Source organism: Streptomyces marokkonensis (assembly GCF_008312835.1).
GTDB classification, from domain to species: Bacteria; Actinomycetota; Actinomycetes; order Streptomycetales; family Streptomycetaceae; genus Streptomyces; species Streptomyces marokkonensis_A.
Window position 1 is genome coordinate 112,736 of sequence record NZ_VSKS01000002.1, and the last position, 57,140, is coordinate 169,875.

General features: G+C 70.2%; 49 protein-coding genes and 1 pseudogene (2 of these 50 running past the window's edge). 23 read left to right on the forward strand and 27 right to left on the reverse strand.

What is annotated here, in order from left to right; translation table 11 throughout:
* Positions 1 to 197: the 5' end (the start) of a MarR family winged helix-turn-helix transcriptional regulator gene (locus F1615_RS03295; RefSeq protein WP_388234674.1), read on the reverse strand. 322 nt of this gene lie to the left of the window's left edge; the window shows 197 of its 519 coding nt (coding positions 1–197); the start codon lies at positions 195 to 197; the stop codon falls past the left edge of the window.
* Positions 198 to 341: 144 nt separating this feature from the next.
* On the opposite strand from F1615_RS03295, the gene ilvA reads away from it, so the two are divergent.
* The 3 genes from ilvA to F1615_RS03310 all read left to right on the forward strand — a co-directional run bounded on the left by ilvA (position 342) and on the right by F1615_RS03310 (position 3,629).
* Positions 342 to 1,571 carry a threonine ammonia-lyase gene (ilvA, locus tag F1615_RS03300; RefSeq protein ID WP_149547338.1) on the forward strand — a complete coding sequence of 410 codons (1,230 nt, stop codon included), beginning with the start codon at positions 342 to 344 and terminating at the stop codon, positions 1,569 to 1,571.
* Between the two features lie 185 nt (positions 1,572 to 1,756).
* A complete protein-coding gene (locus tag F1615_RS03305) occupies positions 1,757 to 2,782 on the forward strand; it encodes an ATP-binding cassette domain-containing protein (RefSeq protein WP_149547339.1) in 1,026 nt (341 codons plus the stop codon).
* Position 2,783: 1 nt separating this feature from the next.
* Positions 2,784 to 3,629 carry an ABC transporter permease gene (locus F1615_RS03310; protein WP_149547340.1) on the forward strand — a complete coding sequence of 282 codons (846 nt, stop codon included), beginning with the start codon at positions 2,784 to 2,786 and terminating at the stop codon, positions 3,627 to 3,629.
* Positions 3,630 to 3,689: 60 nt separating this feature from the next.
* Here the strand turns inward: F1615_RS03310 and greA are convergent, their stop codons facing one another.
* Together greA and F1615_RS03320 are read right to left on the reverse strand one after the other, a co-directional pair.
* Positions 3,690 to 4,187, reverse strand: coding sequence for a transcription elongation factor GreA (gene greA / locus F1615_RS03315; protein WP_037932683.1), 498 nt, complete (start codon positions 4,185 to 4,187; stop codon positions 3,690 to 3,692).
* Between the two features lie 169 nt (positions 4,188 to 4,356).
* Positions 4,357 to 4,755, reverse strand: a complete 399-nt coding sequence (locus F1615_RS03320) for a DUF4307 domain-containing protein (protein WP_149547341.1) — start codon at positions 4,753 to 4,755, stop codon at positions 4,357 to 4,359.
* 148 nt (positions 4,756 to 4,903) lie between these two features.
* On the opposite strand from F1615_RS03320, the gene mca reads away from it, so the two are divergent.
* Positions 4,904 to 5,785: a mycothiol conjugate amidase Mca gene (gene mca, locus F1615_RS03325; RefSeq protein WP_149547342.1), complete on the forward strand. Its 882-nt coding sequence runs from the start codon at positions 4,904 to 4,906 to the stop codon at positions 5,783 to 5,785.
* Positions 5,778 to 6,026 (forward strand): hypothetical protein, encoded by a 249-nt coding sequence (locus tag F1615_RS03330; protein WP_167533649.1) that lies wholly within the window; start codon positions 5,778 to 5,780, stop codon positions 6,024 to 6,026. The genes mca and F1615_RS03330 overlap by 8 nt, the downstream gene beginning before the upstream one ends.
* A gap of 228 nt (positions 6,027 to 6,254) precedes the next feature.
* Here the strand turns inward: F1615_RS03330 and F1615_RS03335 are convergent, their stop codons facing one another.
* Positions 6,255 to 9,455, reverse strand: coding sequence for a tetratricopeptide repeat protein (locus tag F1615_RS03335; protein WP_149547344.1), 3,201 nt, complete (start codon positions 9,453 to 9,455; stop codon positions 6,255 to 6,257).
* A gap of 149 nt (positions 9,456 to 9,604) precedes the next feature.
* Between F1615_RS03335 and F1615_RS03340 the strand changes: the two genes are divergently transcribed.
* The 5 genes from F1615_RS03340 to F1615_RS03360 all read left to right on the forward strand — a co-directional run bounded on the left by F1615_RS03340 (position 9,605) and on the right by F1615_RS03360 (position 18,422).
* Positions 9,605 to 11,638 carry a thioredoxin domain-containing protein gene (locus F1615_RS03340; RefSeq protein ID WP_149547345.1) on the forward strand — a complete coding sequence of 678 codons (2,034 nt, stop codon included), beginning with the start codon at positions 9,605 to 9,607 and terminating at the stop codon, positions 11,636 to 11,638.
* 238 nt (positions 11,639 to 11,876) lie between these two features.
* Positions 11,877 to 13,181: a glycosyltransferase gene (locus F1615_RS03345; protein WP_149547346.1), complete on the forward strand. Its 1,305-nt coding sequence runs from the start codon at positions 11,877 to 11,879 to the stop codon at positions 13,179 to 13,181.
* Positions 13,178 to 14,824 (forward strand): ArnT family glycosyltransferase, encoded by a 1,647-nt coding sequence (locus F1615_RS03350; RefSeq protein ID WP_149547347.1) that lies wholly within the window; start codon positions 13,178 to 13,180, stop codon positions 14,822 to 14,824. The genes F1615_RS03345 and F1615_RS03350 overlap by 4 nt, the downstream gene beginning before the upstream one ends.
* Complete coding sequence (locus tag F1615_RS03355; RefSeq protein ID WP_149547348.1) at positions 14,821 to 16,002, forward strand: glycosyltransferase; 1,182 nt, start codon at positions 14,821 to 14,823, stop codon at positions 16,000 to 16,002. The genes F1615_RS03350 and F1615_RS03355 overlap by 4 nt, the downstream gene beginning before the upstream one ends.
* A complete protein-coding gene (locus F1615_RS03360) occupies positions 15,999 to 18,422 on the forward strand; it encodes a galactose oxidase-like domain-containing protein (protein ID WP_149547349.1) in 2,424 nt (807 codons plus the stop codon). Before F1615_RS03355 ends, F1615_RS03360 begins: the two co-directional genes overlap by 4 nt.
* Positions 18,423 to 18,568: 146 nt before the next feature.
* Here the strand turns inward: F1615_RS03360 and F1615_RS03365 are convergent, their stop codons facing one another.
* The 3 genes from F1615_RS03365 to trhA all read right to left on the reverse strand — a co-directional run bounded on the left by F1615_RS03365 (position 18,569) and on the right by trhA (position 20,895).
* Positions 18,569 to 19,300 carry a Mut7-C RNAse domain-containing protein gene (locus F1615_RS03365; protein ID WP_149547350.1) on the reverse strand — a complete coding sequence of 244 codons (732 nt, stop codon included), beginning with the start codon at positions 19,298 to 19,300 and terminating at the stop codon, positions 18,569 to 18,571.
* A gap of 13 nt (positions 19,301 to 19,313) precedes the next feature.
* A complete protein-coding gene (locus tag F1615_RS03370; RefSeq protein ID WP_167533650.1) occupies positions 19,314 to 19,976 on the reverse strand; it encodes a TetR family transcriptional regulator in 663 nt (220 codons plus the stop codon).
* 214 nt (positions 19,977 to 20,190) lie between these two features.
* Positions 20,191 to 20,895 (reverse strand): PAQR family membrane homeostasis protein TrhA, encoded by a 705-nt coding sequence (gene trhA, locus F1615_RS03375; protein WP_149547352.1) that lies wholly within the window; start codon positions 20,893 to 20,895, stop codon positions 20,191 to 20,193.
* A gap of 326 nt (positions 20,896 to 21,221) precedes the next feature.
* On the opposite strand from trhA, the gene F1615_RS03380 reads away from it, so the two are divergent.
* Positions 21,222 to 23,042, forward strand: a complete 1,821-nt coding sequence (locus tag F1615_RS03380; RefSeq protein ID WP_149547353.1) for a phosphoenolpyruvate carboxykinase (GTP) — start codon at positions 21,222 to 21,224, stop codon at positions 23,040 to 23,042.
* 314 nt (positions 23,043 to 23,356) lie between these two features.
* Positions 23,357 to 25,099, forward strand: a complete 1,743-nt coding sequence (locus tag F1615_RS03385; protein WP_149547354.1) for an Ig-like domain repeat protein — start codon at positions 23,357 to 23,359, stop codon at positions 25,097 to 25,099.
* Between the two features lie 97 nt (positions 25,100 to 25,196).
* Here the strand turns inward: F1615_RS03385 and F1615_RS03390 are convergent, their stop codons facing one another.
* On the reverse strand, positions 25,197 to 25,928 hold the full coding sequence (locus tag F1615_RS03390; protein ID WP_149547355.1) for a dienelactone hydrolase family protein: 732 nt from the start codon (positions 25,926 to 25,928) through the stop codon (positions 25,197 to 25,199).
* A gap of 242 nt (positions 25,929 to 26,170) precedes the next feature.
* Entirely contained in the window at positions 26,171 to 26,602 is a 432-nt protein-coding gene (locus F1615_RS03395) for a nuclear transport factor 2 family protein (protein WP_149547356.1), read from the reverse strand.
* Positions 26,603 to 26,699: 97 nt separating this feature from the next.
* Here F1615_RS03395 and F1615_RS03400 point away from each other — a divergent pair, with 97 nt between their 5' ends.
* Positions 26,700 to 27,269, forward strand: a complete 570-nt coding sequence (locus F1615_RS03400; protein ID WP_149547357.1) for a PadR family transcriptional regulator — start codon at positions 26,700 to 26,702, stop codon at positions 27,267 to 27,269.
* Positions 27,256 to 27,381, forward strand: a pseudogene (locus tag F1615_RS03405) (SGNH/GDSL hydrolase family protein); the annotation flags it as partial. The gene F1615_RS03400 and the pseudogene F1615_RS03405, both read left to right, overlap by 14 nt.
* Before the next feature lie 81 nt (positions 27,382 to 27,462).
* Here the strand turns inward: F1615_RS03405 and F1615_RS03410 are convergent.
* The gene (locus F1615_RS03410; protein WP_244328628.1) at positions 27,463 to 27,981 is read right to left on the reverse strand and encodes an SMI1/KNR4 family protein; all 519 of its coding nucleotides are present in this window, start codon (positions 27,979 to 27,981) and stop codon (positions 27,463 to 27,465) included.
* Positions 27,982 to 28,099: 118 nt separating this feature from the next.
* Between F1615_RS03410 and F1615_RS03415 the strand changes: the two genes are divergently transcribed.
* Positions 28,100 to 28,834, forward strand: coding sequence for an NUDIX hydrolase (locus F1615_RS03415; RefSeq protein WP_149547358.1), 735 nt, complete (start codon positions 28,100 to 28,102; stop codon positions 28,832 to 28,834).
* On the opposite strand, the gene F1615_RS03420 is transcribed toward F1615_RS03415, so the two are convergent.
* Positions 28,798 to 29,745 (reverse strand): hypothetical protein, encoded by a 948-nt coding sequence (locus tag F1615_RS03420; RefSeq protein ID WP_244328629.1) that lies wholly within the window; start codon positions 29,743 to 29,745, stop codon positions 28,798 to 28,800. The genes F1615_RS03415 and F1615_RS03420 overlap by 37 nt on opposite strands.
* A gap of 233 nt (positions 29,746 to 29,978) precedes the next feature.
* Here F1615_RS03420 and F1615_RS03425 point away from each other — a divergent pair, with 233 nt between their 5' ends.
* Positions 29,979 to 31,460 carry a VCBS repeat-containing protein gene (locus F1615_RS03425; protein ID WP_149547360.1) on the forward strand — a complete coding sequence of 494 codons (1,482 nt, stop codon included), beginning with the start codon at positions 29,979 to 29,981 and terminating at the stop codon, positions 31,458 to 31,460.
* Positions 31,461 to 31,490: 30 nt separating this feature from the next.
* Here the strand turns inward: F1615_RS03425 and F1615_RS03430 are convergent, their stop codons facing one another.
* Entirely contained in the window at positions 31,491 to 31,928 is a 438-nt protein-coding gene (locus F1615_RS03430) for an ATP-binding protein (RefSeq protein ID WP_149547361.1), read from the reverse strand.
* Complete coding sequence (locus F1615_RS03435) at positions 31,928 to 32,131, reverse strand: hypothetical protein (RefSeq protein ID WP_122215583.1); 204 nt, start codon at positions 32,129 to 32,131, stop codon at positions 31,928 to 31,930. Before F1615_RS03435 ends, F1615_RS03430 begins: the two co-directional genes overlap by 1 nt.
* Before the next feature lie 158 nt (positions 32,132 to 32,289).
* Between F1615_RS03435 and F1615_RS03440 the strand changes: the two genes are divergently transcribed.
* Both F1615_RS03440 and F1615_RS03445 read left to right on the forward strand, forming a co-directional pair.
* Positions 32,290 to 33,144, forward strand: a complete 855-nt coding sequence (locus F1615_RS03440; RefSeq protein ID WP_149547362.1) for a helix-turn-helix domain-containing protein — start codon at positions 32,290 to 32,292, stop codon at positions 33,142 to 33,144.
* Positions 33,125 to 33,400 carry a DUF397 domain-containing protein gene (locus F1615_RS03445; protein WP_149547363.1) on the forward strand — a complete coding sequence of 92 codons (276 nt, stop codon included), beginning with the start codon at positions 33,125 to 33,127 and terminating at the stop codon, positions 33,398 to 33,400. The genes F1615_RS03440 and F1615_RS03445 overlap by 20 nt, the downstream gene beginning before the upstream one ends.
* Before the next feature lie 7 nt (positions 33,401 to 33,407).
* Here F1615_RS03445 and F1615_RS03450 read toward each other — a convergent pair whose 3' ends face one another.
* From F1615_RS03450 to F1615_RS03460, 3 genes are read right to left on the reverse strand one after another with little or no spacing between them, the layout of a single operon-like run.
* The gene (locus F1615_RS03450) at positions 33,408 to 33,950 is read right to left on the reverse strand and encodes a hypothetical protein (RefSeq protein ID WP_208818237.1); all 543 of its coding nucleotides are present in this window, start codon (positions 33,948 to 33,950) and stop codon (positions 33,408 to 33,410) included.
* A gap of 58 nt (positions 33,951 to 34,008) precedes the next feature.
* The gene (locus F1615_RS03455; protein WP_149547364.1) at positions 34,009 to 35,379 is read right to left on the reverse strand and encodes an SMI1/KNR4 family protein; all 1,371 of its coding nucleotides are present in this window, start codon (positions 35,377 to 35,379) and stop codon (positions 34,009 to 34,011) included.
* A 59-nt stretch (positions 35,380 to 35,438) separates the two neighbouring features.
* A complete protein-coding gene (locus tag F1615_RS03460) occupies positions 35,439 to 35,921 on the reverse strand; it encodes a hypothetical protein (protein WP_149547365.1) in 483 nt (160 codons plus the stop codon).
* 137 nt (positions 35,922 to 36,058) lie between these two features.
* Between F1615_RS03460 and F1615_RS03465 the strand changes: the two genes are divergently transcribed.
* Positions 36,059 to 36,913, forward strand: a complete 855-nt coding sequence (locus tag F1615_RS03465) for an alpha/beta fold hydrolase (protein ID WP_149547366.1) — start codon at positions 36,059 to 36,061, stop codon at positions 36,911 to 36,913.
* Between the two features lie 62 nt (positions 36,914 to 36,975).
* On the opposite strand, the gene F1615_RS03470 is transcribed toward F1615_RS03465, so the two are convergent.
* On the reverse strand, positions 36,976 to 37,527 hold the full coding sequence (locus F1615_RS03470) for a GNAT family N-acetyltransferase (RefSeq protein ID WP_149547367.1): 552 nt from the start codon (positions 37,525 to 37,527) through the stop codon (positions 36,976 to 36,978).
* A gap of 283 nt (positions 37,528 to 37,810) precedes the next feature.
* Between F1615_RS03470 and F1615_RS36120 the strand changes: the two genes are divergently transcribed.
* Complete coding sequence (locus tag F1615_RS36120; protein WP_244328630.1) at positions 37,811 to 38,188, forward strand: hypothetical protein; 378 nt, start codon at positions 37,811 to 37,813, stop codon at positions 38,186 to 38,188.
* A gap of 115 nt (positions 38,189 to 38,303) precedes the next feature.
* Here F1615_RS36120 and F1615_RS03480 read toward each other — a convergent pair whose 3' ends face one another.
* The 6 genes from F1615_RS03480 to F1615_RS03505 all read right to left on the reverse strand — a co-directional run bounded on the left by F1615_RS03480 (position 38,304) and on the right by F1615_RS03505 (position 49,880).
* Positions 38,304 to 38,669 (reverse strand): hypothetical protein, encoded by a 366-nt coding sequence (locus F1615_RS03480; protein ID WP_149547368.1) that lies wholly within the window; start codon positions 38,667 to 38,669, stop codon positions 38,304 to 38,306.
* 162 nt (positions 38,670 to 38,831) lie between these two features.
* Positions 38,832 to 39,125, reverse strand: coding sequence for a hypothetical protein (locus tag F1615_RS03485; protein WP_149547369.1), 294 nt, complete (start codon positions 39,123 to 39,125; stop codon positions 38,832 to 38,834).
* Positions 39,126 to 39,252: 127 nt separating this feature from the next.
* Positions 39,253 to 39,882 (reverse strand): signal peptidase I, encoded by a 630-nt coding sequence (lepB, locus tag F1615_RS03490; protein WP_244328631.1) that lies wholly within the window; start codon positions 39,880 to 39,882, stop codon positions 39,253 to 39,255.
* Between the two features lie 157 nt (positions 39,883 to 40,039).
* A complete protein-coding gene (locus tag F1615_RS03495) occupies positions 40,040 to 40,471 on the reverse strand; it encodes an Imm21 family immunity protein (protein WP_167533651.1) in 432 nt (143 codons plus the stop codon).
* A gap of 202 nt (positions 40,472 to 40,673) precedes the next feature.
* Complete coding sequence (locus F1615_RS03500; protein WP_149547372.1) at positions 40,674 to 41,051, reverse strand: hypothetical protein; 378 nt, start codon at positions 41,049 to 41,051, stop codon at positions 40,674 to 40,676.
* Between the two features lie 96 nt (positions 41,052 to 41,147).
* Positions 41,148 to 49,880: a DNRLRE domain-containing protein gene (locus F1615_RS03505; RefSeq protein ID WP_149547373.1), complete on the reverse strand. Its 8,733-nt coding sequence runs from the start codon at positions 49,878 to 49,880 to the stop codon at positions 41,148 to 41,150.
* A 425-nt stretch (positions 49,881 to 50,305) separates the two neighbouring features.
* Between F1615_RS03505 and F1615_RS03510 the strand changes: the two genes are divergently transcribed.
* Complete coding sequence (locus tag F1615_RS03510) at positions 50,306 to 50,764, forward strand: MmpS family transport accessory protein (protein ID WP_244328633.1); 459 nt, start codon at positions 50,306 to 50,308, stop codon at positions 50,762 to 50,764.
* A 175-nt stretch (positions 50,765 to 50,939) separates the two neighbouring features.
* Here the strand turns inward: F1615_RS03510 and F1615_RS03515 are convergent, their stop codons facing one another.
* Positions 50,940 to 51,362 carry a hypothetical protein gene (locus tag F1615_RS03515; protein WP_149547375.1) on the reverse strand — a complete coding sequence of 141 codons (423 nt, stop codon included), beginning with the start codon at positions 51,360 to 51,362 and terminating at the stop codon, positions 50,940 to 50,942.
* A gap of 93 nt (positions 51,363 to 51,455) precedes the next feature.
* Complete coding sequence (locus F1615_RS03520; RefSeq protein WP_149547376.1) at positions 51,456 to 52,667, reverse strand: pyridoxal phosphate-dependent aminotransferase; 1,212 nt, start codon at positions 52,665 to 52,667, stop codon at positions 51,456 to 51,458.
* A 125-nt stretch (positions 52,668 to 52,792) separates the two neighbouring features.
* Here F1615_RS03520 and F1615_RS03525 point away from each other — a divergent pair, with 125 nt between their 5' ends.
* Positions 52,793 to 53,560, forward strand: a complete 768-nt coding sequence (locus F1615_RS03525; RefSeq protein WP_149547377.1) for a hypothetical protein — start codon at positions 52,793 to 52,795, stop codon at positions 53,558 to 53,560.
* A 363-nt stretch (positions 53,561 to 53,923) separates the two neighbouring features.
* The gene (locus F1615_RS03530) at positions 53,924 to 54,856 is read left to right on the forward strand and encodes a S1 family peptidase (protein ID WP_149547378.1); all 933 of its coding nucleotides are present in this window, start codon (positions 53,924 to 53,926) and stop codon (positions 54,854 to 54,856) included.
* An 18-nt stretch (positions 54,857 to 54,874) separates the two neighbouring features.
* Here the strand turns inward: F1615_RS03530 and F1615_RS03535 are convergent, their stop codons facing one another.
* The gene (locus F1615_RS03535) at positions 54,875 to 56,485 is read right to left on the reverse strand and encodes an N-acyl-D-amino-acid deacylase family protein (protein WP_149547379.1); all 1,611 of its coding nucleotides are present in this window, start codon (positions 56,483 to 56,485) and stop codon (positions 54,875 to 54,877) included.
* Between the two features lie 11 nt (positions 56,486 to 56,496).
* Positions 56,497 to 57,140 carry the 3' portion of an amino acid deaminase gene (locus F1615_RS03540; RefSeq protein WP_149547380.1) on the reverse strand. The gene runs 628 nt beyond the window's last position, so 644 of the gene's 1,272 nt are visible here — the last part of the coding sequence; the start codon falls outside the window, past its right edge; its stop codon occupies positions 56,497 to 56,499.

The window sequence follows — 57,140 nt, forward strand, 5'->3', positions numbered from 1 at the left end:
TTGTCGAGGCGGTTGAGCAGCAGGTACGCGGCGCGGTCCATCGAGTGGCGCACCTGGCCGACCCCGCCGAGCCGCGTCTGTTCGGCACGGCGGGCGAACAGCGCCACCTCGTGCTGCAGCGTGTCGAGAAGACCGGTGTCACCGACGGCTGTCAGGTCCGTCGTCATGTCCATCGACATTTCAGGTGTTGTGGGCATGGCCGGAGGCTCACTTCGTGGAGGGCTGCTAATTGGGGGACAGGGTACGCGGCCGGGGGGCGAGCCGTACCGGCGCTGCGCAAAGCGGAGTCCGCGGGTTGGTCACACCGGTCGCCGCCTCTCGTGGACTGCGATGCTGGAGCCATGAGCTACAGCACGGCCGGTTCCCTGCGGGCCGTCACTCTCGACGATGTGCGCGGCGCGCAGAAGATGCTCTCCGGCGTGGCGCGGACCACCGCGATGGAGGGCAGCAGGCACCTCTCCCAGCGGGTGGGCGCACCGGTGCACCTGAAGTGCGAGAACCTCCAGCGGACGGGGTCGTTCAAGCTGCGCGGCGCGTACGTCCGGATCGCCGGGCTGCTGCCCGAGGAGCGGGCCGCCGGTGTCGTCGCGGCGAGCGCCGGCAACCACGCGCAGGGCGTGGCGCTGGCGTCGTCGCTGCTCGGGGTGCGCTCCACGGTGTTCATGCCGAAGGGCGCCCCGTTGCCGAAGATCAGCGCGACCCGGGAGTACGGCGCCGAGGTGCGCCTGCACGGCCAGGTGGTCGACGAGACGCTGGCCGCGGCGGTGGAGTACGCGCACGAGACGGGCGCGGTGTTCATCCACCCCTTCGACCACCCGGACATCATCGCGGGCCAGGGCACGGTGGGTCTGGAGATCCTGGAGCAGTGCCCGGAGGTGCGCACGATCGTCGTCGGTGTCGGCGGGGGCGGGCTGGCCGCGGGGATCGCGGTCGCGGTGAAGGCGCTGCGGCCCGATGTGCGGATCGTCGGTGTGCAGGCGGCGGGCGCGGCGGCGTATCCGCCGTCGCTGGCGGCCGGCCGGCCGGTGGCGGTGCGCAACCCGGTGACGATGGCCGACGGGATCAAGGTGGGGCGGCCCGGTGACGTGCCGTTCGGGATCGTCGGCGAGCTGGTGGACGAGGTGTGCACGGTCACCGAGGACGAGCTGTCGGCCGCGCTGCTGCTGTGTCTGGAGCGGGCCAAACTGGTCGTCGAGCCGGCCGGGGCGAGTCCGGTCGCGGCGCTGCTGAGCCGTCCCGGGGCCTTCGAGGGGCCGGTCGTCGCGGTGCTGTCCGGCGGCAACGTGGACCCGGTGCTGATGGAGCGGGTGCTGCGGCACGGCATGGCGGCGCAGGGCCGCTACCTGGCCGTACGGCTGCGTCTGACGGACCGGCCGGGCGCCCTCGCCTCGCTTCTGGGGGCGTTGTCAGTGGTCGATGCGAACGTTCTCGACGTGAGTCACGTACGGACCGATCCACGGCTCGGGCTCACGGAGGCGGAGGTCGAGCTGCACCTGGAGACGAAGGGCCCGGCGCACTGCGCCGAGGTCGAACAGGCCCTGCGCGCGGCGGGATACACGGTCATGGACTGATGCCCGGAGGGGGTGTCACTCCTTCGTGTCATTCCATTGAGGGACGCGATACATCGCGTTATGGTGAGTCTCACGTCACTGTCCGGCAGTCGTGTTCCGCTGCGGTGCCGGGCAAAAAAATCTCAGCACATCACCGCGCGCAAACCTAGGCTTTCCGGAGAAATCACGACGACGTGGAGACTCATATGCCAGGCGCCATCTATGCCGAAGGTCTGGTGAAGACCTTCGGTGACGTGAGGGCACTGGACGGCGTCGACCTCGAGGTCCCCGAGGGAACCGTCCTGGGCCTGCTCGGGCCGAACGGCGCGGGCAAGACCACCACCGTCCGCTGCCTCACCACCCTGCTGCGGCCCGACAGCGGCAAGGCCGTCGTCGCGGGCATCGACGTGCTGAGGCACCCCGACGCCGTGCGCCGGTCCATCGGCCTGTCCGGCCAGTTCGCCGCCGTCGACGAGTATCTGACCGGCCGCGAGAACCTGCAGATGGTCGGGCAGCTCTACCAGATGAAGGCGAAGGCCGCGAAGGCCCGCGCGGACGAACTGCTGGAACAGTTCAACCTCGCGGACGCCGCCGACCGCACCGCGAAGACCTACTCCGGAGGCATGCGCCGCCGGCTCGACCTCGCGGCGGCCCTGGTCGTGTCACCGCCGGTGATGTTCATGGACGAGCCGACGACCGGCCTGGACCCGCGCAACCGCCAGCAGCTGTGGGAGGTGATCAAGCAGCTCGTCTCCGGGGGCACGACGCTGCTGCTCACCACCCAGTACCTGGAGGAGGCCGACCACCTGGCGCACGACATCGCGGTCGTCGACCACGGCCGGGTCATCGCCCAGGGCACCTCCGACCAGCTCAAGGCCCGCACCGGTGGGGAACGGGTCGAGGTCGTGGTGCACGACCGCGAGCACATCCCGGCCGCCTCCGCCCTCCTCGACAAGTACAGCCTGCGCGGCCCCGGTCAGGGCGACACCTCGGTCGAGGAGCACATGCGCAAGATCACCACACCGGTCTCCGGCGGGGCGAAGCTCCTCGCCGAGATCATCCGCGAGCTCGACACCGACGGCATCGAGATCGACGACATCGGCCTGCGCCGCCCCACCCTGGACGACGTCTTCCTCTCCCTCACCGGTCATGTCGCCGAGGCCGCGGCCGACGACGGCGCGCGGGACACCGAGAAGCCCCCCAGCGGTACCGCCCCGGCAAGGAGGCCCTGACATGAGTGCCGTCACCGACGCCGTGCGGGTCGCGCCACCCGGCAACCCCGTCGGCCAGTCGATCCGCGACTCCCTGGTCGTCGCCAAACGCAACCTGATCCGCATGGCCCGCATCCCCGAAGTGGTCATCTTCGGGCTCATCCAGCCGATCATGTTCGTCGTGCTGTTCTCGTACGTCTTCGGCGGCTCCATGGACATCGCCGGCAGCACCAGCCCGGAGGTCTACCGCGAGTTCCTGATGGCCGGGATCTTCGCCCAGACCGTCACCTTCGCCACCGCCGGAGCCGGTGCGGGCATCGCCGAGGACATGCACAAGGGGCTCATCGACCGCTTCCGCTCCCTGCCGATGGCGCGCGGCGCGGTGCTCACCGGCCGCACCCTCGCCGACCTGGTGCAGACGGCGCTCACCCTGCTCGTGCTCGCCGTGGTCGCCCTCCTGGTCGGCTGGCGCACCCACACCAGCGCCGGCGAGGTGCTCGGCGCGTTCGCGCTGCTGCTCCTGACCGGGTACGCCTTCACCTGGATCGGCGCGGTCATCGGCCTGTCGGTCCGCACCCCGGAGGCGGCCACCTCCGGCGGACTGGTCTGGCTCTTCCCGGTCACGTTCGTGTCGAACGCGTTCGTGGACTCCGGCAACATGACGCCCTGGCTGCGCCACATCGCCGACTGGAACCCGTTCAGCGCCACCGTCCAGGCCTGCCGCGAACTCTTCGGCAACCCCGGTGTCTCCACCTCGGACGCCTGGCCGATGCAGCACGCGGTGTGGGCCTCGCTGATCTACTCGGTCCTGATCATCGCGTTCTTCCGCACGCTCGCCGTGCGCAAGTACCGCTCGGCCGCGGCATGACGAAACCCCCGGCGCCGCACAGGGTGCCGGGGGTTTCGTCGGGACATCGCGGGGAGCGGGTCAGCCGTTGTACGGCTCGGCCTTGAGGATCTTCACGGAGGCCTTCTTGCCGTTGGGCAGCTCGTACTCCGCGTCGTCGCCGACCTTGTGGCCCATCACGCCGGAGCCGAGCGGGGACTGCGGCGAGTAGGTCTCGACGTCGGCGCTCGCGTACTCACGCGAGGCGAGCAGGAACGTCAGCGTGTCGTCCTCGTCGCCGTCGAAGGCGATCGTCACGACCATGCCGGGCGCCACGGCGCCGTCGGCCGCCGGGGCCTCGCCGACCTTGGCGTTCTCGAGGAGCTGGGTGAGCTGGCGCACACGGAGCTCCTGCTTGCCCTGCTCCTCCTTGGCCGCGTGGTACCCGCCGTTCTCCCGCAGGTCGCCCTCCTCACGCGCGGCGGCGATCTTGGCGGCGATCTCCGTGCGCGCGGGACCAGTAAGGTACTCAAGCTCGTCCTTGAGCTTGTTGTACGCCTCCTGGGTCAGCCAGGTGACGGACTCGCTGGTCTGGGTCACAGGTGCTCCTCGTAGGTACTGGGAAATACAAAGCATCGCCCTACCCAGAAGGATGGTCCTCCAGGGACGGGCGAAACCACGAGCCTAACAATTCAGTGCCCGCAGGGGGAGGACATAAGCCACCAGACTCATGTCAGCGCAGGTCAGTGGCCGGGTATTCCCCGCCACATCATCCCGCGTGGCAGCCGACCAGCTCGGCGGTGGTGCCCGGGGAGGTCGTGCGCAGGGTGACGACCTCGTCGATGCGCGTGGCGTCCTTGTCGAAGCGGAAATCGGCGCGGCCCACCTCGGCGCCGTCCTCGGCCTGGGAGCGCACCGTGCAGTACCCGGCGACGCCCGCGTCCTTGTGCACCTCGAGGTGCACCTTCACCGCGTCGTCGGAGATGTCGAAGCCGATCACCTCGGCGCTGATCTCGTTCTGCGCCACGTAGTGGTAGCCGAACCAGCCGATCAGCCCGAGCAGCAGCACCGACAGCACGGCGCCGACGACCTTGAGGGTGCGGTCGGCACGCTGGTCCGAGGAGCGGCCGTAACGGCCCTCGGGCAGCCGCGTGCTCGACGTACTCATGATCGTCTCCTCGGCAGGAAGGGACCCGCGTCCCCGTGGCGGTTTCCGGAGCGGAACTCCGGAATTTTTCGTCCCCCGATTCGGTCACTATAGAAGCCTGCGACTGCGCCGCCGCACACAGGGCGCCTAACGACTTGAGGATTGAGTCTTGACTGACCAGCTGCGACTGATGGCCGTCCACGCCCACCCCGACGACGAGTCGAGCAAGGGCGCGGCCACCATGGCGAAGTACGTGTCCGAGGGGGTGGACGTGCTGGTGGTGACCTGCACGGGCGGGGAGCGCGGCTCCATCCTCAACCCGAAACTGCAGGGCGACGCGTACATCGAGGAGAACATCCACGAGGTACGCAAGAAGGAGATGGACGAGGCCCGCGAGATCCTCGGCGTGAAGCAGGAGTGGCTCGGCTTCGTCGACTCCGGCCTGCCCGAGGGCGACCCGCTGCCGCCGCTGCCGGAGGGCTGCTTCGCCCTGGAGGACGTCGACAAGGCGGCCGGTGAGCTGGTGCGCAAGATCCGCGCGTTCCGTCCCCAGGTGATCACCACGTACGACGAGAACGGCGGGTACCCGCACCCCGACCACATCATGACCCACAAGATCACGATGGTGGCGTTCGAGGGTGCGGCGGACGCCGGGAAGTACCCGGAGGACGAGTTCGGTCCGGCGTACCAGCCGCTGAAGGTGTACTACAACCAGGGCTTCAACCGCCCCCGCACCGAGGCGCTGCACCAGGCCATGCTGGACCGGGGCCTGGAGTCGCCGTACGGGGACTGGCTCAAGCGCTGGAGCGAGTTCGAGCGCAAGGAGCGCACGCTCACCACGCACGTGCCGTGCGCCGACTTCTTCGAGATCCGCGACAAGGCGCTGATCGCGCACGCCACGCAGATCGATCCGGACGGGGGGTGGTTCCGGGTGCCGATGGACCTCCAGAAGAAGGTCTGGCCGACGGAGGAGTACGAGCTCGCGAAGTCGCTCGTCGATACCTCCCTCCCCGAGGACGACCTCTTCGCGGGCATCCGGGACAATGCCTGACATGAGCGCAAGCGCAAGCCTGGCAATGACCCACCTGGTGCCCCTGGCCAAGGAGCTCGACGAGGACAAGGTGACTCCCGGCGTCCTCGGGTTCATCGTGTTCGCGGTGATGGCTCTGGCGGTGTGGGGCCTGATGAAGTCGATGAACCGGCACATGGGGCGGGTGAACTTCGTGGAGTCCGAGGAGACCGGGGGCGAGACGGGGAGCGTCGTGGCCGACGGGGGTAAGAAGTCCGCCTGACCGCTGAGCGCTGCTGGGCGGTGTGAGCTGGGCACCCGGCGCTGGTGTGGGCCGGGGGGTGGTGGCGCAGCCCGGCGCCCGCGGGGTGCCTCCCCCACTCTCGGCTTCGCTCGAGCGGGAGGTACCCCCATCGCCCACCCGTGCCGCCCTGGGGGCACCTCCCAGGCCTTCAAGGCACCGGGGGAGGCACGACTGCCCGCAGCCGCGGTGACACGCGGCTGCTCGCCGTTACGGCTTTGACGGCACCGTTACTCCCATGATCTCTCGGGCGTTGCGGCTGGGGACCATGCCGAGGTGCCAGGCCTGCCAGCCGGACTCCAGGGTGACGCCCCGTTCCAGGAGGAGCTGGTAGGCCTCCACGCAGTCGGTCAGCTTGCCGTCGCGGGCGGGGTGGGTGGCCCGGCCCAGCCGGGACAGCTCCTCCTGGGCCACCGCCGTACCGACCTCCGTGCCGCCCGGCGCCGCGTACGGCAGCAGCGTGCAGCGCAGGAAGCGGGCCCAGTCCTCGCCGCGCCGGTCGCCGTACGACCCGAACAGGGTCACCGCCTCGTCGCACAGGGCGAGGGCCTGCTGCGTGCGCGCGTTGCCCGCGTCGACGACCGCCAGCTCCAGGCAGGTCCACGCCTCGCCGTGCGCCACCCCGATCCGCTGGAAGTCGGCGCGGGCGTCCACCAGCAGCTGGCGGGCGAAGCCGGAGTTGCGCAGCGACCCCGTCCGGGCCGCCCGCTGGTCCCGGGTCACCCGAGCCGAGTGGTGCCGGGCGCAGGCCAGTCCGTAGACGTCGCGCATCCGGGAGAACATCGTGCGGGCCCGTTCCAGCTCGCGTACCGCGCGGTCCAGGTCACCGGTCTCCTCCAGGGCCTGGCCCAGGTAGTACAGCGTCCAGGCCTCACCCCGCGCGTCCTCGTTGTCACGGTGCCGGGCGGCGGCCCGGCGCAGGTCCTCCACCGCCGGCGAGGCGTCACCGTCCACCAGCCGGGCCCGCGCCAGCTCCGTCAGCGCCCACGCCTCACCACGGGCGTCGCGCGTACGGCCGTACAGGTCAAGGGCCGTGCGCAGTTCGCTCTCCGCGCGCGGCACGTCACCCATCCGCAGGTTCAGCTGCCCCAGCTGGAAGTGCGCCCACGCCTGCCCGTGCAGGGACTCGCCCGCGCGGTGCAGCACCAGCGACTCGGTGAGCAGGTCCAGGGCCTCGGCCAGCCGGGCGCGGTCCCGTTCCACCGCCGCCAGCGCGTGCATCGTCCAGGCGCGGTCCGTGGCCAGCTCGGGCGCGGACTGCAGATCCAGCGACTCCCGCAGCCTCGCCGACGCCTCCGTCAGGTTGCCCTGGTGGTGCAGCGTGATGCCGAGCGAGGTCAGCGCCCGCGCCGCGCCCGCGTCGTGCTGCGCCTCCCGGTACAGGTCCACCACCGACGTCAGTGTGGCCCGCGCCGTGTCCAGCTCGCCGAGCTGCCGCGCCGCGATGCCGGTGCGCCACTGCACGGAGCGCACCAGCAGCCCCTCGTCCACGGCCTGCGCCAGCTCGTTGATCTCGCCGAGGCGGTAGAGGTCGCCGCGCAGCAGGCAGTAGTCGCACAGCGCGCCGAGCAGGTTCAGCACCGCTCCCCGGTCCACGCCCTCCGCGTGCCGCAGCGCCGCCGTGATGAAGCTCGACTCGTCGTCCAGCCAGCGCAGTGCCTCGTCCAGCGAGGTGAAGCCGTACGGGCCGAAGCGGTCCGAGCGGGTCGACATGTTGCCGTCGACCAGCCGCAGCACCGAGTCCGCGAGCTCGGCGTAGTTCACGATCAGCCGTTCCTGCGCGGCCGTGCGCTCGGCCGGGTCCTCCTCGTCGAGGAGCCGGGCCAGCGCGAACGCGCGGACGAGGTCGTGCAGCCGGTAGCGGCTGTGCCGTACGCGGTCGATCAGCCCGGCGCGGTCCAGCGCGGCCAGGTGCCGGGTCGCCTCGGCCTCGTCGGTGGCGAGGAGCGCCGCCACAGCGGCGGCACCCAGGGAGGCCCGGCCGGCCAGTGCCAGCCGGCGCAGCAGCCGGCGCAGGGTCTCGGGCTGGTCGGTGTAGCGCAGCCACAGGGCGCGCTCGACCGGCTCGACGGGCCCGTAGGCGCCCAGGTCGGTGGCGAGCGCGAGCGGCGAACGCGGACCCAGGGCCGCCCCGGCGACCCGCAGCGCCAGGGGCAGGCCCCCGCACAGCTCCCGCACCCGCTCGGCGGACTCGGCGTCGTACGGCCCCGAGGAGTCCTGCGCGGCGGCGGTGAGCAGCTCCTCCGCACCGGCGGCGTCCAGGGGCTCCACCGGCAGCTGGTGGACCCGGGCCGGCAGGTCGTCGGGCAGCCCGAGGGGTGCCCGGGAGGTGACCAGGACCAGGCTGTCGGAACGCTCCGGGATCAGCGTGCGGACCTGCTGCGGATCGGAGGCGTCGTCCAGCACGACCGTGACGGGCATCCCGGTCAGGTGCTGGTGGTACAGCTCGCCCAGTCGTCTGACCTGCTGGTCCGGGGACGACCGCTCACGGAACAGCAGTTGTTCGCGCGGGGCGCCGAGCCGGTTCAGCAGATGCAGCAGCGCGTCCCGGGTGGACAGCGGGGACTCACCCGGGCTGTCGCCGCGCAGGTCGACGACGCAGGCGCCGCGGAAGTGGTCCTTCAGCTCGTGCGCGGCGCGCACCGCGAGCGTCGTGCGGCCGCTGCCGGACGCCCCGTGCAGCACCACCACCGTCGGCTGGGTCTCGGTACTGGCGCGGGCCGCCTGCACCCACTGCCTGATCCGCGCCATTTCCTGCCGTCGGCCGGCGAACGGGCCCAGCGGTTCGGGGAGTTGCCCGAAGGACTGCTCCAGCACGCTGCGTCCGCGGGCCGCCGCGCTCTTGTCCGTGCCGCGCAGCCGCGGTCCCGCCTTCTTCGGCCCCGTGGACGCGGCCAGCACCCGCTGCTGGTCCAGGAACGGGCGGATCCCGCGCACCTCCAGTGCCGTCAGCCACTGCAGCCGCAGCTGTTCCGGCCCGCCCGGCTGGCTCACCGTGCCGGCCCGGTGATGGGCGGCGGGCACATGGACGCCGGCCACCTTCACCACGGTCGCCGCCGCGCCGACGACGCCGACGGTCACGCCCGCGCCCAGCGCCGTCCCGGTGCCCGTGCCGAGCGCCATGTCGGCGGCCACGGCCGCGAGCCCCGCCACCCCGGCCACCAGCAGCGGTGTCCCGGCGCCCTCGCGGGCGTAGCGCTGGCGGAAGGTGAGCCGGCCGGCCTCCGCCTCGTCCAGGGCACGCGTGTACGCCCCGTACTCCTCGGCCGCCGTCTCCGCCATCGCGTCCAGTGCCCCGCGGGCCCGTGCGAGCAGCACCTTCCCGTCCGTGCGTCCGCCCGACCGGCGCACCTCCTCCTCCACGGCCCGCGCCAACAGCCGCTCGGCATCAGCCCGGTGACTGTCCCGCATGTGATGTCCCCCTCCGGCGGCGTCGGCCGGTTCCGGCCGCGTTCCCTGGTCACAAGTGTGTCGTGCGGGGGCCGCCGTGGGGAGAGGGCCGGATCGCCCGGCTGTGTGCTGCCGGGCTCCGGGGCGGGTACTGCGGCAGGATGGACACCATGCCGAACCGACTGGCCCACGAGACGTCCCCGTACCTGCTCCAGCACGCCGACAACCCGGTCGACTGGTGGCCGTGGTCCCGGGAGGCCTTCGACGAGGCACGACGGCGTCAGGTGCCGGTGCTGCTGAGCGTCGGCTACTCCAGCTGCCACTGGTGCCATGTGATGGCGCACGAGTCCTTCGAGGACCGGGACACCGCCGACGTCATGAACGCGCACTTCGTCAGCGTCAAGGTCGACCGCGAGGAGCGGCCCGACGTCGACGCCGTCTACATGGAGGCGGTGCAGGCGGCGACCGGGCACGGCGGGTGGCCCATGACCGTGTTCCTCACGCCGGACGCCGAGCCGTTCTACTTCGGTACGTACTTCCCGCCCGCGCCCCGGCACGGCATGCCGTCGTTCCGGCAGGTGCTCCAGGGCGTGCACCAGGCGTGGGACGAGCGGCGGGACGAGGTCGGCGAGGTCGCCGGGAAGATCACCCGGGACCTGGCCGACCGGGAGCTGTCCTACGGCGACGACCGGGTGCCCGGTGAGCAGGAGCTCGCACAGGCGCTGCTCGGGCTGACCCGCGAGTACGACCCGCAGCGCGGCGGGTTCGGCGGGGCGCCGAAGTTCCCGCCGTCCATGGTGATCGAGTTCCTGCTGCGGCACCACGCCCGCACCGGCGCCGAGGGCGCGCTGCAGATGGCGCGGGACACGTGCGAGCGGATGGCGCGCGGCGGGATCTACGACCAGCTCGGCGGGGGCTTCGCGCGGTACTCCGTGGACCGGGACTGGGTGGTGCCGCACTTCGAGAAGATGCTGTACGACAACGCGCTGCTGTGCCGCGTCTACGCGCACCTGTGGCGGTCCACGGGGTCGGAACTCGCGCGCCGGGTGGCGCTGGAGACCGCCGACTTCATGGTCCGGGAGCTGCGCACACCGGAGGGCGGGTTCGCGTCGGCGCTGGACGCGGACAGCGACGACGGTACCGGGAAGCACGTGGAGGGTGCCTACTACGTGTGGACGACCGCGCAGCTGCGCGAGGTCCTCGGTGAGGAGGACGCGGAACTGGCCGCGCGGTACTTCGGGGTGACCGAGGAGGGCACCTTCGAGGAGGGCGCCTCGGTGCTGCAGCTTCCGCAGCGGGACGAGGTGTTCGACGCGGGGCGGATCGGCGGCATCAGGGAGCGGCTGCTCGCGGCGCGCTCCGCGCGGCCCGCCCCCGGCCGGGACGACAAGGTGGTCGCCGCCTGGAACGGTCTGGCGATCGCGGCGCTCGCCGAGACCGGGGCCTACTTCGACCGGCCCGACCTGACGGAGGCGGCCGTCGCCGCCGGGGACCTGCTGGTGCGGCTGCACCTCGACGAGCAGGCCCGTATCGCCCGTACCAGCAAGGACGGGCACGTCGGTGCCAACGCGGGGGTGCTGGAGGACTACGCCGATGTCGCCGAGGGCTTCCTGGCGCTCGCGTCGGTGACCGGGGAGGGGGTGTGGCTGGAGTTCGCCGGGCTGCTGGTCGACCACATCCTGGCGCGTTTCACCGACGACGCGTCGGGTGCGCTGTACGACACGGCGTCGGACGCGGAACGGCTGATCCGGCGCCCACAGGACCCGACCGACAACGCCGCGCCGTCCGGCTGGACGGCGGCGGCGGGCGCGCTGCTGAGCTATGCCGCGCACACCGGCTCCGAGCCCCATCGTCTCGCGGCCGAACGGGCGTTGGGGGTGGTGAAGGCGCTCGGTCCGCGGGTGCCGCGGTTCATCGGGTGGGGGCTCGCGGTCGCCGAGGCGGTGCTGGACGGCCCGCGGGAGATCGCGGTGGTCGGCCCGGCGCCCGGCGACCCGGCGACCGCGGCCCTGCACCGTACGGCGCTCCGGGGCGCCGCCCCCGGCGCGGTGGTCGCCGTCGGGACCGAGGGGAGTGACGAGTTCCCGCTGCTCGCCGACCGTCCCCTCGTCGGCGGTGAACCGGCCGCCTATGTCTGCCGTAACTTCACGTGCGACGCACCGACGACCGATCCCGACCGGTTGCGCGCGGCACTGGGCGGCTGAACAGACGGCTGCACCAGGCGCGTTGGGCTGCGCGGAAGCATGAGGATCCGGTCGAAGCCCGTCTGATTCCGGTCAACTCCGTTGCGGCGCCGCACCGTTCCGCAACAGGGTCTTTATCGGAAGTGCCCCCACGTTTCACAATTCCCCCTTAATCTCTGCACGGTGACGTGACGGATGGGGCGCCATTCGAGTGACGCGCCGTCACGTCGCGGGGGTTTCGGGATCTGGGGGGATCTGTTTGCTCACGTCTGTCTTCATTGCTGTCGTTTCGCTGGCCTTGTTCTGGATGGCCGCGTTCACTTTGTGGTGGCAGATGCACGCCTGGCGTACGCCCGAGGTGCTGGCCTCCACCCGGTTCAGCAGCCCGGACGGCGGCGAGCATCGGTCGTTCTCGCTGTTGCTGCCGGCCCGCCACGAACAGGCGGTGCTCGACCACACCATCCAGCGGCTGCTCGAGTCGAGCCACACCGACTTCGAGATCATCGTGATCGTCGGCCACGACGATCCCGAGACCACCGCCGTGGCCGAGGCGGCGGCCGGCCGGGACCCACGGGTCCGGGTGGTCGTCGACACCCACGAGAAGAAGAACAAACCGAAGGCCATGAACACGGCGCTGCCGCACTGCCGCGGCGACGTCGTCGGGGTCTTCGACGCCGAGGACCAGGTCCACCCGGAACTCCTCGCCCACGTCGACCACGCCTTCCGCTCCACCGGAGCCGACGTGGTCCAGGGCGGGGTGCAGCTGATCAACTTCCACTCCAGCTGGTACAGCCTGCGCAACTGCCTGGAGTACTTCTTCTGGTTCCGCTCGCGGCTCCACCTGCACGCGCAGAAAGGGTTCATTCCGCTCGGCGGCAACACGGTCTTCGTCCGCACCGACGTGCTGCGGGAAGCGGACGGCTGGGACCCCGACTGCCTCGCCGAGGACTGCGATCTGGGCGTCCGGCTCTCCAGCGTCGGCAAGAAGGTCGTCGTCGCCTACGACTCCGACATGGTGACCCGCGAGGAGACCCCGGGCTCGCTGATGTCGCTGCTGAAACAGCGCACCCGCTGGAACCAGGGCTTCCTGCAGGTGTACCGGAAGAAGGACTGGAAGCAACTGCCCGCGTTCGGGCAGCGGATGCTCGCCCGCTACACGCTGATGACTCCCTTCCTCCAGGCGTTCACCGGCCTGATCATCCCGCTGAACGTGGCGGTCGCGCTCTTCCTCGACGTGCCCGTCTCCATCGCCTTCATCACCTTCCTGCCGGCCGTCACCGCCCTCGTCACCTTCGTCTTCGAGGTGGTCGGGCTGCACGACTTCGGCAAGCAGTACGGGCTGCGCGTCCGGTTCGTCCACTACCTCAAGCTCGTCGTGGGCGGCCCCTTCTACCAGGTGCTCCTGGCCGGTGCCGCGCTCCGCGCGGTGTGGCGCGAGCAGCGCGGCCGCAACGACTGGGAGCTGACCACGCACGTCGGCGCGCACATCGACGCGCCCGCGGCGTCTCGGGACGCCTCCGCCGTGACCCGTGACGCCGCGACCCGAGAGGACGTTCCCGCGTGACCTCCACCCTTCCCGCGGTGACCGGCCCGAAGGTCCCCGCGCAGCGCCGACCCGTGCCCACCACCGGTCCGGCGGGCCGGACGCCGCCACCGAGCCGGCTCCGCTCCTCCCGTTCCGACCTCCTCCTCTGCGGTGGCCTCCTGGTCGCGATCCTCGTCGTCCAGGGCTGGAACATCGCCGACTACCCGACCCTCAGCGACGACGAGGGCACCTACCTCGCCCAGGCCTGGGCCGTCCAGGAGGGCCGGGGCCTCGCCCACTACACCTACTGGTACGACCACCCGCCGCTCGGCTGGATCCAGCTCGCCGTCCTGACCTGGATACCGGCGATGATCAGCCCCGAGTCGATGACCGTCGGCACCATGCGCGGCGTGATGCTGCTGATCAGCGGCATCAGCGCGGTCCTGGTCTACGTCCTCGGGCGCCGCCTCGCCCTGCCCCGCTGGGCGGCCGGGCTCGGCATGGTGATCTTCGGGCTCTCCCCGTTGTCCGTCGTCCTGCAGCGCGAGATCTTCCTCGACAACCTCGCGGTGATGTGGACGCTGCTCGCCTTCACCCTCGCCGCCTCCCCGAGCCGCCACCTGTGGCACCACTTCGGCGCGGGCATCGCCGCCGCCGTCGGCGTCCTCACCAAGGAGACGATGCTGGTCGTCCTGCCCGCCCTGTTCGTCACCGCCTGGCGCCACAGCCACAAGGACACCCGCAAGTTCGCGCTGACCGGCGCCGTCACGGCCTGCGCGCTGATCGGGTTCTCCTACCCGCTGTTCGCCCTGCTCAAGGGCGAGCTGTTCCCGGGCAGCGGACACGTCTCCCTGTGGGACGGCGTCGCGTACCAGATGACCCGGCCGGGCTCCGGCTTCGTCCTCGACGAGGGCTCCGGCTCCTGGGGCGTGCTCCAGTCCTGGCTGTACTACGACCGCATCCTGCCCCTCGGCGGCCTCGCGGGCGCCCTGCTGCTGATCGCCACCTGGCGTTGGTCGGTCACCGCCCGCGCACTGGCCGGCCCGGCCCTCACCGTCGCGATCCTGGCCGCGCTGGCCCTGCGCCCGGACGGCTACCTGCCCGCCATGTACATCATCCAGGCGCTGCCCTTCCTCGCCCTCGTCCTGGCCGGCGGCACGGCCAGCGTCGCCCACGCCGTGCTGCGCCGACGGCGCTCCGCGACCGAGTCACGGCCGCTGACCTGGGCCCGGTACACCCTCGCCGGTGTCCTCGCCCTCGCCGCCACCGCCTACGTCGTGCCCCGCTGGTACGACGGCGCCCGCACCGCCGTCACCACCGAGGCCAACGCCCCCTACGAGGCGGCCTCGACGTGGATGGCCACCGAGGTGGCAGACCCGGCGGGCACCCGGGTGCTGGTCGACGACGCCATGTGGCTGGACCTGGTGCACGCCGGGTACCGGCCCGGCCTCGGCGTCATCTGGTTCTACAAGGCCGACCTCGACCCCGCGGTGACCGACACCATGCCGAACGGCTGGCGGGACATCGACTACGTGGTCGCCTCACCGACGGTACGGCGCGACGCGAAGGACCTGCCCAACGTCAGGCAGGCCATCGAGCACTCGAAGCCGGTCGCCGTGTTCGGCACCGGTGAGGACCGTATCGAGATCCGCCAGGTCGAGACCGCCGGAGGCACCCGATGAGCCAGGAGTCCATTGTCCCCGGCGAGTTGGGCGATCCCGCGCTCGACCCGGTGGAGGTGCCGGAGCCCGGCGCCGTCACCATCGTCGTGCCCACCTTCAACGAGTCCGCCAACGTGCGGCAGTTGCTGCACCAGATCACCGAGTCGGTGCCCGCCCGGCTGCCCTGCGAGGTCGTCTTCGTGGACGATTCCACCGACGACACCCCCGACGTCATCCGGGAGGCGGCCCAGGACTGCCCCTTCCCGGTCACCGTCCTGCACCGCGAGGAAGCCGTCGGCGGGCTCGGCGGCGCGGTCGTCGAGGGCATCAGGGCCGCCTCGTCCGACTGGGTCGTCGTCATGGACGGCGACTGCCAGCATCCGCCGTCCCTGGTCCCGGAGCTGGTGGCGACGGGGGAGCGGGCGAACGCCGGGCTCGTCGTCGCGTCCCGGTACATCAAGGGCGGCAGCCGGGCCGGGCTCGCCGGCAGCTACCGGGTGGCCGTCTCGCGCGGGGCGACCTGGCTGACCAAGTCTCTCTTCCCGCGCCGGCTGCACGGCATCAGCGACCCCATGAGCGGCTTCTTCGCCATCCGCCGCGGCGCCGTCACCGCCGACGTCCTCCAGCCCCTCGGGTACAAGATCCTCCTCGAACTCGCCGTCCGCAGCCGCCCCCGCACGGTCACCGAGGTGCCGTTCGTCTTCCAGGAGCGCTTCGCCGGCGAGTCCAAGTCGACCGCGAAGGAGGGAATGCGCTTCCTGCGGCACCTCGCCGGGCTGCGCACGCGGTCCCCCCTCGCCCGTATGGTCGTCTTCGGACTGATCGGGCTCACCGGCTTCGTACCCAACCTGGCCGCGCTGTGGGCGCTGACCGAGGCCGGGCTGCACTATCTGCCCGCCGAGATCGTCGCCAACCAGTTCGGCGTGGCCTGGAACTTCCTGCTGATCGAGAAACTGCTGTTCCGCGAGCGGCGGCGGCACCGGCACTGGGCCGACCGCACCGCGCGGTTCGCGCTGCTCGCCAACGCCGACCTGGTGCTGCGCCTGCCGCTGATCGCGCTGCTGGTCGGCCAGTTCGGCATGGCGGCACTGCCCGCCACCGCGCTGGCGCTCGTGATCACCTTCGTCCTGCGCTTCGTGGGGACCGAAGCGCTGGTGTACCTCCCGAGCAGGAGCCGTACGGCAAGGAGCACCGCATGAGAACACCCGGAAAACCGCCGGCGTCCAGACGCACCACGGCCCTGCTGGCCGTCGGTGCCCTCACCACCGGCCTCCTCCTGACCGCCCCGCAACCCGCCTCGGCGGCCAACCTCATCAAGAACCCGGGCTTCGAGACCGCCGGCACCGGCGACATGCCGTACTGCTGGGAGAAGTCCGGCTGGGGCGACAACGACTTCACCTTCACCACCACCGCCGACGCGCACACCGGCGACAAGGCGATGAAGGTGGAACTGACCCGCCGCGTCGACGGCGACCGCAAGGCCCTGATCACCGAGTCCGCCGACTGCGCGCCCGTGGTGACGCCGGGCAGGCAGTACGACCTCGGGCTCTGGTACAGGACGACCACCCCGGACGCGGCCGTCACCCTGTTCCGGCACGACACCACGGCCGGCTGGCAGTACTGGACCGACCTCAAGACCCTCGACATGCAGGCGGCCTGGACCGAGGCCACCGTCCGCACCCCCGAGGTCCCCGCCGGCACCGACCGCATCTCCTGGGGCGTGTCCGTCTACGGCACCGGCTCCGCCACCACCGACGACTACACGATGGAACAGGTCGCCGAGCCGGTCCCGGAACCCGGCTGCACGGGCACCGCCCAGGAGTGCGCCGACGGCAGCTGGGAGGTCCTGCCCGCGCAGAACCCCGTCCGCTCCATGCACTCCGTGGTCCTGCCGGGCGGCAAGGTGCTGCTGATCGCCGGCTCCGGCAACGACCCGGAGCTGTTCGAGGCGGGCACCTTCACCAGCGCCGTCTACGACCCTTCGAGCGGCACCTACAAGGTCATCCCGACCCCGGACGACATGTTCTGCGCCGGGCACGTCCAGCTCGAGGACGGCCGGGTCCTGATCATGAGCGGCAACAAGGGCTACCCGTCCGCCGACGGCACCATCGGCTACCAGGGCTACAAGGACTCGTACGTCTTCGACCCGGAGACCGAGTCGTACACGAAGACCAACGACATGAACGACGGCCACTGGTACCCGTCGGCGACGATCCTCGGCAACGGCGACGTGATCAGCTTCGGCGGTCTGCGCGAGGACTCCACCGGCTCGGTCACCGCCGAGCGGTGGTCGGACGCCGAACAGCGGTGGCTGCCCACCTGGAAGGTCAACCAGACCTGGTCGTACTGGGGTCTGTACCCGTCGATGATCCTGATGCAGGACGGCCGCCTCTTCTACTCCGGCAGCCACGTCTTCGGCAACAACATCCCGGGCACCGGCTCCGCGATCTACGACTACGACGCCAACACCATCACCCAGGTCCCGGGCCTGCAGAGCAAGGACGAGCGGGACCAGTCGGCGAGCGTGCTGCTGCCCCCGGCGCAGGACCAGAAGGTCCTCACCCTCGGCGGCGGCAACATCGACTCCAACCCGGACGCGAACCGGCTCACCGACATCATCGACCTCAAGCAGCCGAACCCGTCCTACGTCGCCGGCCCGCCGATCCCGCAGGGCACCGTCGACCACGGCAACGGCCCGGTGCCGCAGACCGGCGACCAGGGCAAGATGTACCTCTCCGCCGTCCTGCTGCCCGACGGCAAGGTGCTGGAGACCGGCGGCGCGCTGCACAACCGAGCCAACCCGGTGTTCGAGACGTCGGTCTTCGACCCGGCCTCGGAGACCTTCGACCCGGTGGCGGTCGACCCGGAGGCGCGCGGCTACCACTCCTCGGCGTTCCTGCTGCCCGACGGCCGCGTGATGACCACCGGCGACAACCCGGGCAACGGCTCCTGGAACCACAACGTGTCGGTCTACAGCCCGCCCTACCTCTTCAAGGGGGAGCGGCCGGCGATCACCTCGGTCATCGACACCGAGTGGAACTACGGCGACACCCAGCGGATCACCGTCGACCGGCCCATCGCCAAGGCGGAGCTGATCCGCCCGGCCGCCGTGACCCACTCCTCGGACCCGAACCAGCGGTTCGTGGACCTGCCGCTGTCCGTCGACGGCAACACCGTCGACCTGAACGTGACGAGCAACCCCAACCTGGCCCCGCCCGGCTGGTACATGCTCTTCGCGGTCGATGCCAACGGGGTTCCCTCGGTGGCGAAGTGGGTGCACCTCCGGGGCCCGGCGGCCCTCACCGCCCAGGACGCCTCCGCCCACGTCCACGACTTCGCGGACGCCCCGGCGGGCAAGGTGACCGAGCCGGGCAGGAAGCGCGCGTCACAGCCGGTCGCCCCGACCGTCTCGGGCTGCGACCGCCACTACGGCTCCGCCAACGTCTGCGTACCGACGGCCTTCCCGGCGGACGTGAAGCCGACCACGCTCGCCCGCTGCACGTGGCTGAAGGACCACGACTACGGCCGCCTGAAGGTCAACGGCAAGGACGACCCGCTGAAGCTGGACAGAAACCGCGACGGCATCGCCTGCGGCAAGAAGGATCTGAGGGTGCGCTGAGGGCGCCCCCGAAGGGGCGGCGGGGCCGTAACGATGTGCGGCTCCGCCGCGTGGGCGCGACCAGCCACAACGGCCCGCAGTTCCCCACTGCGCTCACCCCCCCCACGGCGCTCACCCCCCACGGCGCTTCCCGGCGGAGCGACCCCTCACCCCCGCGAGGAGCGCGAAGCAACCGCCCGCTCCACAATGGCGACCAGTTGCTCATGATGCGCCCCCTTCCAGTACGCGCGCCCGCAGTCGGAACACTGCGCGAACACGTCGTAGTTGCGGTGCGTGCCACCCCGCAACTGGTCGGCGACCTCGTCCTTGGTGGCCCGGCGCAGCAGCCCGTTGCAGGCGGTGCACCGGGTCCACGGGCGCAGCTCGGGATCGAACCGGTCCAGCACGTACGTCAGTTGCACCTCCGGCCGCGTGCTGTAGACGAACGCCCCCGCCCACAGCTCCCGCCGCCGCAGCAGCCCCCGGTCCCGGCTGAGCATCACCCGCTGCTCCGCCGCCGACCGGGCGGCCAGTGCCGGATCACCGATGTCGGTCGACTCGTACGCCGTGTCCACGCCCAGCAGCCGCAGCCGGCGCGCCAGCGTGCCGAGGTGCACGTCGAGCAGGAACCGCAGCGGCGCGCCCGGCACCCGCTGCGGATGCGCGACGGCCCGCACGGTCACCGACTCGCCCGCGGCCGGGACGTGGCCGGCCGGCACCTCGCGGCCGTCCACGAGCAGCGTGCCCACCTCGGTCTGGGGGACGCCGAGGGACTCGACGACGTGGCCGAGGCTGGAGACGCCGTCGGTGGTGGTCTTCGTGGCGCCCGTGGGCCGCGCCTGGGGTACGAAGACCAGCAGCTCGGGATCGAACTCGACGTGGATCTCGGGACCGTTCACCCGGCCAAGGATGTCATGTCCGGGGCCCGCCGCCCCGGGATTTCGCGGTGGGCAGGCCGTGCTCGAAGACGTCGAGGGCCTGGTCGACGAGATCGGCGACGTCGTCCCTGTGGCCGCGCTCGGCCCAGTACTTCGACACCTCCAGCAGGCCGCCCATCAGGGACATGGTGTGCACCCGCACCTCCAGGCCGTCCGCGTCGAGGCCGGTGCGGACGGCGATCGCCTCCGCGAGCAGCCGTCCGGTCTCCGACAGGCTCTCCGTCATCCGTGAGCGCACCGCGGGCACCTCCAGCATCAGCCGGGCCCGCAGCAGCGTGACGTCCGGCTGTTCGGCCATCGCGAGGCCGATGGCCCTGCGCATCACGTACCGGACCGAGTCCAGCCAGGGTTCGTCGGCGGGTCGTGCGGTGAGCTCCGCGAGCAGCGGCTGGTCGTACTCGTCCGTGAGGACGATGTCCTCCTTGGCCGGGAAGTACCGGAAGACGGTCGACGGCGACACCTCGGCCCTCTCGGCGATCTGCTCGACCGTCGTGGCCTCGTACCCCTGCTCCTCGATCAGCGAGTAGGTCGCCGTGCGGATCGCCTCGCGGGTCTTGATCTTCTTCCGTTCGCGGAGACCGGGGCGCGGCGGATCGGCGGGGGTGAGGGGGGATCGTGCGGCCGTCATGACGGTCATTGTCGTGCATCGGCCTCCGGGGCGGCCATGTCCCGATCGGCGTCCCGGGGCCCACCAGCGGCGGGGTCGGCGTGCGCGGCGTTCCGCATCGTGACAGTGGCCATGAAATAAAAGTGACTTTCGAAAGCTGCCCACTGTCAAGATTGTGCGGGCATGAAAAAGGCCGCGGCGCCGAAGCCGCGGCCGGTGGTGCGCTGGACGCCTCTCGGGCGTGCTAGTAGGCCACCAGGGAGATCCCCACGTAGTGGGCGATGAAGGCGGCCAGGGTGAACGAGTGGAAGACCTCGTGGAAGCCGAACCAGCGCGGGGACGGGTTGGGCTTCTTGATGCCGTAGATGATCCCGCCCGCGCTGTAGAGCAGGCCGCCGACGACCACCAGGACCAGCACGGCGACGCCGCCGGTGCGCATGAAGTCCGGGAGGAAGAAGACGGCCGCCCAGCCCATCGCGATGTAGCAGGGCGTGTAGAGCCAGCGCGGCGCGCCGACCCAGAAGACCCGGAAGGCTATGCCGGCGGCGGCCGCCGCCCAGATGCCCCACAGCAGCCACTGCCCCGTGGAGCGGGGCAGCAGCAGGATGGTCAGCGGGGTGTAGGTGCCCGCGATGATCAGGAAGATGTTGGCGTGGTCGAGGCGGCGCAGCACCCTGTCCATGCGGGGGCTCCAGTTGCCCCGGTGGTACAGCGCGCTCACGCCGAACAGCAGGCAGGCCGTGAAGGCGTAGACCCCGCAGGCGAGGCGCCCCCGGGCCGAGTCGGCGAAGGCGGTGAGCACCAGTCCGGCGACCAGGGCGGCGGGGAACATGCCGAGGTGCAGCCAGCCGCGGAGCTTGGGCTTGACGGGATGCGGCAGGGAGGTCGCCACCGGTCCGGGGCCGTCGGCCGGCGGGTTCGCGGAGGCGTCGGGGGCGAACGCAGTCATGTCTCGCATCGTACCTACGGAGCCGTAAGTTACGCGTCGTGGTGACGAATTGACCTTCCGGAGTGGCCATCATCTCACGCCACCGCGCGGAAGTGTCACGCAAAGAAATCGTCAGTTCTACTCAACGTGCGCGTAAAGCCGCGGGAAAGACCGTGGTCAGCGTCACGTTGCTCACCTGTGCGGCCCTCTGGACAGATGGGCGCTCGCGTCGGATGATCAAATGAGTGCGGTCGACACCGGATGAGCGCCAAAGATCACAGCTTGAAGCATCCGGGTCGCAGCCCCCACGGGGCCTCCAACAAAAAACCCCTCATTTAGGAGCAAACGTGGCGCGCGACATCGCGGTACCCGGCGTCCCCACCACCCACCAGGGACTGATCTCCTGGGTCAACGACATCGCAGACCTGACGCAGCCGGACAACGTGGTCTGGTGCGACGGCTCAGAGGCCGAGTACGAGCGCCTGTGCGAGGAGCTCGTCGCCAAGGGCACCTTCAAGAAGCTCGACCCGATCAAGCGCCCGAACTCCTACTACGCGGCCTCCGACCCCACCGACGTCGCCCGCGTCGAGGACCGGACCTTCATCTGCTCCGAGAAGGAGGAGGACGCCGGCCCGACCAACCACTGGAAGGCCCCCGCCGAGATGCGGGACATCTTCCAGGGCGAGAAGGGCGTCTTCCGCGGCTCGATGAGGGGCCGCACCATGTACGTCGTGCCCTTCTGCATGGGCCCGGTCGGCTCGCCGCTGTCCGCCATCGGCGTCGAGATCACCGACTCCGCGTACGTCGCCGTCTCCATGCGCACCATGACCCGGATGGGCCGGCCGGTCCTGGACGAGCTCGGCTCCGACGGCTTCTTCGTCAAGGCCGTCCACTCGGTCGGCGCCCCGCTGGAGCCCGGCCAGGAGGACGTCCCCTGGCCCTGCAACCAGACCAAGTACATCTCCCACTTCCCCGAGGACCGCGAGATCTGGTCCTACGGCTCCGGCTACGGCGGCAACGCCCTGCTCGGCAAGAAGTGCTACGCCCTGCGCATCGCCTCCGTCATGGCCCGCGACGAGGGCTGGCTGGCCGAGCACATGCTCATCCTCAAGCTCACGCCCCCGCAGGGCGAGAGCAAGTACGTCGCCGCCGCCTTCCCGTCCGCCTGCGGCAAGACCAACCTCGCCATGCTGGAGCCCACGATCTCCGGCTGGACGGTCGAGACGATCGGCGACGACATCGCCTGGATGCGCTTCGGCGAGGACGGCCGCCTCTACGCCATCAACCCCGAGGCCGGCTTCTTCGGCGTCGCGCCCGGCACCGGCGAGCACACCAACGCCAACGCCATGAAGACCCTGTGGGGCAATTCCGTCTTCACCAACGTCGCCCTCACCGACGACGGCGACGTCTGGTGGGAGGGCATGACCGAGGAGACCCCGGCCCACCTCACGGACTGGAAGGGCAACGACTGGACCCCCGAGTCCGGCACCCCTGCCGCCCACCCCAACGCCCGCTTCACCACCCCCGCCGCGCAGTGCCCGATCATCGCGCCGGAGTGGGAGGACCCCAAGGGCGTGCCGATCTCCGCCATCCTCTTCGGCGGACGCCGTGCCAGCGCCGTACCGCTGGTGACGGAGTCCTTCGACTGGAACCACGGCGTCTTCCTCGGCGCCAACGTGGCCAGTGAGAAGACCGCCGCCGCCGAGGGCAAGGTCGGCGAGCTGCGCCGCGACCCCTTCGCCATGCTGCCGTTCTGCGGCTACAACATGGGCGACTACATGGCGCACTGGATCGACGTGGCCAAGGACAAGGACCAGTCCAAGCTGCCGAAGATCTACTACGTCAACTGGTTCCGCAAGAACGACGAGGGCGCGTTCGTCTGGCCCGGCTTCGGCGAGAACTCCCGCGTCCTGAAGTGGATCGTGGAGCGCCTGGAGGGCAAGGCGGAGGGCGTCGAGACCCCGATCGGCATCCTCCCGGCCAAGGCCGCCCTGGACACCGACGGCCTGGACCTCTCCGACGCCGACCTGGACTTCCTGCTCACCGTCGACAAGGACGTGTGGCGCGAGGAGGCCGCCCTGGTCCCCGACCACCTGAACACCTTCGGCGACCACACGCCCAAGGAGCTGTGGGACCAGTACCACGCGCTGGTGAAGCGCCTGGGCTGACCGCCCGCTCGGACCCCGCGGCCGGTCGGGATGAGGATGCCCTGACCAGCGATCGTCACGATCCGGCCGGCCGCGGAACACACCGGCGAGGCCCGCACAACGGCGTGCGGGCTCCTGGGCCTGCCGTCGTCCCCTCCGCCCGCCCCGGCGGAGGAGAGGACGGCAGGCCCTCGCCATGTCGTGCTCGCCGCGTTCCTGGCGTGCGCATGCCCCGCGTGTTCTCCTTGCTCATCCGATCTTCACGGCTGTTCCATGTCCTTCACGGGTGTCTCACGTGTCGCGTGGGGCCTCAAAACAGCCTGTGGGGGGCACAGTTGAATACAGCACACCGTCCCGGACGCCTCGCGGTCACCGTCCTCACCGCCGCACTCGCCGGGACCGGACTCACCGTCGCCGCCGCGCCCGCGGCGCATGCGGCGGCTTCCGACGCCGTCATCAAGCTGCCGATGTCCTCGTTCTCGGCGCTGGCCGTCGACAACGTCCACCGGCAGGTCTTCGTCGCCGACAGCAACACCGGCTACGCCACCAACTCCGGCACCATCGCCGTCTACAGCTTCGCCGGTGAGCGGCTCACCACGATCCTCACCAACCAGAAACACGTCTCCGGCCTGGCGGTCAGCGACGACGGCAGCAAGGTGTACGTCGGGATGCGCGACCGCATCGACGCCATCGACACCACCACCTACCAGCAGACCCCCGTCGCCAACACCTACACCGACACGTGCGGCCGCGATGTCGCCCTCTCCGGTGGCCAGTTGTACTTCACGACGCCGTACGCGCAGTACGCCGGGGAGTGCGCCACCTCCAGCACCTACGTGGACGCCGTCGTCAACGGGGTTCATCAGCGCACCGGCTGGAACGACTACGGCGACCTCCAGCTCGAGTCCGGCCCCGGCAACAGGATGCTCATGGGCCAGCCGCGCAACGCGAGCGCGCCCAACCCCTTCGTCACGGTGTTCGACACCAGCGGCGACAGCCTCGTCCGCAATGCCGCGCGCCGCTTCGCCGACAGCGAGGGCAAGGGCGCCCTGGACTTCAAGGACATGGCGTTCTCCGCGGACGGCACCAAGGTCGCCGTGGCCGACGCGGCCTTCGGCACCCGGCTGCTGAACGCCGGCGACCTGTCCGACGCGCCGGCCGGCTACCGGGCGCTGCCGTCCGGCGCCGCCGCCAGCGCGGTCGCCTTCAGCGGCGACGGCAAGTACATCGCGCGCGGCGCCTCGGCGACCGGCTCGACCCCGGACCTGCTGGTGCAGCCCGCCGATCCGGCCGACTCCACGCCGCCGCTGGAGTTCGTCTTCGAGGGCAGCCTCGACGGCGACCGGGTCGTCCCGCGCGGCATGGAGTGGTCGGCCGACGGCTCCCGCCTCTTCGCCGTCACCGCCGGCAGGGCCGGCACCGCCGCCGGCCAGTACTGGCTGCACATCGTCCAGCCCCCGGCCGTCCAGTACGACGTCCGACTCGGCGGGACGCTGACGCACAGCCCCGCCCAGGCCGTCGCGGGCGAGCCGCTGTCGGTGCGGGGCCGGCTGGAGTACGACGGACCGGCGCCCGCCGAACCGATGAAGGTCACGGCGACCCGCACGGACGCGAACGGCACCCATGACCTGGGCACCTTCACCGTCAAGGAGGACGGCTCCTACACCGTCCTCGACGAGCCCGGCCTGGTCGGCGACGCCACCTACACCGTCTCCTACCTCGGCGACCTCACCCACCGCCCGGCCACCGACGTCACCCACACCGTGTCCGTCGGCAAGGCCCCCGCCTCGATCGCGCTGACCGCCCCGGCGGAGGCCTCGATGAGCACCGGCGTCGAGATCACCGGCACCTTCACCGCCCAGGGCAAGGCGCTGCCGGACCGCGCGGTGCTGAAGGTGGAGCGCACCGACCGGCTCGGCACCGGCACCCTGTCGTCGGTGACGGTCGCCGCGGACGGCACCTTCACCGTCAACGACATCCCGCGCACCCGGCGGGAGACCACCTACCGGGTGAGCTGGCAGGGTGACGACCTGCACGAGGGCGCGACGGCGTCGGCGACGGTGTACGTCACCCGCTGACCCGTCGTCCTCGGGGACGTACCGTCCGGAGTCACTCGCGTCGGCCCGGGCCCTCCGGGCCGACGCGAGTCATGTCCGGGGCCGTCGTCCGATGGCGTCAGGTGAGGTGGCGGGTGAAGAACCGGACGCTGCTGTCCAGTTCGTGGGCCGGGATCTCGGCGTGCCTGCCGGGGTTGGCGTGCAGGGTCTTCTCGGCGGAGGCGAAGGCGTCGAACAGGGCCAGGCTCTGGGAGCGCGGTACCCGTTCGTCGTCCCACTGGACCAGGAACTCCACCGGCACGGTGATCCGCGCGGCGGCGTCGGCCGTGGCGTGCGCCCCGCCCAGGCCCAGCACCGCCGCCCTGACCCGCGGTTCCTCGGCGACGAAGGGGACGCCGAGGCCGCAGCCCAGCGACACGCCCCAGTAGCCCACCGGGCCGGGGCCGACGTGGTCGACCTCCTGGACGGCGTCCAGGACCGCCCGCCACTCCGGGACGGTCCGGCGGGCGACGAGCGCCTGGAACTCGGCGATCAGCGGCGCCAGCTCCTCGCCGGCCGCCACGCGGGCCTGGTTCTCGGTGGCGATCCGGTCCAGCCCCTCGTCCTTCGGCCGGTCGCCGTGGGCGGGCACGTCGACCGCCACCACCGCGAAACCGCAGTCGGCCACGTAGCGACGGGCGTGGAACAGGACGTCGGGGGCCTTCTTGTGGTGGCCCCCACCGTGCCCGATCAGGATGAGGGGGCGCGGGCCGGTGGCGCCTTCCGGCGTCCACAGCACGCCGGGGATCTCACCGAGGGTGAAGAGCTGCTCGGACACGCCGTCGGACGACGTGCGAGAGGTGAAGCGCATAGCGTTTCGAGCCTTTCGGGATGCCTCTGCGGGCACTCCCTAGGCCGCGCACGGGAGGGAGCCCCGACCTGTCACAGCGTGGATCGGACTCACCTCCTCGGTTCGCGGGAACGCACAGCGCGCCCAATTTAGCAGGCGGGGCCGCCACCAAGACGCCGTTTTCGCCATGAGCGGGGCAACCAGTCGGCGGTAGGCGGTGTGCCGGCTTCCAGGAGCCTCCGCCAGGGGCCTACGGGAGGCGGCTACTGACCGGAGGGCGCCGGCACGAGGCCGTCCGCGACCAGCCCGGCAAGGACCGCTTCGCCGAGGGCGTGGACGGCGGACTGAGGGCGGACCATGACGGTGAACTCTTTGATCCGGCCGTCGTCATCGAAGTGCAGCAGGTCGATGCCGTGGATCTCCTTGCCGCCCACCCTGGCACGGAAGAGCAGCACTGCCGAGGCGGCGGACGTGCTGTCGGTGCTGGTCTGCGCGGTGCCGGTGTAGTGGCCGATGTAGCGGAAGTCCTCGAACGTGCGCAGCAGGACTCCGAAGAGGCCCAGCACCATCGGCTTGCCCTCGAAGGGAGTGAACTTCACCGGGCTGTAGAGGCGGATGTCCTCCGTGAACAGGTCGTCCAGTGCCGCGAGGTCACGGCGGTCCACGGCAGCACGGAAGCGGTCGGCAGCGGTCATGGCTTGCTCCCTCTCCATAGTCATGAATAAGACTAGTCACTTTCATGACTATCATGGGTTGGGTGTTGGCGACAGAGGCATGCAAGGAGGCGACCCGATGGCGCTACGGCACGCCGTGCTGGCGGCACTGCTCGAAGGAGAGCTCAGCGGCTACCAGCTGACCAAGGCGTTCGACCTGGGTGTGGCGAACTTCTGGTACGCCCAGCCGCAGCAGCTCTACGCCGAGCTGACCCGCCTGGAGAAGGGCAGGCTCATCGCGGGCCGGGAGGTGATCCAGGAGGCCCGGCCCAACAAGCGCCTGTTCCATCTGACCGACGCCGGGCTGGCGGAGCTGGAGGAGTTCACGGCCGCAGCGGCGAAGCCCTCCTTCATCCGCGACGACCTGCTCGTCAAGGTCCAGGCCGCCGACTACGTCGACACCGAGGCCCTGATGGCGCAGCTCTCCGAACGCGCCGCCTTTGCCCGGGCCAAGATCGACCTCTTCGGCAAGATGCTGCGCAGCATGCGCGGCGACCGTACGGAGGGGGAATTTCTGCGCCACGGCCACCGCATCGGCCCGTACCTGACCTGCCTGCGCGGCCTGGCCTTCGAAGAGGGCAACCGCGACTGGTGCGAACACACCATCGCGGTCCTGCGGGAGAGACAGAAGGCCCATGTCCAGCACTGACGCGGCATACGCGCGCTACGTCGCCCTGGGCGACAGCCAGACGGAAGGGCTCGGCGACGGCGACGACACCACCGGCCTGCGCGGCTTCGCCGACCGCCTCGCCGAACACCTCGGGCGTTCGCTTCGCTCGGCCGGTGCCGTCGGCACCGACCCCGACGCGGCATGACCTCAGCCGCACGCGGTGACGGGACTCCTAGGGCAGGAATTCCCAGAACGGCCCGTCAGGCGCCCGGTTCCGCACGCACAACGTGACGTCCCGCCCCTTGAGATAGTCCAGCAGCCACTCACCGAACGTCATCTCGTAGCGGGTCCAGGCCGGACTGTCGAACTCCTGGACCACGACGCGCCAGGGCGACGAAGGGCCCTCGGGAACGCACAGGAAGACCGCCTCACCCGTCGTGGCCGTCGCCACCGGTATCAGCTCCCCGGGGCCGCCGCCCACCGGACCTGGCAGGAACTCCGCCATGTCCTCCTCCCGCCAGAGCTCGAGATCGTCCCTGACGTTGTCGCTCAGACTGTGCAGCAGGTGCCGCGCGGGGTGCTTCAGATACAACTGCCCGTTGATCTCGACCGATCCGTAGGCGTCCACGATCTCCCGGAAGTCCCCGGGGAACGCGACACCGAGCTCCCGCTCCAGGTCGTCCCACGGAGCCGGGTCGTCCCAGTTGAACCGGGGCTCACCCAGCAGGCCTCGGATGTCGGAAAGCGTCACCGCCACGGGGTTCCTCATGTGGTTTTCTCCGGTGGGTCGGTCGGCCGCAGCTCCTGATCACTGCGCGCTGCGCGATCCTAGGCCCCTCCACTGACAACGGTCCCGATACGGTCCCGGCATGGATCTTTTCGCCGCCGACCGGCTGCGGCTGGTCGAAGCGCTGCCACCTCGGCTGTCGCCCAAGGAGCGTCGCGCCATGGACGACGCCTGGGACGCGGCGGTCCGGGCCAACCCGACCCTGTTCGACGGGCCGGTGGCCGGGTGCACGGGTCTGGAGCACGACGCACGTGGCGGCCTTGTCCTGACCTGGGCCCGGGCGACCTACCGCTTCTACGTCCTGCGCAGGCTGCCCGGCGCGTCCGCAGGGCTGCCGTCCCTGTTCGTGTCGGTCGCGCAGCCGGCGGACGACGGGCGACTGCTGGTGGGGCGGATGGCGTCCTGGACGGCCTCCCCCGGCCGCTGGCAGCTCCCGGGCGGCTCGGTCGAGCCCCCGCCGGACGGCGAAACCCTCGACCTGGCCGCCCTGCGCCGCCACGCGGCCCGGGAACTGGCCGAGGAGACCGGTGCCGACACCCCCGCCGACGGCCTCACACCCTGGCAGGTCACCCGGGGAGCGAACGGCAGCGTCGGCGTCCTGTTCCAGGCCCCGCCCCGCCCGGCGGCATGGCTGCACGACCGCCACGCCACCCTCACGGCGACCGAACACGCCCTCGGCCGGACCCCGGAACTCGACCGGCTCGCCCTCGTCCGCACACCCGCCGACCTGGCCCCTCTCACCGGCCCGCACGTGTCCTACCTGGAACCGGTCCTCCGCCGTCACGGCCGGTCGTGGTCAGGGGACGGTGAGCCGTAGTCCTGGTACCAGTGGACGTCGAACCAGCGGGCCGTCGAGAACGGGTGGTCCGGGTCGGTGAGCAGGCGGTGGACGAACTCCCCGGTCGTGCCGTCGAACCGCTCCCACGAGTCGGGGACGTCCTCCTTCGCCAGCACGGGCCACCGGTCCGGGTCGGGGTCCCCGGTGAGCCAGTAGAACCCGTGCGCCTGCTCGGTGCTCGCCCACTGCAGCAGCCCGCCGGGAGCCGGAAACACCGGGTACGGCTCCCACAGGTCGCTGCCCCGCGTACGGGCCCACTCACCGAGCCACTCGGTGTGCCGCACGATGTCCGAGCTGTCGAAGGGCGCGTCGGGCACCTGGAGTTGCAGGTACCCGTCGAAGGCGCCCGCCCCGCCGAAGATCTCGGCGAGCCGCTTGTAGTCGCCCGGCAGCCCGGTCCCGAGCCGGGCCTCGACCGCCGCCCAGTCCACGGTCCGCGCCCGGTTCGTGTCCCACCCGGTGACGGCGACGATCCCGTCCACCCAGGACGCCGGTTCCGGCAGGCCCGCCGCCGGGTCCTCCCGCTCGGCGACGAGCACCACGAGCCGCACGTCACCGACGCCGTCATCGGCCCGCGCCGTACCGCAGCCGATCCACCGGTCCCCGTACGCCCACGCCCGCATCTCGACGACCCGCTCCCCGAACGGCACCAGGAGCGGCGACCCGGTCCGCACGCTCGCGGCCGGGTCGACGGTGCCGCCCGTGGCGAGGCCGCGCGGCTCCCCGAACCGCGAGCCGATCGCCTCGCGCACCTCCCCGAAACCGACCTCCGCCGGCGGCACCAGGCACACGTGCCCCGCCGGATGCCCGCGCGTCCCGCACACCGGCGTACCCGCGCCCTGGGCGGTCAGCCGGTGCACGTCCGCGAGAAGCTCCTCCACCGCATCCATGGCCGTCATTCAAACGGACGCCACTGACACACCTCTGACACACCTCCTGCAAGTCGACGTGGAAGGACCTGGCGTCACGGTCCCCGGTGACATGTGAACCACAGGTGGACGAGCCGTGGTTGTTCGTCGAGGATCCGCGTTCCCTGCCGCTCGGGGCACAACCCTCGCCCCACCGCGACGGTCATGCGTGCGGCCCCCCACGCCTCACCTCTGTCCCCGAGACTGGAGCACTCTTGCGCACACGCACCCTGGCCGTCGCCCTGGCCGTCGCCACGGCGGCCGCGGGCCTGTCCCTGACCCTCGCCCCCACAGCGAGCGCGGCCACCTCCGTGCCCGACGACTTCAACGGCGACGGCGTCGCCGACCTCGTCGTGGCCACACCCCACGCGCCCGTCGACGGTCACGTCGACGCCGGTTCGGTCACCGTCCTGTACGGCTCCGCGGACGGCGTCTCGCCCGACCGCTCGGCCACCTTCACCCAGAACTCCGCGGGCGTCCCCGGCGACGTCCGCTCCCACCACCTGTTCGGTGCCACGCACGCAAGCGGCGACCTGGACGCCGACGGTTACGCCGATCTCGTCATCGGCGCGCCGGGCGACTCGGTGCCGTACAGCAGCAGCTACGGCACGCTCACCGTGCTGTGGGGCGGCCCGGACGGCCTGACCGGCGACGGCATCTCGATCGCCAGCCCGTACGCCACCAGCGAGTGGTCCTCCGAGAAGGACTACGGCAAGAAGGTCGTCGTCGCCGACCTGGACGGCGACGGCGTCCCGCAGATCGCCACGCTCAGCCGCACCAACCTGTGGGCGTACGACGACCTGGCGGGCCGCACGGCGCCCACCGACGCTGCGCGCTTCTACAACTACAACGCCTACATACAGCCGCGCACCCTCACCGCCGCCGACTTCACCGGTGCCGGACGCGCCCAGCTCGTCGTCACCGGGCCGGAGAACTGCGGCGGGACGGCGGGCGGCTGCCAGCACACCGCCGTCTACACGTGGAGCGACAGCGGCCTGCAGGAGGCCTGGCTGCCGGACCCGGGCGCCGACGCCTCCGGTGCGAACGAGGCGCCCACCGTCTCCACGGCCGCCGGGGACGTCGACGGCGACGGCTACGCCGACCTCGTCACCGGCCACGTCCCCGCGTCGGCGACCACCACGGGCGAGTACTCGGACGCCGCGGGCTTCGTCCACGTCCGCTACGGCAGCGCGGACGGCCTCGGCGCCCACCGCACCGCCACACTCGACGCCCCGGGCGGCAGCCGGGCCGGTGACAACGTCGGCGCGTCCGTCGCGGTCGGCGACGTCACGGGCGACGGCTACGCCGACGTGGTGGCCGGGGCACCCGGCGCGACGGTCCGCGGCGTGGCGGGCACCGGCGCGGCGGTCCTGCTGCGGGGCTCGGCCGCCGGCCTCACCGAAACCGACGCCCAGGTGGTCCACCAGGCCAGCGACGGCGTGCCCGGCACGGCGGAGACGGACGACTGGTTCGGCTCCGCCGTGGACATCGCCGACCTTGACGGCGATGGTGCCGCTGACGTCACGATCGCGGCGAAGGGCGAGGACGTCCTCGCCGGGTCGGTACGCGACGGCGCCGACTGGGTGCTGCGCGGCTCGGCGACCGGCCTGACGACGACCGGCGCGACCTCGTTCAGCGCGCAGGACCTCGGCCTCACCGCCCCGGACGCCGAGTTCGGCTCGGTCCTGGGCGGCTGACCCTTTCCCGCATCGAGGCATGAGGGACGGCTACCGCGGGTCACGGCCCGCGGTAGCCGTACGACAGAGCCCTCCGGCGGACACCACGGGCACCGCACCACCATCCGGCCCGGCCCCCAGCTCGCACCACACGGTCTTGCCGCCGGGCCCGTGCGCCACGCCCCACCTCGACGCCAGCGCGTCCAGCAGCGCGAGCCCCCGCCCCGACTCCTCGTCGGCGCCCACCGATGCCCGCAGGACGGGCAGCGCACGCGGGTCGGGATCGGTCACCTCCAGGCGCGTGCGCCCGCCGTCGTCGCACCACACCCGGACGGTGACGGGGACGCCCTCCCCGAGGTGCTGGACCACGTTCGTGACGAGCTCGCTCGCGCAGAGCTGGACGTCGGCGCCGTACGCACGCAGGGCACGCCGTACGCCGGACACCTCGGCCGGTGTCGCGAGCAGTTCCAGCGTCGTGGCCGGTCGCATCACGCGGCCCCCTTGCGGAGGGCGGCGGTGAGGGCCTGGGCGGTGAGCAGGTTGCAGTTGCCGAGGGCGATCAGCGGCCGGACGGGGCAACGGGAGGCGAAGGTCGGGAGGTCGACGCCGAGGGACGGCAGCGTGATGCCGTGCGCGGCGAGCGCCGCCCGCAACTCCTCGGCGCAGGCGTCGGCTTCGGTGGGGCTGTGCATGGGGGTTCACACCTTCCAGTGCGCTGTGTGACGAACCGCTCACACTGTGCCGCCCGTCGGCGTAGCGTGACAGACCTTCGGCATCCCGGCCCTGAACTGCACGTATGTGGTGCGGGACGGGGGAGCGGGCGGTAACGGCAACCCATGGACGGTGAACGATGGGGCAGCGCAAGGACATCGACGGTTCGACCGGCGTCCCGACCTTCTACGGCAGCGAACTGCGCTGGAAACGGGAGGAGGCGGGGCTCACTCTCCAGCAGTTGGTCGAGGGCAGCTTCTACGGCCCGAGCCACCTCAGCGAGATCGAGCGGGGGACGCGCCGGATGCCGGCGGAACTCGCCGAGCACGTGGACAAGGTGCTCGGCACGGACGGCTTCTTCCGGCGCCGGTGCGAGGACGTGCGGCGGGCGAAGCGGCGGGGGCACGCGAGCTATTTCGAGCGGGTGCTGGAGGCGGAGAAGCACGCCAAGTCCATCGAGGAGTGGTGCCCGACCTTGATTCCCGGCCTGCTCCAGACGGATGCCTATGCCCGGGCGCTCGTCCAGGCGGCCATGCCGCTGGCGCAGGACGAGGAAGTGGAGGAAAAGGTCAGCGCCCGACTGGCACGGGCCCGCCTTTTCGAGGACAACCACAAGACGCCGATGTACTGGGCGATCCTGTCCGAGGTGCTCCTGCGGCAGCCTGTCCTTCCTCCGGAGCTGACGGCCGAGCAACTGGAGCACGTGGCTGCGCTGGCGCGCCGCCGCCGGATCGTTCCCCAGATTCTTCCGTGGAACTGTGGGCCCCACCCGCTCATGATGGGCATGGCCAAGGTCATGACCTTCCCGGACGCTCCACCGTTGGTCTACTTGGAGTCACAGCACAGTGGGGACACCATCGACGATCCGGCACTCGTAGAGGAGTACCGCAAGTCGTACGATCTGCTCAGGGCCGCCGCACTGCCCCCCGAGGCGTCCCTGGCCCTTATCGAGCAAGCTGCTGAGGATGTGCGAAATGGCAAGCAATGCGAATGACTTGAGCACCGCCGTCTGGCGCAAGAGCAGCTACAGCAATGGAACAGGCGGCGACTGTCTGGAGGTAGCCGAAGCCTTCCCCGGCGCCGCCCGCTGGCGCAAGAGCACCTACAGCAACGGCGACGGCGGCGACTGCCTCGAAGTCTGCGACGCCCACACCGCCGTCGTCCCCGTCCGTGACTCCAAGGTCCCCCACGGCCCGGTCCTCACCCTCACGGCCCCGGCCTGGACGTCGTTCGTCGCCTCCCTCAAGTGATGCGGGGTCAGTGCTGGTTCGCCGGGAAGACGGCCGCCGGGTCGCAACGCTTCGGGCAGGCGAGCAGGTAGACCTCGTTGCCGAGGAACAGGAGGTAGGCGTCGTCCCGGATGCTGTAGGGCTGCACCGGGGCCCCGGGGCGGACGCCGAACTCCAGGTGCCCCGGTACCTGGCAGACGAACGCCATCTCCGCGCCGCACGCGCACCGGTAGTACTCGGGCTCCTGCGCCCAGGCCGCAGTGCCCCCCACCTTGAAATGCACGTCGAACGGCGCGTGCGCGTCCACGAAGGGCCGCAGGGTCAGGGGAAGAGCCCGCACGGCCGGTTCGGGATCCGCCTCCGGTATCCCCGGGTCACGCTGGAGCAGCACCCGCCAGAACGAGCCCGGGAACGGCGGCTGCGGAGCCTCCCAGAACCGGGGCACGAGGCGGCCGTCGGCCGTGATCGGGTCGGACGCGTCGTGGTGGTGCGCGCAGTGGAAGACCGACAGGTGTTCTCCGCCGAAGAACTCGATGTCGTCCAGCAGATCCAGTTGGAAGAACAGCGCCATCCGCTCGCCGCAGAAGCAGCGCGGCCACTCCTGGCCGGTACCTCCAGTCCGTCCTCGCTCACCGGCCGGCGTCCAGTACGGTCCGGCCGATGAGGGGGCGGTCCCACAGGGCGAGGAGTTCGTTGGCGAGGTCGAGGATCGGCAGCGGGTGCTGTTCGCCCCGCACCTCGATGTGGGCCGCCGACAGGCTCCGGGGGACGGCACCGGCGTCGAGCAGGACGCGCCAGTCCTCGGGTCCGAGGCTCAGGTACTCCAGACCCGTCAGCCCGGCGATCTCCAGGGGATCGGCGAGCGTACCCGGGTAGACGGTGAGGGTCCGCAGGCGGGGAAGTCCGACGACCGGGGCGAGGCTGAGCGGCTCGCCCTCCCACACGCCGATGCCGAGCACCTCCAGCTCGGGACGGGCGGCGGCCTCCACACTCCGCAGGGCGCGGATGTTCACCCGGGCCACCACCGGCGGGCTGTCCGCGTCACGGTTCTGGTGCCAGCCGCTGGGTCGGTTGATCACCATGTCGGTGAGGGAGTCGGCGCGAAGTCCGGCACCGATGGTCCGCTCGTGGTCGATCACGATGACCTGCCCGGTGTGTCCGCCCGGGCCGGGCGTCAGGTCGATGGCCAGCCGGTCGCCGCCGCCGTTGTCGCCGAAGGCGATCCAGCCGGGTGAACCGACGAGGCCCTGCACGGCGGCGTCCGGCGCGGTGACGGCGGCGTCGTCGGCAGCGAACTGCCAAGGGCAGGGACGGGAGGCCGCGTCCGCGATGTACAGCGAATCCAGAGAGAAGAGCTCGCAGCCGACGGCGTCAGCGACGCGCTCCGCCGCCGCGTAGTCGCCACCCCAGTCCTCCCACCGCGCCCGGGTCACCCGGTAGAGCGCCTTGAGCTCGTCGGGCAGCGCGACACCGAGACGCGCCTCCGCCGCGGCGATCTCCTCCTCGGTGGCCCCGATGGCGTCGGGCAGCCGCTCCCGAAGGGTCCGCTCCAGCAGCGCCGGGTCCGCAGACGGCGCAGGTGTGGCCCCCGGCACATCATCGGGCAGGCGCCGCCAGGGCTCGGGCACGGCACCCTCGACCAGGAGCAGGGCACCCACGAAGGGGCTGACGACGCCGTGCTCCACGGCAGGGCCCAAGTCGACGACATGAAGCCGTGTCTTCCCGTCCGGTGCCGACTCGACCATGTACGAAACGCTGCTCGCCCCGTCGGCCCTGAGGGCGTCCTGTACCCGTTCCACGGCGGTGAACTGGTCCTCCATGTCCGCCACCTGAAGGGCTCGCCCCGGCATCGGGTGCGGCTGCGGCGCGGGCAGGGTCCAACTGCCGAGAGTGATCTGCCCCGTGAAGCAACCACCCGGCGCGGCGAGCTGTTCCGCGTTGGCATCCCGCACCAGCCGCAGCAGCGGCTCCCAGGTCGCGAGTTCATGTATCGAGGACAACGGTGTACTCCGGTCGGTCGGTTGTTGAGGACGGGGAAGCGATGGGGGCGAGGGACGGCTCAGTCGCCCGAGTATCCGAAGATGCCCAGGTGGGTCGGCTCGGGCTGGTCATCGGCGTAGAGGAGGACGTACACGCCCGTCCACCGCATACGGCACTCGTCCAGCAGCGTCTCCTCGGGATCGGGAGGGAGCCGGTCGGCCGTGCGGGCGTGGTCGAGGAGTTCCGCGAACCGAACCGGCGTCGGCCGGACGGTGCCGAAGTGGTGCAGGACGCGTTCCTCCGTCAGGGGACGCAGTGTCCCGTAGTCCTCGACGTCGAGCGGTGTCGGCACCGCAGTGGAGCGGACGACACGCTGGATGTCGAGGATGGAGTGCGTTCCCTCCTCACCCATGAACTCTTCGTCGGCCCAGAGGTCGTCCAGACAGCCGTACACGTCGTCGTGGCCGTAGTACTCGTCGAAGACTTGGCGGTGCAAAGCCGTCAGCGACTTCTCGGCGCTGCCTTCGTACGTGGTGACGTACTCCCACCCACTGGCGCCCACGGTCGTCCCCCTCTGTCATGGATCCGGCGTGATCCTAGGGCCGCCCACTGACATGGAGCGGGGCAGCCGCCGGACGGTGCTCCGATCGTCCGGCGCGTGAGCGATGAATCCGGGCGGCGGACGGAGTCTGCTCTGTCATGACTGGTCACACCACCACCGTCAAAGCCAACGAGGTCACCTTGGGCGTCGAGTCGTTCGGTGACGACGACGCGCCGCTCGTCCTGCTCGCGGGCGGGACGACGATGCTCTCCTGGCCCGACGCGCTGTGCGAGCGCATCGCCGCCGGCGGGCGCCGCGCCGTGCGCTACGACCTGCGGGACAGCGGCGCGTCGACGACGCGCGACCCGGAGGCGCCCGTCTACACCCTGCGCGACCTCGCCGCCGACGCGGCGGCCCTCGCCGACGCGCTCGGCGGCCGGCCCGCCCACCTCGCCGGGATCGGCGTCGGCGGGATGGTCGCCCAGGTCGCCGCGCTCGACCACCCGGACGCCTTCTCGGCGCTCACGCTGGTCGGCACCCGCGCGGTCGCGCCCGGCCCGTCCGACGACGACCTCCCCGACCACGACCAGGAGACGATGGGCCGGCTGTTCGCGCACCCGATGCCCGACTGGAGCGACCGCGAGGCGGTCGCGGACTTCGCTGCCGCCGGGGCGGAGATCCTCGGCGACGACCCCGTCGCCGCACGCGCGGTCGCCGCGCGCATCTGGGACCGCACGCCCGGCACCGCACCCGCGGTCCAGATGGCCAACCAGCTGGGCATGGTGTTCTCCAGGCTGGACTGCACACCCCGCTGGCGCGAGCGCCTGCCCGAGATCAAGCTGCCCACGCTCGTCGTCCACGGCCGCCGCGACCGGTTCTTCCCCGTCGGCAACGGCGAGGCGATGGCGCGCGAGATCCCCGGGGCACGGCTGCTCGTCCTCGAGGAGGCCGCCACGGCGATCCCCGATACGGCGGCCGGCGCGGTCACCGAGGCGATGCTCACGCTCGGATAGCGGACGGCGGGGGACAAGTGGGCCCGGCCTCCATGCGGCGAGAGGTCGTTGGACACCGGTGATCAGCGGTGGTCGTCCTCTTCCCTCAGCCGGTCTCTCCGCACCTTCGCACGGTCCGGCCGGAGCACCAGGTCGCGCTGGTACCAGGTGCCTGGCTCACCACTGAGGTGGGCCGGGTCGGCCGGACCGACAGGGACGAACCCGGCCTTGGTCAGCACCTTCTGCGACGCGGCATTCCGGAGGGTGGTGGCCGCCCGCAGGGTGCGCAGCCCGTACTGGGCCGCCGCCAGCCGGCACAGCTCCCGGACGGTCGCGGTCGCCACGCCACGACCGGCGACACGCTGGGCGACCCGGTAGCCGAGGTCCGCGGTGCGGTCCTCGATGTCCATCAGGTTGAATCTGCCGAGGACCGAGCCGTCCTCGGCGACGAGCACGTGGAAGGCGCAGATGCCCGCTTCCTGCTCGGCCAGCAAGGCGTCGAAACGGGCCGTGAACCGGTCGAAGAACTCGTCGCCGCGGTCGGGGACCGAGACGGCGAAGTAGGCGCGGTTCGCCAGCTCGAAAGCCAGGACCGCCGGGGCGTAACCGGCGTGCAGCCGCTTCAGCTCGGGCATCGCCCGACCTTACCCAGCGAGCGCGCCGTAGCCACCTGAGTTTAGGTGGATACCGGTGAGGGGTGGACCCTTGTCCGTGTGGACGCTCTCATTGGCACTCAGGTGCCTCATCGTCGACTGACCGACCCTGCCTCGGCGCTTGCAGCCCTGGAACGGGCTGCACCCGAGCTTGCGCGATTCCGGCGTACGGCCCCCGCCGGCATCGACTGGACCCAGGTGGAGGAATGCCTGGGCGTGGCGCTGCCTTCGGACTACAGGGCTGCTCGCTGAGACCTACCCGTCCATGGTGGTCTTCGGTGACTTCCTGTGCGTCGGCTTCCCGCCGCCCAGGCGGGACAAGGCCTGGGCCGAAGACCCGGAGGATCTTGAGATCCTCGCCGAGTGGTGCGAGGACGCCGAGACGGCCGTCCCCCTGGCTCCGTTCCCTGCTCCTGGGGGACTGCTGCCCTGGGCCACGTCGAACCAGGGCGACTACTTTCTGTGGACCACCAGTGAGGCCGGCCCCGACGCGTGGACTGTCACCGTGGCCTCCCGTAACGGTGGCTGGTGGCACTACATGGGAGGGGCCGTTCAGTTCCTGGCGGACCTGATCAGCGGGTCCCTGGAACTGTGGCAGTTGCCGTCGGTGCTGCCCTCAGTCGAGGCCTTCGGAAGGAACTGAGACGGTCAACATCTTTCCAGGCGACGGTGACAGACAGGGTGGCGACTGCCCACGTCCGAGCCGGACGGAGATCTGCGGGAGCCTTTTCCCGCACGAGCCCGACGACGCCTGAATGTCAGCGGTAGTACTCGCGCCGCAGATCTGCCTCGAACCGCATGTGAGGGCCCGCATAGCCCGCGAAGCGCTCCCAGAGCTCGGGAAAACCCAGCAGATGATCCGTGACGCGAATGCTGACGAGTTCGATGACCTGGGGTCGTCCCGATCCAAGGAGCGCCTCTATCAGACGGGCGCAGTGGACGATGGTCTCCTTCGTCGATTTTTCCAGCGCTGGTCGGAACACAGGGTGCATGAAACCGTAACTCAGCATGGAATACATGCCGGGATCGGAACACTCGCCGTTCGTGAGTTCCAGTTCCTCCTCCTCAAGCTCGGTTACAAAAGGGCGGGCCTCCGGGACGTGTTCCCAGATGCTCTTCCGCACGAATTCACTGTCCGAAGGGTTCATCTCTCGATTTCCGGTTCAAAGCCGTCGTGCACGCCGCGAGGGGTGAGCTGTCCCTGCCGGTGAAGTCGCGGTGTCGCGAGCAGGTGATGCCACCATGTGCGGCCTGGCCGGTCATCTCGCATGCCATGGTGGACGCCCTCAGAACGGGCTCGGGACCTGCGTCCAGACGATCACGATGAGGGCCAGGTGGACGAGGCACAGCAGCCGTACGGACTTCCATCTGAACGACACCCCGGCCGCGGCGGCGAGGAAGAGCGTGGAAAGCACGAGGCAGAAGAAGGAACCGGCCGCTGTGTCGGCGTCCGACGTCGGCGTGTTCTCGGCGCCCACGGCGGGCAGGCTCAGGGCCAGCATGCTGAACGCGACGGCGTACAGTCCGGCGGTGAGCAGACATCGCAGCCACAGGACCGGCTTGTGGTGCCCAGTTGTCATGTGTCGTTCCATCATGCACACGTTACTGACGTGGGGTGCGCCGACGGCGAGCCGCCGTCGGCGCACCCCACGTGGCCAAAACCGTTCTACCGCGCCGTCCTTCGAGTGGGGCCAGCTCCTGGTGGTACTACCGCATCCGTGCTCCGGGGCGCTGCCCGGCGATGAACCCGCCGATTCCCAGCCCGACCCCGACCAGCGTCAGCATGGCGCCGAAGGCCCCCAGGAGCAGCGGCGCCATGGTGGAGGCCGGCTTCTCCTGTACGCGGCCGCGCACCCCGGAGACCGCGACGCTGCCCGACTGCTCATCGAGGAAGTAGCGCGAGTCATTCGCATTGGGCCGGTTGTCGCCCAGCAGGAACAAGCGCCCCTCCGGCACGGTCACGTCGTACGGTGAGCCTGTCGAACCGAGCGGGTCACGCATCACGTAGGGCTCGTCGATCCGCTTGCCGTTCACCGTGACCCGCATACCGTCGCGGGACTCCACGTGGTCACCGCCCAGTCCGATCACCCGCTGCAGGACCGGCGCGCCCCTGTACCGGCCGGGCACAGTGACGAGAAGGACATCACCCCGGCGTATCTCTCCTTCGTCGATCCGCTCGATGGCCAGCCGATCGCCCGGATGGTACGTGGGCCGCATCGCATCGCCCGCGACGGTGATGTGCTCCCGGTCCAGACCACCGGTGCCTACGAACCCACCAGTGGCTCCCAGCAACACCACCAACCCCAGCGGGACCAGCACCCAGGCGGCGACTTTCATCCTACGGCCCGCGCATTGTGACTGCACGAACATCCCTCCCTGTCTGTCTCTGCTCAACTGCCGTGGACCGAGCGGCCCGGCCGGAACGTCTGCTCAAACTCGCACTGCGCAGTGCCGAAAGGCTTGAATGCCGTCACTCGGAAAGCGGGCGCGAACCCTAGATTGCGGTGGAAATTTCGGTTACGGGATCCAGCCTATGGACTCGCGCACAGGTGCCGGTGTCCGACTCGATGTCCGCGGTCCGCACCCGGTAGGCCGTGGGCTCGATCTCCACGAACAGAAGTTCGTCGGTACTAGCCTCAATCCCAGGAAGAGCCGCATCGAAAATCGCGAGCGGGCCGTTCACGCGCACGATTGGCCCCTCGTCCCACATGCCGACGGAACCGATGCCTTCACGCATCGCCTCGACGAATCGAGCGTCACTGGAGGAAGAGATCCACTGAACAATGGATCGGTATTTCTTCATGCACGCGGTCGGAGCGGGGATGTCGTTGATTACCAGTCCCGTTACCGGAGCGGATGGCTCTCCGACCGTCGTCCCTGTCGTACACCAGGACGGGCCACCTGCCCGGGTCCTCGCCCGAGGCATCCCAGCAGAGAAGGTCGGCGCTCGCGTCTCCACCCCAGGCGATCAGCTCAGGGCGGGCCTCCGCGAGCTCGCGGGCCTTCCGCACCCACGACCAGGCCTCTCGGGCCACCTCGGTCTCGTTGGCCATGTCGGAGTTTTCCGTCACCGTCACGAACGCCATAACCCGACCACACTCACCAAGATCGTGTTACGAGCTCTAAGGTCATCGATGTTCTTGGCGGATCACTCGGATTCCAAACGGGCGCATATCGTCCGCAACTTCGATGAGGAATCCGCTCAGTTGTAGGGAGTCCGCGAGCATCTTCTGCATGTCAGACGAGTGCTGGGCAACCCGTGCGAGAAATGGAGACTGCAACTCTTGTGACCGGATTAGTTCTTTTACTTTCGAGGAGATCAAGTTTGGAAGTTTCCATGCAATGTAAACTCCTCCGGCTTCATCGTCGCCTGCATCAATCTCCACGGAAAATCCACCAAATTCCCCAAATGCCGGGGAAAAGCCGTGGGACTTCAGTGTCATTGTAGTGAGTTCAGCCAATTCGCGGATGCCGCGAAGGGTTTCTTCGCTCATGTGGTCGACCATGTGAGATCTCCTTCTATGCTGGAATCGGGGACCCGGCAACGGGATTCTCCTCCTGTTGCCGGGCCCTAGGATGTCACGATCCGATCAGGGGGTCCGCTAGTACCCCTTTGCCCGCCTGATCATCTCGCTCAGCATCTCGTTCGACTGCTGATTCATCAAGAGTCCCAATTCCGTCGTCTTGGTGTGCCATGGGACAGACCAGGAGACCGGCGTCCCATTTTCCAGCGTCTTTGCCAACATGGGGTCACATTTGTCGGGGCAGGGCTGTCGTTCGCTGTATAGCGCTCTAATCTTACTCGGATCGATTTTCATGGCCGTGAGCTGGGCCAGGATGTCATCTTCCGAGTGATACTCTTTGCCGTTGACCTTGCCCTTGCTGAAACCAATCACCGGCGCATCAAGGCCCTCAACCCAGGCTGCGGCAACGTTCCGACCGTCACCGACTCCCGATTTCACACGTGCATTGAACGCCGCCCTGCTCAGATCGTCGCTGTTGTACGCGATCTCGCCACTGGATGCCGAGAATCCTCCGGAGGATCCGCTGTCGGCGCTACGGAGGTTGGCGATGTCATCGAAGAGGTTCTGAAGACCTGAGCCGAAGACGCCCGCCGATTCCATAGCGAGGGCCCCGCCCGCCGTGGCGGTGGCCGCGCCGAGTGCACATGAGGCGCCGAGCGTTGGAATGCCACCGACGACGCACTCACCCGCGCCGACGACCACAGCTGCGACGCCGAGTACAGTGCCTCCGGCCCCTGCCCCGGTCTCGAGAAGGTCCCAGCCGATGTCTTGCAGAGTGTCGGAATTCTCCGAGAACCAGTCACCCGTGGCGTCCAGCGTGTCGGAGCACCAGTCGCACCAGTCGTGTCCGTCGAGTTCGATACGGCTGACGGGGTTGCCGCCGGTGAAGGCGTACCGGTTACCGGTATAGGGATCGTTGCCCAGGCTCACGTCGGCGAGGGCGCCGTTGTACATGTCCCGGGTGGTGAAGCGGTTGAGGCCCGGGTTGTAGTCACGGAAGCCCATGTCGTAGGTGCCGGACTGGGCGTCCCAGCGCTTGGAGTTGTAGCGGTAGGGGTTGTAGTCCTCCTTGGTGGCGTCGGTGGTGTCGGGCTTGTCGATGCCGGTGAACTCGGACTCGTCGTTGGCGCCGTAGGCGGTGTAGCCGTAGGTGGCCTTCGTGTCGCCGTTGTCGTCCGTCAGGGTTTCGACGTCGGTGTGGCTGTTGTAGCTGTAGTAGCCGTCCTCGGTCGTGCCGTCCGTGTTGTGCTTGATCTGCGACAGGCGTTTGCCCCAGGGGCTGTACTGGTACGACTTGGTGAGCTCGCCGGCGACCTCTTCGTTCAGCACTTCGCCGGACAGGCCGAGGTAGGTGAAGTCGGTGGTCTTGCCGTCCGCTGTCTTCGAGGCGGTGCGGTCCAGGGGGTCGAAGGTGTACGTGGTGGACTTCATCGCGCCGGTGTCGTCCATCTTCTGGGACTCCACGACGTGGTCGAAGCCGTCGTACACGCTGCGGGAGATGACCTTGCCCTGCGATGTCACCGACTGCTGGCGGCCGAAGGGGTCGTAGTTGTAGTCGGCCGTGACGCCGGATGTCGTCGCGGTCAGCAGCCGGTTGCGGTCGTAGTGGTATGTGGTGCTGGTGCCCTTGACCGTCTGACTGATGACGTTGGCGTTGTCGTCGTGGACGTAGGTTTCCGTGCCGGCGCCATTGCCCGTCTTAACCGACTTGGTGAGCCGGTTGGCCGGGTCGTAGGAGTAGTCGGTCGTGGAGTCGAGGTACGCCGTGTGGTTGTCGGCGTTCATCTTCTTCGCGACGTCCTGCGCCTTGTTGCCGTTGGGGTCGTAGGCGTAGGTGTGGGACGCGACCAGCGTGGTGCCGTCGGCCTTCTTCTCGACTGTCGACTTCAGTGCGCCGTCGAGGTAGTAGGTGTAGTCGACGGTGTTGTCGTTGGCCTTGGTCTCCTTCAGCTTCTGGCCGCGGTCGGTGTAGGTGTACGACGTCACCTTCGGATCGGTGTCCGTCGCCGTCTTGCCGACCGACACCGTCTTGACCAGTTCGCGCAGGTCGTAGGTGTACGTGGAGTGCTGGGTCGGGTGGGTGACCGTTTCCGGCTGGCCGTTGGCGTCGTACGTGTACGACGTGGCCTTCTTCTCCGTGCCGGACAGCGACTCCGCGACATTCCGGACCTGGTTGAGACCCGTGTAGGCGACGGTGTAGGTGTCGATCTGGGCCCCGGAGGAGGTGTCGTCGATCGACGTCAGGTTGCCGTTGGCGTCGTAGGCGTAGGTGAAGGTCTTCTTCTCGTTGTCGGTGTCGGCGGAGTTGTCACGGACCAGCTTGACCGCGTCGGCCACCACCGTGCCGGTGCTGTTCTGCTCCAGCTTCAGCTCGGTGTCCACGCCCTGCTTGAGGGCGTAGTTGCCGAGGCTGACCCAGGTCCCAGTACCGGCCGTCTGGTCCCTGGTGACCGCCGGTTCGGTGGTCGTGCCGTGGGTGAGCGTGTACGTGGCGGCTGTGGCGGCGCCGGTCACCTCCGGGTACTTCACGTACGCGGTGTACGTGCCGTCCTCGGGGATGTTCAGCGTCCACGTGAAGGCGTCCGTGCCCGTGCCTGCGGCGTGAGTTCGGTGGTCGTAGCCCTGCTGGCCGGTGATGTCTCCCTCGGCCCACGTGCCCGTGGCAGTGATGTGCTGGGTGTCGGAGTTGTCCACCAGGACCACCGACTTGCCCACCGGGACACCGTCGTCGGAGCGGGACTTGAGCTTGCCGTCGGGGTAGTACGACCACGTCATCGTGCGGTTGGAGGAACCGCCCGCCGACGTCAGCGTGCGGGCCGTCTGCTGGCCCAGGTCGTTGTAGTCGTAGGTGGTGGCGATGTCCCACGGGTCCGTGGACGACCTCACCCAGCCGTTGTCGAAGTAGTCGTAGGCGGTGGTGTTGCGGACTGTCTGACCCTCGGAGGGTGGCAGCGAGGTCGTCGCTACCCGGCCGACCTTGTCGTACACCGTCTCGGTGTAGACGTTCGGGTCGTTGTGGCGGGTGTCCGCCGGGTCGTAGGGCTGGTACTGCTTGACGGGCCGGTTCAGCGCGTCGTACTCGGTGCGGGTGGTGAACGCCGTCGTTGTGCCGGCCTCGACGGCCCGCGGGTTGATCACCTTCGTGGTATTGCCGACCTCGTCGTACTCGTACCGGGTCGTGCGGTAGGTGATCGTGGTGGTGCCGCTGTGCGGGACCTTGACCTCGGTGGTCTTGCCGCGCTTGTCGTAGTCGATGAGCGTGGTGTTGTTCTCCGCGTCCGTGGTCGAGGTGACCAGGGAGTCCTTGGAGTAGGCCCGCTTGGTGGTGTTGCCCGCCGCGTCCGTGACCGCGGTGACCCGGTGGTTCAGGTCGTAGACGGTCTTGGTGGTGTAGTCGGCCGTGTCGACCGTGGCGTTCTTCTTCGGGTCGATGACCTTGGTGGCGTTGCCGACGTTGTCGTACTCGTAACTGATCCTGTCGCCGTCCGCGTTGACCACGGAGGTGAGCTGGTAGATCTCGTCGTAGTGGTTCGTCGTGACGTAGTCGGTGGTGTCGGCCGTGGTCAGTGTGCCCTTGGGCTCCACCACGGTTTTGACGTTGCCGACCTTGTCGTAGGTGTAGGTGTTCTTCCGCTCTTCCGAGGTGGTGGAGTCCTTGGGCGCGGTCGCCGTTGTGACCTGGTCCGCGTCGTCGTACACCGCGGTCGAGACCGCTCCGTTGGGCGCCGTGGACGTGGTGATGTTGTCGTTGGCGTCGTACTCCGGAGCGGGAGTGGTGATCAGGTCATTCTTGTCCTGCTCCTTCGGTACCGTGCTGACCAGCGGACGGCCGAAGGCGTCGTACGTCTGTGTGGTCACCTTCTCCTCGGCGTCGATGACCTTGGTCACCTGGCCGCGCTCGTCGTAGACGAACTTCGTGGAGTGGGTCAGGGCGTCGGTGATCGTCTCCGGGTAGCCGGTCGGGCCGAAAGCGCTGTACGTCGTCGGGTTGCCGTTGGCGTCGACGGCCTTGGTGAGCTGGCCGTAGGAGTCGTACTCGTACGACGTCGTGTAGTCGCCCGCCGTAGCAGTCGCCACGCCCTTGGGGTCGGTGACCGTCTTCAGGTTGCCGAAGGCGTCATAGCCGAACTGCCAGGCGCGGCCCTCGGGGGAGCTCTTGCGCCACAGGTCGGCGGCGTAGCCGTCGGCGCGGGTCTGGTACGCGTACGTCGCCGCGTCGGCCGGCCACTTGGAGGTGTCCGTCACACAGGCGGTCGCCTGGTCGGGCACGCCCGTCTTGTTGTTCTCGGCGTCACGCGACCAGAGCGGGTAGCCGGTCTTCTGGTCGTAGCAGTACGCGGTCTTGGCGCCGTTGGCCTCCTCCAGGTAGGTGACGTTGTTGTCCGCGTCCCAGCTCATCTTGGTGGTCTGGGACTTGGCGTTGGTGGTCTGGACGGGCCGGCCGTAGTCGTCGGTGACGTACTTCGTCGCGTGGGACTCGGCGTCCGTCACGGTGGTGTCCGTGAACTTGGGGTTCGCGGTGTTCGCCGCGTACGTGTAGCCGGTGTTCCCGTCGAGGCGGTCGGTGACGGTCTTCGTCCACCAGTGGTACTTGGGGTCGTCGCCGTTCTGCGGGGCGTAGTACGCCAGGTCGGTGCCGTTGCCGCGCGGGTCGGTGACGGTGACCAGCTTGACGTTCTTGTTGCCCTGGGTGGCGTCGTAGGTGAACGTGAAGGTCTTCGGCTGGTCGGAGCCGTTGCCGTCGACCATGCGGCCGAGCAGGCCCTTGTCGGTGTAGTAGAAGGAGATCTTGCGGCCCGAGATGTCCGTCATGGACGCCACGTGGTCGTAGATCTTGGAGTTGGTGAGGTTGGTGCCCGAGACCAGGGCCCCGCTGTCGTTGACGTACGAGTACGTCGCGTCGCCCTTGAGGTAGTAGCCGACGCGCAGCGACTTCCGGCCCGCGGGGTCGGTGATGTACTTGAGGAACTTGGTCGGCTTGTTGTTGGACCTGCGTTCCTCGTACGTGTACGTCTGCGTGTTGCCGTTCTTGTCGACCACCGAGGTCAGGTAGCCGTCGCAGCCGAAGAGGAAGCGGGTGCCGTCCGGGCGCAGCATCGTCCAGGCGTCCGGGACCGGGTCCGTGGTGGGCTTGCAGTCCAGGCCGTCCTTCATCGACAGCCGGTAGTGGACGCCCGCCGGGGCCTTGAAGGTGCCGTCGGCCTGCTTGTGGAAGACGTGCGTGGTGCCGTCGCCGTCCGGCAGGCGGACCTCGGTCGGGTTCGGGTTGGGGTGGAAGTCCAGCGGCGCGCCCAGGCGGATGGGGCCTGCCAGCTGCGCCGACCAGCCCGCGCCCGAGACCGTGTCACTGGTGTCGAGTGAGTTGTAGGAGAAGCGCGCGAACGTCGTCAGACCGCGTCCGGGGTTGGAGAACGCGTTGTACGACCACACGCTGTTGCCGGAGGACAGGTTGTTCATCACCGTCGAGCCGGCGCCGGTGTTCTTGCCGGTGTAGGAGTAGAACTTCTCCAGGCCGAGCTGGTTGGAGGTCGGGTCCTCGACCGCCACGCTCTGCTTCAGCGACGGGATGCCGCCGGTGCCGGCCGACAGCCAGCTGCCGTCGGCGGTCTTGCGGACGTCCCAGCCGAGCACGTACTCGCCGCGCTTGTTGCCCGAATCCGAGTTGACGGGTGTGGCGACCTTCGCCTGGATCGTGGCCGACTGGCCGGGCAGCAGCCTCGGGATCGGGGTGGCGAGCTGGTTGCCGCCGGTGGTGACGTCCGTGCCGTCGGGCAGCTTCCAGGTGTAGGACAGCTCCCGCTCGCCCGCCACCCACTCCGCGGAGGTGGTGTTGGTGACCGTGAAGTCCACCGTGTACGTGGTGTTCGGGGTCATCCGGGACGGCGTCTGCGGGGCGTAGTACGTGTCCTCCGTGGTGGAGTCGACGTAGATGACCTGCATGTACGGACGCAGCTGGGGGTCGGCCGCCTCGGCGGACAGGAACAGGGTGCGCTCCTGCGGCCCGGCGGACGACTCGTCCTTCAGCTTGACGGCGACGCCCTTGTTGCCGGTGGGATCGTCGATCCAGCTCTGCATGAGGCTGGTGGCGTCCCACTCGCGGCGGCCGACGTCCGCCACCTGGCCGACGGTGCTGGAGACGGCCGGGGACATGTCACCGCCGGCGCTGCTCCAGGCGGTGGTGGAGGTGGCGTTGTTCCACGTGGCCTGGGTCTCGTTGAAGTCCCGCGTCAGGGCGTGGAGTTCGTAGAGCGCCCCGTCGGTGCCGGTGGTGGTCTCCGCGCCCCACATGAACATGCGGTTGTTGATCACCGTGGCGGTCGACGGGATACCGGTGGTGGGGAACTTCAGCACCGCGCGGGTCGTGCCGTAGGTGCCGGAGTTGTTGCCGACGCTCAGCCACTTCTGGCCCACGCCCCAGGACTGGATGGTGTCCTGGTTGGTGGACGGCTGCGCGGAGGAGAGCGTGGTGTCGGTGACGCCGCCCTGGCTGCCCTGGATGATCTTCATCGTCCGGCCGGCCTTCGGGATACCGACGACGCGGGTCGGCGACCCGAGCAGTTCCCCGCTCTTGGTCTTCACCGCGATCTGGTAGTAGTACGACTTCCCGATCTCGTTGGCCGCCGAGTCCGGGGTCGGAACCGCGGTGGTGTCCGTGTACGTGGTGGCCGACGAGCTGATCGGCGCGATCAGGGTCGCCGCCGACGGCGTGAACGCCTGCTGCGTGGAGCGGTGCAGCTGGTACTCCACGATGTCCTGGCCGGTGTCACCGCTGGTGTTGGCGTACGCCTTCCACGACAGCTCCGGGCCCGTGGAGTGCACCACGGTCGGGGAGTTCAGCGCCGTGCCGACCTTGCCGTAGGTCACCGTCAGCCGGGGGATGCTGGACGTCTCGCCGCCGTAGGAGCCGTCACCGGCCTCGTAGCGGGGGCCGCCGAGCGGGCCGGTGGACGACTCGTCCTTCGCCGCCAGCACGAAGCCGTGGTTGGCGGCGGTGCCGCTCACCCACTTCTGCACCGTGTCGGCGACCGGGAACTCGTGCCACTGGTTGTACTCGCCCGTGTTCTTGACGATCTGGGCCGGGTTCACCAGGCGCACGGCGTCCGCGAGCACCGCGGTCGACGTCGACGCGGGACCGTCGCCGAGGACGATCTTGCCGACCGTGCCCTTGGTGAACGGCAGCTGCCCGCCGCCGTTCAGCGACGTCCAGACGCCGTTGGTGCCGGCCGACTGGTCGACGGTGAACGTCTGCGTGCCGTCGCGGTGCGTCACCGTGTACGGGGCGTTCGTCGCCCGGTCGGTGGCCGCGACGTAGTGCACGTCGACGCGGTAGGTGGCGGTGTCGGTGACCTTCGGCTGCCAGGTGTACGTGTCGCCGGCGACCGCGTCCTTGTTGTAGCGGTAGTCCTGGCCGATCGCGTACTGCGTCAGCGTCGAGCCGGACGTGGGCCAGGAGCCGGTCGCGGCCGTGGTGCCCGCGTCACCGTCGTCGACCTGCACGCTGGTGCCGGACAGCTCACCGACCAGGCCGGACGTGTTCGACCAAGTGGCCGTCGCCTCGTCCCAGGCGCCGGTCGCGCGGTGGGCCTCGATGGTGACGTCGTTGCCGTTGGTGGTGTGCGACTGGTCGAAGTAGACGCCCAGCCGGGCGCCGTCGACCTTCACCCCGGCCGGGATCTCGTCCAGCGGGAACTTCAGCAGGGAACGCGCGTTGGCGGTGGACGTGGTCTTGCCCACCGCCAGCTTCCAGGACGAGTTGAAGTTCACGCCCGGCTGGTCCGACAGGACCATGGTGTCCTGCGAACCCGACGGCGACGGCGCGATCGTGATCGTCGGGTCGATGACGACCGGGTACTGCCGCTCCTTCGCCGCCAGCCACTTCGCGTCCGGCGTGACCGTCAGCTTCCAGCCGTCACCGTCGCGGACGAGCTTCTGCGTGACGTCGGCGCTGTACGCGTACCCGTACGGCGACGACGCCGACTTCCTCGCGTCCGTCATGTACGGCGCCGGTATCACCAGCACCGGCGTGTTCGGCAGCTCACCGAAGAACGCGATCGAGCCGTCCTTGCGCGCCTTCGGCGTCAGGCCCTCGGTGTCCAAGGTGAAGGTGTACGTCACCGGGCCGGCGGGCCGCTCGGCGAGGGTGATGTCCTCCTTCACCCGGCCCGGACCGACCTGGTAGGCCAGGTCCGCGCCGCCGACCGCGTCCTTGTAGGTGACCGTGTCGCCCTTGGCCTCCGGCTTCAGGGAGCCGCGTGCCCCCTGCAGGCCGAGGGTGACCGACTGACCCCCGTCCGCCGTCTCGAACCGCAGCAGCCGGTCCGGGTCCGACCCGAACCAGCTGCGGCCGGTGTTGGTCGTGTTGGCGAAATCGAAGCCCTTGGCCTTCGTCCCCGTCACCCGGGTGTCGATCGCCTTCCACGCCTTCGAGGACGGGTCCCTGTACGCGGTCGGGGTGGCCGTCAGCTCCGCTTCGACGCGGCCGTCGGACAGCTGCCAGAAGCGGGCCGACGGGGTGCGGCGGGAGGTGAGTTCCTTGACCCGTTCCGCCTTTGGGGCGTTCTTCCCCTTGGCCAGTTTCTGCCGGTCGGCCACGGGCCGGTCGCCGTACGACGGCGGCTCCGGGCTCTCCTCTCCGTCCTCCGCGAACCAGCCGGAGACCGTATCGAAAAACCCCTTGTCCTCGCCCTTTTCGGGCTCGGACGGCGGGGCCGCATAAGCGACTTGCGGCAGGAGTGTGCCCGCAATCGCCGCGGCCACCAGACAGGAGAGATATCTCCTGTACGGCACCTTCACGTGCATACCTTTCGACATCGGCGGCCCACCCCGCCGAACGCGAAACGGGCGCGCCGAACGAGCCGTCGCGGACAGTCCCGCACGGCTTTGTGCATAGCTGTGCAGCACCTCGCGAGCAGGTGAAACACCGGTCGCGGGGCGCGGCGGCCGGATTATTGGCCAGTGAGCTGATGCCCTGTCAAGCGAGCGGACATTTGGGGACGTTGAAGCGCGGAAACGCGGTCGGTACGCCCCTTTTTGTCTTGTCGCTCGCGTGGCCCGCTCCGGATGGTGTATAACCGCCCGGTTCCACCTCAGTTGCATGCCGCATTGATCCGGACCACTGAAAGCCGAGCCCGAGCATGTCAGTCAATGAATCCTCGAAAGACACAGACCCCTGCGCGGAAAACGGCGTGAAAAGCGGCGCAGAGAATGGCGCGGGGGAGGACGCGCAAAGCGCCGTGGTGGACGGCGCGCAGAAGAGTGAGGGCGAGGGTGAGGGCAGCGGCGGCCGGGCCGGTGTGGTGATCGCCGCCGTCCTGCTGCTCGCCTGCGCCGGCCTCGTCGGCTACGGCCTGCTCGACACCGAGGACGAACCGGAGAAGTCCACGGCGCCGACCGCAGCCGTGACCTACGAGGTCACCGGCGACGGCGCGGCCGAGATCTCCTTCCTGGGCCGGGACGAGGACGGCACGGCCACCGTCGTCCGGGACGCCGAGCTGCCCTGGAAGCGCACCGTGCAGGTGCCGCTCGGCAAGAGGCCCACGGTGGCCGTCGTCCTCGGGGAGAAGGGCGGGCAGGTGTCCTGCACGCTCGCGATCCGCGGCAAGCACGTCCAGCGGGCCACGGCCATGGGTGAGTTCGGGCGCGCCACCTGCGCGGGCGAGCTGCCCGCCGGTGAGTCGGCCGCGGGCGGGAGCTGATCACGTCGGGCGCTGATCACGACGGGTGTTGATCAGGACGGGCGCTGATCACGGCGGGTGGGGTGGCGGCACGCCGACGGTCGTGATCAGGGGCGGCGGCGGGCTGAGGGCGCCCGGTCCGCGCGTCGCTGCGGGTGCGCGCGGACCGGGGCCGTTCGAGGGAGCCCGGAAGGGCTCAGTGGGACGCGAGGGCGCTCGGCTGCTGGGCCGCGGCGTGGGCGTCCATCCGTTCGGCGGCGAGGATCGCCACCGCCGTGTCGGCGCGGGACGCGGCGACGACCAGGGCGCGGCCCGCGAGGGCATGAGCGCGCCGGTGCAGGGCCGCCGCGGTCGCCTTGCGGCCCGTCGTGGCCGCCGGCATGCGGGCCGGCGTACGTCCTCCCCGCAGGCGGGCGACCTGCTCGGTGAGCCGCTCGGCCGCGGTGTCCAGTTCGGCCGAGGGGGCCGCCGCGCGCAGTTCGTCGGTGACGGCGAGCAGTGCGGCGAGATGGCCCGCGAGCTGGATGTCCAGCTCCTCCTCGCGGGAACGGTGGGGGAAGTCGTGGGGGGTGCCGGCCATCGTGCTGTGCACCGACTTGGCACGTATCGGTTCGTACATGGATGGCCTCCTGGGTACTGGCAGGAAGCCATCCTAGCTTAGATCTCGTCTAAAGTTGAGTCGTTCTCAAGATCGGACGATCGGTACCGGTTGTCAGGGCTGGCCGTAACCGTCCAGGAAGCGGCCGATCCGGCCCACCGCGTCCCGCAGGTCGGTGACCGACGGCAGGGTGACCACCCGGAAGTGGTCCGGTTCCGGCCAGTTGAAGCCGGTGCCCTGGACGACCATGATCTTCTCGCGGCGCAGCAGGTCCAGGACCATCCGCCGGTCGTCCTTGATCTTGAACACGTCGGGGTCGAGGCGGGGGAAGAGGTACAGCGCCCCCTTCGGCTTCACACAGCTCACGCCCGGGATCTGGGTCAGCAGTTCGTACGCAGTGTCCCGCTGCTCGCGCAGCCGCCCGCCGGGCAGGACCAGGTCGTTGATCGTCTGGCGGCCGCTGAGCGCCGCGACCACGCCGTGCTGGCCCGGCATGTTCGCGCACAGCCGCATGTTCGCCAGGATCGTCAGGCCCTCGATGTAGGAGTCGGCGTGGGCGCGCGGTCCCGAGATCGACATCCAGCCCACCCGGTAGCCGGCCACGCGGTACGCCTTCGACATGCCGTTGAAGGTGAGGGTGAGCAGGTCGGGGGCGACCGAGGCGGTCGGGATGTGCTCCGCGTCGTCGTAGAGGATCTTGTCGTAGATCTCGTCCGAGCAGACCAGCAGGTTGTGGCGGCGGGCGATGTCCGTCAGGCCCTTGACGACCGCCTCGTCGTAGACCGCGCCGGTCGGGTTGTTCGGGTTGATGATGACGATCGCCTTGGTGCGGTCGGTGACCTTGCGCTCCACGTCGGCGAGGTCCGGCATCCAGTCGGACTGCTCGTCGCAGCGGTAGTGCACCGCCGTACCGCCGGAGAGCGAGACGGCCGCCGTCCACAGCGGGTAGTCGGGCGCGGGGACGAGCACCTCGTCGCCGTCGTCCAGCAGTGCCTGCATCGCCATCACGATCAGTTCGGAGACGCCGTTGCCGATGAAGACGTGCTCGACGTCGGTCTCGATGCCGAGGGTCTGGTTGTGCATGACCACCGCCCGGCGCGCCGCCAGCAGGCCCTTGGCGTCGCCGTAGCCGTGCGCCGACGACACGTTGCGGAGGATGTCCTCCAAGATCTCGGGCGGGCACTCGAAGCCGAACGCCGCCGGGTTCCCGGTGTTCAGCTTGAGGATGCGGTGACCGGCCGCTTCCAGCCGCATCGCCTCCTCGAGCACCGGGCCCCGGATCTCGTAACAGACGTTGGCGAGCTTGGTCGACTGGATCACCTGCATGCTGGGAGCTTACGGCCCGGTATGGCCCTTCGGGCCGTGTTTTCCGCCACGTGAGACGCGGCGGTTTCCGCGGGTATGTCCGCTCGCTGTCCTCAGGGGTCCTGACCTCTCTACAATGCGCGGCCATGTCCAGCGCATCCCGGTACGCCGATGGAGGGAACGGCGCGTCGGTTCCCCAGGGTCAGCCGAGCGTCTACCTTCCGCAGACCGCCCCGCCCCCGGCGTACGACGCCTACGCCGACCCGGCGGCCGCGCACGGCTGGCAGAACGCGTACGACGAGACGCGCGAACTGCCGCCCGTCGCGGTCGGTGAACCGGGTCCGCCCGGGCCGGCCGGTGGCGTGCCGACCGCACCGGGGGAGGTGCCGCACCCCGGCGACGGGCATGCGGCGGGTGACGGTCCGGACCGGCCGGGCGGCGGCTCCCCGCGCCCCGGGTCCGGCGGGCGGGGCCGTCGCAGGGCCCCCGCGCCGCCGCGCGCTCGCCGCGCGGTGGCGGCCGTGTCGGCGGTGGGTGCCGTGTCCGTGGCGGCGCTGATCGCCGGTTTCGCCTTCTCGGGTTCGCCGTCCAAAGGTGCCGGGGAGCGGGGCGACCGCGAGGGGGTGACCAGCGGGCAGTCCGACGTGCCGTCCTCGGAGACGGACGCGTCCGCACCGGCCGGGGGGCCTGACGCGAGCGGCGGTCCGTCGGCCGGATCCGCATCCCCGAGTGCGAGCGGCTCCGGCGAGGACCGGGAGGCCGACGCGGCGACGTCCGCGCCCGCCGCCTCCACCACCTCCGCACCGAGCCTCCCCGCGGCGACCCCCACCGCCTCCACCGCGCCGGGCGACCCTGGTCCGGGCGACGCCGACGACCGGCCGGGCCGGGGTCAGGGACCAAAGAAGTCCCGGTAGACACGGCCGCGGTCGGGCGTGGCTTCGCGGGCCGGTGCCCGGTGGGGGCCGGTTGGTTTCCTTCGCGCCGGGTGGCGCCGGTCCGGGGGCCGGGAGCGGGCGCCCGGACCGAGGTCAGGGAGCCGAAGCGGGCCAGGTGGACGCGGGCGCCCGGGCCCGGTGCCGGCCGGTCCGGCGGTCGCGCATGCCCGGAGCCCGGCCGGTGCGGGTGACGCCCCTGTGCGGGACCCTGCCGCCCGGTGACGTTACCGGCCGGAAACACGACCTTGCCCCCTCGGCGTCCCCATGCTGACAATGCGCATGACAAATACGTGGGCGGCCGGAGGTCCTCCGGCCGCCCGACGCCGCATTGAGGGGACCCCCATGAGAAAACCTCTCGTCGTCGCGCTCTGTGCCCTGGCCCTCGCCGGGGCGGGCGTGACCCCCGCGGTCGCCGCCGCGCCTTCCCCCACGGGCGCGGACACGACCACGGGCGCGGTCCCGGCCACGTTGACGGACCTCGTCAACGACACGGTCGGGACCGCGGCGGACACCCTGTCCGGACTCACCGCGCCCAAAGCCGGCGCGGTGAACTTCGCGGGCACGGTCTCGCTCAGCAACTGCTCCGGTTCCGTCGTCCGCATGCCCGACTCGGCGGCCGACGACCCGGCGCTCGTGCTCACCAACGGCCACTGCCTGGAGACGGGCTTCCCCGCGCCCGGCCAGGTCCTCGTCGACCGGGCGTCCAGCCGCAGCTTCGGCCTGCTCAACTCATCCGGATCCAAGGTCGCCACCCTGCGCGCCAACCGGCTCGTGTACGCGACCATGACCGACACGGACGCCGCGATCTACCGGCTCGGCACGACGTACGCGCAGATCAAGAGCGCCTACGGCATCGACGCGCTGACGCTGAGCGACGCCCGGCCGGCGGCCGGCACGGCCATCAGCGTGGTGTCCGGCTACTGGAAGCGGATCTACAACTGCTCCATCGACGGGTTCGCCTACCGCATGAAGGAGGGCGACTGGACCTGGAAGGACTCGGTCCGTTACACCTCCGCCTGCAACACCATCGGCGGCACCTCCGGTTCACCGGTCGTCGACAGCGCCACCGGCCAGGTGGTCGCCGTCAACAACACCGGCAACGAGGACGGCGAGCGCTGCACGGTCAACAACCCGTGCGAGGTCGACGAGAACGGCGCCGTCACGGTCCGCCAGGGCATCAACTACGCCCAGCAGACCCATCTGTTCCCCGCCTGCTTCGGCGTGGACAACAGGCTCGAGCTGAGCGCGAGCGGCTGCGCCGTCCCCAAGCCGTAGACCGTGGAGGGCGGGCGGTCAGCGGGGAGTCCCGCGGACCGCCCGTCCCGCCAGTACGTCCGTGCGCCGCCCGTCCTCGATGACGAACCGCCCGTCGACCAGCACGTACGGGATGCCCGTGGGCAGCGTACGGGGCTCGGCGAAGGTGGAACCGGCGGCCACCGTCCGCGGGTCGAAGAGCACCAGGTCCGCCTTGTAGCCCTCGCGGACCAGCCCCCGGTCCGGCAGCCGCAGCCGCGCGGCCGGGCGCGAGGTCAGGTGGGCGACGCACTCCTCCAGCGACAGCACCCCCAGCTCCCGCACGTAGTGCCCGAGGTAGTGCGGGAACGTGCCGTACGCGCGCGGGTGCGGTTTGGCGCCCTGCAGGATGCCGTCGGAGCCGCCGGTGTGCACCCGGTGCCGCATGATCGCCCGTACGTTCTCCTCGTGACCGACGTGCTGGAGGATCGTCGGGGCGAGCCGGTCCTTCAGCAGCAGCCCGCGCGCGACGGCCCAGGGCGACTCGCCGCGCTCACGCGCCGAGTCGAGGACCGTCCGGCCGACGTACTCGCCCAGCGCCGGATCGCCGACGCCCGAGATCTCGATGGTCTCCCACTCCACGGGCACGCCGTGGCAGCCGTCCGAGCCGGTGACCTCCAGATGGTGGCGGATCCGCTCGGCCGTCCCCTCGTCCGCGAGCCGCCGCAGGATCTCCTCCGGACCGCCCTCGCTCGCCCAGCTCGGCAGCAGCGCCACGAGGGTGGTGCAGCCCGGGGTGTAGGGATAGGTGTCGAGCGTGATGTCGGCACCGGCGTCCAGCGCCTCGTCCAGGAGGGACAGCAGCTCGGGCGCGCGGCCCCTGTTCACGCCGAAGTTCATCGTGGCGTGCGCGAGATGCAGCGGACAGTCCGCCTCCCGGGTCAGCGCCACCATCTCCGCGTACGCCTGAAGCGCCCCGGCGCCGTAGGAGCGGTGGTGCGGGCAGTAGTAGCCGCCGTACGACGCCACCACCCGGCACAGCTCGGTGAGTTCGGCGTCCTTGGCGTACATCCCGGGCGTGTACGTCAGCCCCGAGGACATGCCGACCGCGCCCTGCTCCATGCCCTCCGCGACCAGCTGCCGCATCCGGTCGAGCTCTTGGGGCGTGGCCTCCCGGTCGTCCCAGCCGACGGCGAGCGCGCGGACCGTGCCCTGCGGGATCAGGTACGCGGCGTTGACCGCGATGCCCCCGTCGAGGCGGTCCAGGTACTCGCCCACCGACCGCCAGTCGAAGTCGACGTCGTCGCCGGAGCCGTTCCAGCCGGCGATCGCCCGGCGCACCTCGCCGAGCGTCCGGTCGTCGACCGGCGCGTACGACAGCCCGTCCTGACCCAGGACTTCGAGGGTGACGCCCTGCGCGGCCTTGGCGCTGTGGTCGGGGTCGCGCAGCAGCGCCAGATCGCTGTGGGCGTGCATGTCGATGAAGCCAGGGGCCAGCACCAGCCCCTCGGCGTCCAGTTCACGGCGGGCCTCGGGGCGCTGACAGCCGGCGTCCGCCGCCTCCTTCACGATGGAGACGACGCGGCCGCCGTCCACGACCACGTCCGCGCGGTACGACCAGTCGCCGGAGCCGTCCACGACGTCCGCGTCCCGGATGACGAGCTCTTCCATGTGCCGGCCTCCTAGAAGAACGTACGGACGTAGTCGACGACCGTGCCGTCCGCCTCCGCCACGGGGATGAGCACCCACTTGTCGAAGGACGTGCAGGGGTGGGACAACCCGAACCCCACCCAGTCTCCCACCTCGAGACTGGCCTCTCCGGTGGTGCGCAGCCACGCGTGCTGGTCGGACAGGCCGGTCACCGTGATCCCGGTGGCCGGGCGCTCGCCGCCGTCCCGGCGGACCACCTGGGCGAACGGCAGATCGAGGTCGTAGGCGGCGTCCCGTTTGCCCGCGTTGGTGAACGCCTGCCCGGCGGACGGCCGGGACACCACCTGCGTCCACAGCCGGAACGCCGGTTCCAGCGCGCCCTCCTCCGGGACCCGGTTGAAGGGGGTCAGCTTGTGGTAATGGCCGTCGTCGTGCGAGACGTACGCCCCCGAGCGCAGCAGCTTCAGGACGGGCGCGGAAAGCTCCGGGATCCCGGCGAAGACGTCCGCCACCGCGTCGAACCAGGCGCTGCCGCCCGCGCTCACCACGATCTCGTCGAGCCCCGCGAACCGCCCCGCGTGGTCGAAGTCCACGGCGAGGGACACCAGCCGCCGCAGCCAGGCGTGCACCCGCTCCGGGTCCGCCCGCGGCACCTCGCCCTCGTAGCCGGCGACCC

Bases quoted from the DNA above. Each gene is read 5' to 3' on its own strand.
- ilvA (WP_149547338.1), top strand. From the start codon at position 342: ATGAGCTACAGCACGGCCGGTTCCCTGCGGGCCGTCACTCTCGACGAT.
- F1615_RS03305 (WP_149547339.1), top strand. From the start codon at position 1,757: ATGCCAGGCGCCATCTATGCCGAAGGTCTGGTGAAGACCTTCGGTGAC.
- F1615_RS03310 (WP_149547340.1), top strand. From the start codon at position 2,784: ATGAGTGCCGTCACCGACGCCGTGCGGGTCGCGCCACCCGGCAACCCC.
- F1615_RS03320 (WP_149547341.1), bottom strand. From the start codon at position 4,755: ATGAGTACGTCGAGCACGCGGCTGCCCGAGGGCCGTTACGGCCGCTCC.
- F1615_RS03330 (WP_167533649.1), top strand. From the start codon at position 5,778: ATGCCTGACATGAGCGCAAGCGCAAGCCTGGCAATGACCCACCTGGTG.
- F1615_RS03335 (WP_149547344.1), bottom strand. From the start codon at position 9,455: ATGCGGGACAGTCACCGGGCTGATGCCGAGCGGCTGTTGGCGCGGGCC.
- F1615_RS03340 (WP_149547345.1), top strand. From the start codon at position 9,605: ATGCCGAACCGACTGGCCCACGAGACGTCCCCGTACCTGCTCCAGCAC.
- F1615_RS03355 (WP_149547348.1), top strand. From the start codon at position 14,821: ATGAGCCAGGAGTCCATTGTCCCCGGCGAGTTGGGCGATCCCGCGCTC.
- F1615_RS03360 (WP_149547349.1), top strand. From the start codon at position 15,999: ATGAGAACACCCGGAAAACCGCCGGCGTCCAGACGCACCACGGCCCTG.
- F1615_RS03370 (WP_167533650.1), bottom strand. From the start codon at position 19,976: ATGACCGTCATGACGGCCGCACGATCCCCCCTCACCCCCGCCGATCCG.
- trhA (WP_149547352.1), bottom strand. From the start codon at position 20,895: ATGACTGCGTTCGCCCCCGACGCCTCCGCGAACCCGCCGGCCGACGGC.
- F1615_RS03390 (WP_149547355.1), bottom strand. From the start codon at position 25,928: ATGCGCTTCACCTCTCGCACGTCGTCCGACGGCGTGTCCGAGCAGCTC.
- F1615_RS03395 (WP_149547356.1), bottom strand. From the start codon at position 26,602: ATGACCGCTGCCGACCGCTTCCGTGCTGCCGTGGACCGCCGTGACCTC.
- F1615_RS03400 (WP_149547357.1), top strand. From the start codon at position 26,700: ATGGCGCTACGGCACGCCGTGCTGGCGGCACTGCTCGAAGGAGAGCTC.
- F1615_RS03415 (WP_149547358.1), top strand. From the start codon at position 28,100: ATGGATCTTTTCGCCGCCGACCGGCTGCGGCTGGTCGAAGCGCTGCCA.
- F1615_RS03420 (WP_244328629.1), bottom strand. From the start codon at position 29,745: ATGGATGCGGTGGAGGAGCTTCTCGCGGACGTGCACCGGCTGACCGCC.
- F1615_RS03430 (WP_149547361.1), bottom strand. From the start codon at position 31,928: ATGCGACCGGCCACGACGCTGGAACTGCTCGCGACACCGGCCGAGGTG.
- F1615_RS03435 (WP_122215583.1), bottom strand. From the start codon at position 32,131: ATGCACAGCCCCACCGAAGCCGACGCCTGCGCCGAGGAGTTGCGGGCG.
- F1615_RS03440 (WP_149547362.1), top strand. From the start codon at position 32,290: ATGGGGCAGCGCAAGGACATCGACGGTTCGACCGGCGTCCCGACCTTC.
- F1615_RS03445 (WP_149547363.1), top strand. From the start codon at position 33,125: ATGGCAAGCAATGCGAATGACTTGAGCACCGCCGTCTGGCGCAAGAGC.
- F1615_RS03450 (WP_208818237.1), bottom strand. From the start codon at position 33,950: ATGGCGCTGTTCTTCCAACTGGATCTGCTGGACGACATCGAGTTCTTC.
- F1615_RS03465 (WP_149547366.1), top strand. From the start codon at position 36,059: ATGACTGGTCACACCACCACCGTCAAAGCCAACGAGGTCACCTTGGGC.
- F1615_RS03470 (WP_149547367.1), bottom strand. From the start codon at position 37,527: ATGCCCGAGCTGAAGCGGCTGCACGCCGGTTACGCCCCGGCGGTCCTG.
- F1615_RS36120 (WP_244328630.1), top strand. From the start codon at position 37,811: ATGGTGGTCTTCGGTGACTTCCTGTGCGTCGGCTTCCCGCCGCCCAGG.
- F1615_RS03485 (WP_149547369.1), bottom strand. From the start codon at position 39,125: ATGACAACTGGGCACCACAAGCCGGTCCTGTGGCTGCGATGTCTGCTC.
- lepB (WP_244328631.1), bottom strand. From the start codon at position 39,882: ATGAAAGTCGCCGCCTGGGTGCTGGTCCCGCTGGGGTTGGTGGTGTTG.
- F1615_RS03495 (WP_167533651.1), bottom strand. From the start codon at position 40,471: ATGCCTCGGGCGAGGACCCGGGCAGGTGGCCCGTCCTGGTGTACGACA.
- F1615_RS03500 (WP_149547372.1), bottom strand. From the start codon at position 41,051: ATGGTCGACCACATGAGCGAAGAAACCCTTCGCGGCATCCGCGAATTG.
- F1615_RS03505 (WP_149547373.1), bottom strand. From the start codon at position 49,880: ATGTCGAAAGGTATGCACGTGAAGGTGCCGTACAGGAGATATCTCTCC.
- F1615_RS03515 (WP_149547375.1), bottom strand. From the start codon at position 51,362: ATGTACGAACCGATACGTGCCAAGTCGGTGCACAGCACGATGGCCGGC.
- F1615_RS03520 (WP_149547376.1), bottom strand. From the start codon at position 52,667: ATGCAGGTGATCCAGTCGACCAAGCTCGCCAACGTCTGTTACGAGATC.
- F1615_RS03525 (WP_149547377.1), top strand. From the start codon at position 52,793: ATGTCCAGCGCATCCCGGTACGCCGATGGAGGGAACGGCGCGTCGGTT.
- F1615_RS03530 (WP_149547378.1), top strand. From the start codon at position 53,924: ATGAGAAAACCTCTCGTCGTCGCGCTCTGTGCCCTGGCCCTCGCCGGG.
- F1615_RS03535 (WP_149547379.1), bottom strand. From the start codon at position 56,485: ATGGAAGAGCTCGTCATCCGGGACGCGGACGTCGTGGACGGCTCCGGC.